The following is a 57,671-nucleotide window of genomic DNA, read 5'->3' on the forward strand; positions in this document are numbered from 1 at the left end:
CATTTCATCATATTGCTGGCGGCTATTTCCCATGTCACACCTCGACCTTTTAGTTAATTCTATTTTAAAGGTTTTTCCTTATGGTGTGTCCACTATTTAGTTTAATCTCAGGTATTCTCCACTAATGAGCTTAGGGTCACTATCTCCACTTTTTCACTCGATAGGTGCTCGAACAGAGAACTACGATTCACTAAATTGCGTAATATCTTCCTTCCGCAACAGGATCACACAACATCTTCCTTCTGCAACAGTGGCAATGATTCACAACCTGCCTTCATTTTACCTAGCCGATTCTGGTCGTTATGCGTTATTATCGTGATAATGATAAAGGACAACCCACAGAACTTATTTGTATGACAATAAGCTTAATTAAGTGAAGAAAGGAACGGTAATTAGTTTATGGCAATTCAAGAGATCCATGAGGATGATTGGCTGCGGCTGGCTCGGATCGGGAATGGCAGGGATGCCATCCTGTTCTCTTCCCCGTTATGCGGCACTTGTAAAGTAGCTGAGCGAATGCTGGAGATTGTAGACGCAGCGGAGGTGCCTGTTACGTTGTACAAGCTAAATATTAATTATTCTGCTAAGCTGCGAGAAGCTTGGAAAATTTCCAGTGTTCCTTGCCTGGTACTGCTCAAGAATGGTGAACCGATCCAATTCGAATACGCAATGCGATCTGTCGATCATCTCTATACATTAATGAAGAGCCTATAATCATGTCCATGCACTTGAATTCCAAGCGAAAAACGCTGAATTTATATTCTCTAGGATAGAAATCGGCTGCGGTCAATTATTTTCAACCTTTTCGTGGTATAATAGAAATATCCATGATAAGATTATTGGTTGAGAAAAGGAGACGGGACTGTGGCTGTCGTATTTGAAGATTGGAATCAGAAAGTGAAGAAGACTTTTAATGCTACAAGTAAGCAAGAGGTTCTGACGGTTACCGAGGCAGGAGAATTACTGGGCCTTTCCAAGGATGAGATGAAGGTGTACGTTGCGAAGCATAATCTAACCAAAGTACCGATTAATAGAAGTGTCCACCGATACCTTTTGTTAAAAAGTGAAATAGATGAGATTGTATCTAAAAGTTAACGCTTGATGATTGATTACTACTGTGAGAAGGGGCACCTGGCGAGGTGCTCTTTTTGATTATTGTTCTACCTAGTTGACACTGCGGCATAGCCGATGGTATTATTTTAAAAATTTACATTGACGAGGGGTTGGAATAGAGTGGCTCATTATTATACAGAACCATCACGTACGTTCTCCGAATTTTTATTGATACCGAATCTGACCACAAAAGACAATACACCTGCGAACGTTGGATTAGTAACGCCAATAACCAAATTTAATAAGGGCGAAGAGCCTGCTATTTCACTAAATATACCGTTCTCATCAGCGGTCATGCAATCCGTATCCGATCATAATCTGGCGATTGCATTGGCGCGATGCGGCGGTATTTCGTTTATTTATGGCTCGCAATCTGTAGAGGATCAAGCAGCGATGGTACGCAAGGTGAAGGAATACAAAGCCGGCTTCGTTATCAGCAGATCCAATTTGACACCCGATCATACGTTGAAGGATGTCGTTGAGCTCAAAGAAAATACAGGGCACTCCACCGTAGCGATTACAGCAGACGGAACACCGAACGGCAAGCTGCTCGGTGTTGTGACAAGCAGAGATTACCGAATGAGCCGGGATTCCCTTGATAAGCGAATCAGCGAATTCATGACGCCGTTCTCCTCGCTCATCTATGGCGATACGACGTTGACTTTGCCTGCAGCCAATGATCTGATCTGGGAGCATAAGCTTAATGTATTGCCGATCGTGGATGAGCAGCAGAATCTGCAATATTTGGTTTTCCGCAAGGATTATGATGCCCATAAAGAATATCCGTTAGCGCTTCTTGATAAGAATAAGAGCTATATTGTTGGAGCAGGTATCAACACCAAGGATTACAAAGAAAGAGTACAAGCCTTGGTTGAAGCTGGCGTTGATATTGTTGTTATTGATGCTTCGGATGGTTATACCGAGTGGCAGCGCGAGACGATTGAATATGTCAAAGCCAATTTTGACGTGAAGATCGGTGCCGGCAATGTCGTGGATCGTGAAGGCTTCCTCTATCTTGTCGAAGCGGGTGCAGATTTCGTTAAAGTGGGAATCGGCGGCGGATCTATCTGTATTACACGGGAGCAAAAAGGGATTGGGCGCGGACAAGCCTCTGCCCTGATCGAAGTGGCAGAAGCGAGAGAGCAATATTACAAAGAGACAGGCATCTATGTACCGCTCTGCTCCGATGGAGGAATCGTTCACGATTATCACATCACGCTGGCACTTGCGATGGGTGCAGACTTTGTCATGATGGGCCGCTACTTTGCTCGATTCGATGAGAGTCCAACCAAGAAGCTCAAGGTTGGCAATAACTTTGTCAAAGAGTTCTGGGGTGAAGGCTCTAATCGGGCGCGCAACTGGCAGCGTTATGATACGGGCGGCAAGCAAGGGCTTGTATTCGAGGAAGGCGTTGATTCTTACGTTCCCTATGCAGGCAGCATGAGAGAGAATTTGGACAAAACGATCAGCAAGATCAAGTCCACGATGTCCAACTGCGGCGTGATGTCGATCGAAGAATTGCAGCGCGATGCAAGAATTACATTGGTATCGGCAACCAGCCTTGTTGAAGGCGGCGCGCATGATGTCATTATGAAGGAAAGCACGTTGTCTGGAGAATAAGAGATAATAATAATTGACGAGCCGATTGCACATGCAATCGGCTCGAAGTTTTTTCAGGGGAATGGTTCATACTAACTATTAGCAGAGCTGTATAGATGGAATCCGCAGGTATTGTGTAGTCGGGCTTAGCTATTTATAATGGCACCTATAGCACGGTTACAGGCTATATGATTCCAGGGCAACGGAGAGGATGCAGAAGTGAGTACAGGAATTATGAATTGGTTCAGACGGCAGCGTATTCAATCCAAGATCATTATTATTTATTTTCCACTAGTGTTTATTCCACTAGTATTGCTAGGTTTTTTCTCTTATACGATTAATACCGAAGCCGTTATCAAAAAAACGAAAAAAAATATGATCGACGAGTCTTTATTGATTACGACACGGATTGATACGATACTGACCAATGCCGAGAGCTTCGCCAACATTGCGATGCTTGATTTGAATAAGGAGATTAAGCTTAAGACGGCAGAGCGAGCCGAGCTTTGGTCCAATGAGACGAATGATGATTATGTGCTGCGCAACCAGATTGAGACTAAGCTCGATATTGCCCAGCTTATCTTCCCTGAGGTGGAATCTGCTGTATTCATTGACCGGGCGCATCATGCATATTCGACAGATGCCCAGCTGCTGAGCGGCAGCGCACTTGAGGCCCTCTCCAGCTCGATGTTCCAAGAAGTAGAGAAAAGCAATGGCATTCATGTGTGGTTCCCGATGCAGCGCAGAAATTTCTGGGTGATGGACTCGAATAAAGCCATACTTACGATAGGCAAAAAAATATTGGATACCGAGACGATGGATACACTCGGGTATCTGTTCGTGAATATTGAGGAGAAAACGCTTTCAAAAGTATATGATCCAGTCGGTCCTGTCCAATCGAACGGGTACTACATTGTAGATAATCGTGGAGTGGTCATCTCCTCCTCTGATGAAGGTCGGATTCTACAGTCTATCGAGCCTGAGCAGCAGCAAGAGATTTATGAGCAGCAGACGGTGCTGGAGGATACGAGAACGGTGAACGGAGAGAAGATGCTGTTAACAGCGATGGCATTCAATCATTCAGACTGGAAGCTCGTCAATGAAATTTCTCTGAAGGACTTAACGAAGGAAACAAGGCAAGTCGCCAATCTCATACTGATCGTCGGCGGCATCTGCTTGCTGCTGGCGCTAATTGGCGCCATTATTTTATCGCAATCCATTGCAGCGCCGATCATTTTCTTGGCTAAGCATATGAATCGCATACGGGATGAGAACATTGATCGTCCTGTCCAAATGAAGAGCCAAGATGAGATCGGCATTCTTGGAGCGGGGCTGAACATCATGCTTGGGAGGGTCAATGATCTGCTCGTCAAGGTGAAGGAGGAGCAGCAATCCAAGCGAGAGTATGAGCTTGCCCTTATTCAGGAGCAGATAAAGCCCCACTTCTTCTACAATACGCTTGATCTGATCTATGTCTTGTGCAAATCAGGCGAGAGCGAGGAAGCGGGCAAAGCGACCAAGGCGCTTGCTGATTATTATCGAGTAGGACTCAGTAATGGCAAAGAGATTATTTCCATCCGGGAAGAAATCCGCCATGTACAGAATTATCTCTATATCCAAAGTGCCCGTTATTCAGATCTATTCGACTTCCAGATTCAAGTTCCGAACGAGCTGCTTAATTATATGATTCCTAAGCTGACCCTACAGCCCTTGATCGAGAACGCGATCTATCATGGTTTGAAAGAGAAGGGCAGCTTCGGTCATATTACAATTGAAGGCTATAAGCAAGGAGATAGAATCTTTATAAAGGTCAGTGATGATGGCGTTGGACTATCGGCAGAGCAATTAACGGAGCTGCGCAGCCGGAAGGAACGTGAGTCCTTCGGCCTTAGAAGCGTAGAGGAAAGAATAAAGCTATATTTTGGGGAAAGATATGGTATCGCAATTCATAGTGTTCAGGGAGAAGGTACAGAAATAACGGTTGAAATGCCTATGCGGAATGGGGACATGCATCATGTATAAAGTCATATTTGCCGATGATGAAGCGGTATTTCGAAAATATTTGAGACAGGTTATAGATTGGGAGGAGAATGGCTGCCAAGTATGCGGGGAAGCAAAAAATGGCATAGAGGCGCTTGAACTGATTGAGAAGGTGCGTCCGGATATCGCTTTTGTTGATATTAATATGCCTTATATGAACGGTATGGACCTTGCGGCTCAGGTGAAGGAACGTTATCCGCTGACCTCTGTGCTGCTGGTGACAGGGCATAGTGAATTCGAATATGCAAGGCAAGCCGTTAAGATCGGTGTAGAGGATTATATTCTGAAGCCCTTTGATGAAGAGGAGCTGCTAATGGCGCTTGCCAAAGTGAAAGGGACGAGAGAGAAGGCGAGAATGGAGCAGGATCAGAAGCAGAAGGAACGCTTCGTATGGAAGGAAAGCTTCCTGAATCTGCTCATCAGCAATGAATATAGCGAGGATAATGAGACGATTCAAGAGCAGATGAAGCTGCTCCAGCTGCAAGAGAGCAATCTATTTTTTCAGGTTATAGCAATAGAGATTGATGGCCTTCATGAGCGCTGGCCGCTGACAAGCGATATTCGGCTGTACAAATATATTATTGCCAATCTGTTGAATGATTTGATTAAGCTTGAGGGGCAGCAATATACCTTCAATGGGCCGGAGAATCGCGTTATTCTCCTGCTGCAATTCGACCATGAGAGCGGTGAGGAGCAATTTGATACGGGAAGCCTTGTGAAGCTCTGTGCACTGATTAAGCGTCACTTCGGATTCACGGTAACCGTTGGGGTAGGCTCAGCAGGCTATGGGATTTCTTCTATTCGCCAGTCTTATATGGAATCTATTATTGCCTTGCGCAACAAGATAACGATGAACTTAACCGATGTTCTGTATTATGAAGATATGAAATCTAGGTCCAGCAACGTGGGCTTCTATCCTAGCGAAATCAATGAGAACCTGCTTATCCAATTAAGGCTGCAAGATGAGGAAGGGATCATTAACAATTTGCAGGATATTCGCGATTATATCGTAACCAATCAGCTCTCCAGCGATTATATTCAGACGATTATGGCAGGGCTTGTATCGCTATGCCTTACTTATATTTATGAGATGGGAAGAAGGGTGGATGAGATTCTGCCGAGCGAGTTCTCCCCGTCTAGTGAAATGTGGAGCCAATCCTCATTGGAGGCGGCCTTTGAATGGATAACGGAGTTGTATGTGAAGGTAGCACGTCATTCCAAGAGCGCGAAGCATTCCAAATCAAATAAAACGCTGCTTGCTGCAAGGGAATATATTGATGAGCACTATGCGAACAGCCAGCTTAAGGTCGAGGATGTATCGAGGCATCTCTATATTCAGCCGCGTTATTTGTTGAAGGTATTCAAGCAGGAGCTTGGAATGAGTGTTATTGACTATATCGTAGAGACAAGAATGCAAAGGGCGAAGGAGCTTCTCGTATCGGGGCAGAATCTTCGCCTGACGGATATTGCAGAGATGGTTGGCTACAGTGATGCCAGCCATTTCAGCAAGAGCTTCAAGAAATATACCGGGCTGTCTCCAAGTGAATATGAGGTTTCAAGGTCCAAGAAATAAGCCGAAATATACAAATGTGTTCCGAATTATCCCTTACTGGCAAGCCCGCCAAACCTTACAATAATATCAAATCCAATAAGGGGGATTAATGAATGAAACAGAAAATGATGAGGAAGCCGGCATTATTGCTGATTGCGCTTATGCTAGTTGTGACAGCGCTTACTGCATGTGGTTCGAATAAGGATAGCGATCCAGGCAATACAGGAAATGCAGGCGGAACGCCAGAAAATGTGAAGCTCAGCTTCTATGCGCAGTATAGCGGCGAGGAGAAGGCCGTCTATGATGCAGCTAGGGATGCAATGAAAGAAATTATGCCTGAAGTAAGCGTTGAATTCGAGGTTGCCGCTCAGGACGATGAGCAGAAAATCAAAACCTATGCAGCTGCGGGCAGCTTGCCGGATATTTTCTTCGCTTCCAGCGGATTGATCGAGACACTCAAAAATTCCGACAATCTGATGGTATTGGATGATGTGATCAAAGAAAACAATATCGAGGCTCTGCTCAATGAAACCTCGAAGCCGATGCTATGGAACAAGGATGGACATTCCTATTCCGTTCCTAACGTAGGACAATGGGCTGCGGCGATGTATTACAACAAGGCCTTGTTCGAAGAGCATGGCGTGAAGGTTCCTACGAACTATGACGAATATATGGATGCTGTAAAAGCTTTTGCAGCCAAAGATATTATTCCTCTGGCCCTGTTCGCCAAAGAGAAATGGCCTGGCGTTCTGCTGCTGGATATGGCGATTGTAGGGTCTGAGCCTACTGGCCTGAAAAAGCTGGATGCAGGTGAAGGCAATTTCTCTGATGAAGCTTATGCACAAGGGGTGCGCAAGCTGGCTGATCTTGCGGCAGCAGGCCTGCTGTCCAAAAATGCATTTAATACGACAGCTGACGATGCGAATGCGCAATTCACTTCCGGCAAAGCGGCTATGTTCTTGAATGGCGCATGGTCCATGGGCAATGTGGAGAGCAAGATGGGCGATAAGCTGGGCATTCTGTACACGCCATTGTCTGATGCAGCCAATGTGGAAGAAGTGAAGTGGAATGTGAGCGGCGGTGGATTCAATCAAGGCTTTGCCGTATCGAAAAATTCCAAGCACAAAGAAATTGCAGCGAAATATGCCGCTTTGTTCTCCCTGGAGTTCGCGAAGCAGCGTGTTATCCAGATTGGTGATCCTAACTCGATCTTAATAGAAGAAATTGCGCCAGCAAAAGGCTTTACCGCCATTCAAAAGCAATATGCGCAGGATGCAGCTAACTTCAAGACGATGACTGCTTTTGCTTGGGGCTATGAGAACGCGAAATTCAAAACAGCAATCGAAGATAATGCGCAAAAATTACTTGCAGGGCAAGAAGCGGACAAGTTCATCGCAGAAACGAACAAAGCACTTGAGCAAGCTCGCAAATAATAAAGACACACAACAACAGGTTGTCCTTGGTCTTTGAGAGGGCAACCTGTTTAATCGAGGAGGACATATGACTTCAAAACAGAAATACAAACTGGCCGTACTCGTATTTACTGTTCCGACCTTGCTGTTTTTCACCGTCATGGTCGTCTACCCGATAATACAGACGTTTCAGAAGAGCTTCTTTGATTGGAATGGCTTGAATACACCTGCATTTGTCGGAATGGATAATTATATGCGTTTGTTGGAAGATGATGATTTTTGGGTATCGTTGAAAAATGGCCTTATCTTTGCTTTTGTCCTGGTTGTCTACCAGATTGGGCTCGGAACGGTTCTAGCGATTGCGATGAGCTCCAAAACGCTGAGAGGGCGCAAATTTTTCAAAACAACTTATTTCATTCCTGTCGTATTGTCTGGTGTTGTCGTGTCGCAATTATGGATTGCCATCTACAACACGGACGGCGGCTTAATTAACAGCTTGATGGCACAGCTGGGCTTCGGCTATCAGCAGGCTTGGCTGAGCGGGGAGCACACCTCAATCTGGGCAATTGCCTTCACGAATGCTTGGCAGAACATGGGTGTTCACTTAGTACTTATTTATGCAGCAATCAAATCCATTCCCGAGCATCTCTATGAGGCTGCGAAGATTGATGGCGCGTCCTTCTGGCGTACGCATGTGGGAATTACGATTCCGCTATTGGGCGAGACTTATAAATTCTGTCTGATCATTGCGATCACAGGCGGCTTGAATGCGTTCCAGAACATGTTCGTTATGACGAACGGCGGTCCTGGCAACATCTCGTACACGTTCACCTTCATGATGTACAAGGCAGCTTTCCGGTCCGGGGAATACGGTTACGGCTCTGCAGCTGCAGCTATTTTGGTTATCCAATGCTTGTTGATCACCATCCTCATTAACAAATTGGTGGCACGGGAAAAAATCAGTTATTAGATGGGGAGGATCCTATGTTATTGCGAGTATCAAAGAGGGCGCTGACCTACATTCCGTTGTTGTTCTACGTAGTGATCAGCCTTTATCCTTTAGTGTGGCTGTTGTTCTACTCTTTCAAAAATAATGAAGAAATATTCTCCACCAATGTATTCGGCATACCGGAGCAATGGCGAATAGAGAATTATAAAAATGCCTTTGAAGCGTTCGATTTGATTCTTTACTTCAAGAACAGCTTCATCGTATCTATCGGAACAGTGGTCATTACCGTGTTTCTTGCACTCATGTTTTCCTATGCTACCGCTCGGATGAAATGGAAGCTGGCCAATATCAGCCGAATCTATATGACAGCCGGGATGTTCATTCCGATGCAGATTATTCTGATTCCGCTATTGATTCTTAGCCGTGATCTGCATTTGCAGAACAGCTATTTGGCGGTCATCGTCCCTTATGTCGCGTTTCAGCTATCCTTTGCTTCGATTATATTCTATGCCTTCTTCCGGTCTTTGCCCTTTGAAATCGAAGAATCAGCGTCTATTGACGGCGCTAACGTATACACGACCTTCTTCAAGATTATGCTGCCGCTTGTGAAGCCGGCAATTGCTTCGGTCAGCATTTTCGTATTCCTGTTCGCATGGAATGAATTTCTAGTGGCGCTAGTTATGATCAGCGATAATTCACTCAAAACGCTGCCGCTTGGATTATTGTATTTCCAAACGCAGTTTAGCTCTGATTGGGGAGCTATGGGGGCGGTCATGGTTCTATCGACCTTGCCGACCATTGCTGTGTATCTATTGTTCTCGGAGCAGGTAGAGAATGCGTTAACTGTAAGCTCTGCAGTCAAAGGCTAGGAGGATGGACTATAGTAGCGAAAAGGGGATCGATGAGGAATGAAGGTTCACTTCTTGGGAACGGCTGCTTTTGAAGGGGTTCCCGCCTTATTTTGCCGCTGTGAAGGCTGCAGAAGGGCGAAAGAACAGGGCGGCAAAAATATTAGAACTCGTACTTCAGTGATGGTAGACAATGAGCTGAAGATTGATTTTCCGCCAGATACGTTTATGCATATGCTTCGCGATCAATTGGATCTGGATCAAGTGAAGGACCTGGTCTTCACCCATTCGCATTCGGATCATCTCTATCCAGAAGATATGGCAGCTAGATTGCCGGGCTATTCACAATCGGGAGATCATTCGATTCATGTCTATGGACATGATCTGGTGTTATCCAAATGCCTGCAAGTCATGAACTTTAACGGGGGTACGAGGGAGAGATTCAAGTGGCATCTCGCGAGGCCTTATGAACGTGTGGAGATGCAGACAGCAGTGATCGTTCCCCTTTATGCCAGCCATGATCCGTTGGAGACTTGCCTGCTCTATTATATCGAGAAGAACGGCAGGACCATTCTCTACGGGCATGACACAGGCTCGTTCCCCGAGGCGACCTGGGAATGGCTGAAGGACAAGAAGCTTGATCTGGTTATTCTGGAATGCACGATGGGACATCACAGCTATCGGTTAACGCATATGAACATTGAGGCTGTTCTGGAGACTAAGGAGCGGCTTGAGCAATACGGTATGCTGAAGCAAGACAGCCAGATCGTCGTGTCCCACTTTTCCCATAATGAGCAGATGCTGCATGAGGATTTGGAGGCTGTTTTTGAGCCCCACCAGATTATAACGGCTTACGATGGAATGATCTTGGAGATTTAGAGGAAAGACGATAGAGGACAGAGGAATCTGATGAACAGGCATCATTTGCACAATCTTGTTGTGCGATAGATGCCTGCTTTTTGTATAGAATAGACTCTGCCGTTGCTTTGCTCCGCGCGTTTCTGCTTCCTGAGCGCTGCAGTTGGCTCGTATGAGGTGTTTACCTTATTGTGTGAAGCGCTTTTCGTAGTTATCGTCATTCTAAAGGCAAAATCTAGGGTTAGCGCAGCTAAGGTAATTACTCGTGCAACGAGCTGCCTCACTACTGATCCTAGCTTCACTATCCTCCTGCATCGCTTGCTATTGCCATCAAATAGCGTAATTATGCTCATTAATGTCTACATCAAATTCCTTCTTCAACGTCAGCCGGTGCTCTGTTGATCTGTTAACCGGAATATCCTCATGACTGGGTCTGCCTATCCCAAAAAGGGGCTATCCCAAAAGTCATAAAAGACTTAGGGATAGCCCCTTCTTCGAAAAAAGAAATCGTTTCTTGGTGAATGGTAGTGTGTCCTACTATCAACAAAATTGTTGGCCTAATAATGGCTCAGAGCACATTAACCTGGACATACAGTCCAATCTTCAAAATGCAAAATCAAAAACTTAATTTCCTGCTCATAATGTGATAAGTGGCCTTCTTCAACCATTGTCACAAAGGCTTCCTCTCCATTAGCCGCACCTTGGGAAAGGCCTGCACACATAGCTTCTAGGCGCTCAATAATCCATTGCTTGAGATTATCCGGGGCTTCCATGCCATACTGTTCGAAAAACAGTGCAATCCGGCGGCGCCGATTACCAGCATGTAGATCGGGATTGTAGGGCACTATTGCCGCCTTGGATTCAGCCGGCTCGAAGCTGGCAAGCGGAACGGTAGTGTACAGGGTATACGCAATATCCCAAATACGCGGGCCGGGACTTGCTGTGTCAAAATCGATGAGCGCTGTTGGGTGCTGGTCTCTAAAGACGACATTATACGGCGCTGCATCATTATGGCATACGACTTCATGTACGGCTGGATCTGGATAGGCGTTTTTTGGAATTGCTTGTGAAGTAAACCCTCTTGTTGCATCGTGAAAGTTCCTCTGTAATTTCGCTATTGCTATTAGCGAGGCATCCGACCACATGTAAGGTGCTATATTCGGATAATCATTGCCAGGAACCTCGCCGGGGATAAAAGTAAGCATTTCGCGCCCGTGTTCATCCATCCCAAGAAAACGCGGAGCGCTGCTGAACCTGCTTTTCTCCAAATGGAGCAATAGCTCATTTACATACGGGTTGTTGCTAGCACTTCGACGTACAGTATCGCCAACTCGTACAACCTTGTTAACATTCCCGCCCGGCAGCACTTCTTCTATTTCGCTCATCATATATCCCCTCAGATCAGATCGGTAATTACAGCACAGTGAACTCATTCCGATACTTTTCAAAGTCGGCCTTGCGGCATTCCAGCTTCATCCGCGTACCTTCTTCCTCATAGGTGGTGGAGTGGACATTTCCATGCTCGTTGAAAAAAGCGACTAGACGTCCTTGGCTGAACGGAATTACGATTTCGCATTCTATATAGTCATTGTAGATCCGTTCACGGATCAGCTTGATCAAATCATCCAGACCGCTTTTCTCTTTTACGGACAGGTAAAGGTTATCCTCGATGATTTGCGGATAAGGATGCTCCGTCAGATCACATTTGTTATAGGCAAAAATCGTCGGGATATCTGTTGCCCCAAGCGCTCGCAGCGTATCATTCGTCACTTGAATGAGCTTCTCGTAATCTTCATGAGAGTAGTCGACAACATGCACCAGCAGATCCGCTTCGGTTACTTCCTCCAGCGTCGAGCGGAAGGCTTTCACCAGATGATGGGGAAGCTGGCTGACGAAGCCGACCGTATCGGTCAGCAAGAAGGATTTGTTGTCAGGCAGATCGATGCTTCTAACGGAGGTCTCCAGTGTTGCGAACAGCATATCTTTTACGAATACTTGCTTGGTGGCTTGTGGATTAAAGTGCTCCATCAGGGCATTCATCAGGCTTGACTTGCCTGTATTGGTATAGCCTACGAGACAGACGACAGGCACTTCATTCTTATGGCGCTGCTTGCGCTGAATCTGGCGTCTGGCTACGAGCTTCTCGAGCTCCGATTGCAGAATCGTAATTCTTTCTTCAATTCTTCTGCGGTCCAGCTCGAGCTTGGTTTCACCAGCGCCTCTATTCTTAAGGCCGGCTCCCCCGCCTTGTCTTCCTAAAGAAGCGCGCAGACCCACTAGACGCGGCAGCATATATTGCAGACGAGCAACCTCAACCTGCAGCTGTGCTTCTCTTGTTTGTGCCCGTTCGGCAAAAATATCAAGAATAAGAATGGTGCGATCAATAACAGTCCGCTCCAAAGCAGCTTCCAGATTGCGAATCTGGGAATGGGACAGCTCATCATTAAAAATAACAACATGAACGTCATGTGCTTCGAGCAGAGCGAGCAGCTCCTGTATCTTGCCTGTACCCATATAGTGGGTAGGATTCACGCGGGTTGCTTTTTGACTAAGCTCATCGACAACTTCAATGTTACAGGCAGCAGCCAAGTTGCGAAGCTCTTGCATGGAGTAGGCGAAGTCAGTCTGATTCTGCAGCTCTACACCTACGATAATAGCTCTTTGATTCGTTTGTTCCATATAATTTATCATCCTCCAGAAGGGTATTAGAAAAACAAAAAAAACACAGGCTGCTCTGCCTGTGTTCACAGTTAAGGTGAGAGGAAATCAAGGGTCCTTCATAACCCATGAATGAGCCTACCGTCCGAGTAAGGCTACGGCAAGCGTTCATCTGGCTATGATTCGTTCCGTTTGTAAGGTTGGGAATACGACAAAAGAAGCGATCCGCGATCGTCTCTTCGTACTCTTCTATTGGGTTACCTTCAAAATGGACAGACCAATCCTGAGTCCTCTGCACACAGGCAGAGCTTCGGCGCTATTCAATTAGCTGCGCAAAGACCTAACTCGGATAAAGTCTATCACACGTAACCCTCCGTTCTTAATAAAGTAGCTCCAGTGTAGCACAATAATTGGTCATGGGGCAAATCAGCATTGTAATTATTGTATATTGCAGGCAATCATTATGCTCCGGCTGTGGATAAGCAGCATTCACATACGGCAGCTAGTTGAGGATGGGTGCCTACCTTAATCTTATACGTTAGCTTGTAGAAATATGTCAGTTTATATTTTAGTGGAGGCCAGCTGGAGCTCACTAATGGTAAAGGGAGCATAGGGGAGGATAAATCCGAATGGCAGGTGCTGGTAAGTTCTCCTCCAAGCTGAGTCCTGATTATCGCAGCCACAGCGCTTGCGTGCTGTTTTTCACTCGCTGCATACTTCGGTATACTTAATGTATGCAGTTAACAAATACAGATGGAGATGATGAAGCTTGTCTTACACGAATATGTTAGGCCGCCGGAATGAAATCTTGAAGCGTAATATCGGGAACTATATTTTGAAGGATAATAGGGATGGATTGAGTGTACAAGAGAGTCATTTCTATCAGCATTTAATTAAAGAATGGCATCAAAATGAGATGGAATTAATGTCCGCCAAAAAAAGGCGCGGATAAAAAAATATTATATTCTATTATAGGAAACCACAACCGCATGAGGTTGTGGTTTTTTCGTGCCTCTTCATTTTAACTAAACTAAATACAGCAACTCACCGATATTATGGATAGGATATGAAAATTTTCCTTTACACCATGAGAGAAGAGGCAGATGAGATGAAAGAAAGAATGAGGAGAATACTGGGGAATAATTTCAAGACCAAGCTGATAGCGACTTTTATTGGCATATTAGTCATTCCTTCTTTGGTTGTAGGCGTACTCGCTTATCAGCAAGCAAAGAAAGAGATCGGCGATCAAATGATCAACAGCGCTAAAGAAAATATACAGTTGATCAACTCCATTGTAACGAGTACGATTGATCCGAAGATTAAGGATACCGCGTTTTTTGCCAAGAACACGAATGCAAGCATGTATCAGGAAAAGGATAGTCCAGCTGTTCGCGCAAGCTTCGAGTTGTATTTGGGAATGAACTCTGATGTATCGAGCCTAAGTCTCGGCACCGAAGCAGGACTTTATGTGCGTTCGCCAAAAGAAGAAGCAAAGCCAGGCTTTGACCCAAGAGAAAGAGCGTGGTATAAAGATGCAATGGCTAACAAAGGCCAAGCTATCGTAACCGATCCATACATATCAGCCGTTACAGGGGAGACCATCATTACTGTATCTCAAGCTGTTGAAGACGGCTCCGGCGTTGTCGCAGTGACGATGGGGTTAGAGGAGATCAGCAAATTATCCGGTGCAGTTAATATTGGTGAGCAAGGCTATTTGTTAATACTCGATAAGAGCAAAAATTTTGTCGTCCATCCTGCTCAGAAGGCAGGAACGCCTGCAGATGACCCGGTCTTCGATAGCTTGTATGAAGCGGATAGCAAGCAGTTCAAGGTAGGCCCGGAGAATGACAGAAAAGAGCTGTACTATACGACCAATGAGCGCGTCGGATGGAAAATTCTTGGCGTGATGGATGAGGGAGAGATAGAGCAACTCGCAAGGCCGATCTATATAAACACATTCGTAACTATTCTCATCTGTTCAATTCTGGGCGGATTGGTCATTTTCTATATTCTCAGATCAATTATTAGGCCTATTACGATATTAAGAGGGAAGGCCGTACGAATTAGCGAGGGCGTTCTAACGGAGAAGATAGAAATCAGCTCCAATGATGAGATCGGTGATTTGGGTCATGCCTTTCAGGAGATGCAGCATAATCTGCGTACCTTAATAAAAGATGTGGAAGCAAGATCGGAACAGGTTGCTGCCTCTTCACTGCTGTTGACAGCGAGTGCTGAGCAGACGGGCTTGGCGACTGAGCAGGTTGCCACTGCCGTTCAGGAAGTAGCTATTAGCGCTGAGAAGCAGACCAGCGGCACGAATCATACTTCGGAATCCATGTATGAGATTTCGTTAGGGGTTGTTCGGATTGTGGACAGTATTACGGAGTTATCCGATCTCTCCACACAATCGACTGTTCAAGCAGAGGAAGGCGGAGAGGCCGTCGGACAAGTGATGAAGCAGATGAGCTCGATTCACGAGTCAGTAGGCCAATCTGGACGTATGATTCGATCTCTATATGATCGCTCCAAGGAGATAAGCTCCATCTCGGAGGCGATCAGCGGGATTTCCAAGCAGACTAATCTTCTTGCCCTTAATGCAGCAATTGAAGCAGCGCGAGCAGGCGAGCATGGCAAAGGCTTCGCAGTAGTAGCGGATGAGGTACGTAAGCTGGCAGAGCAATCGCGAATATCCGCACAGCAAATATCTGACTTAATTATAGAGATTCAACGTGAGACCAGAGAATCTGTTCTTACGACGGAGACGGTTACGAAGGATGTTGCAGAAGGGCTGCAGCTATCTAATGACGCGATTCAAAAGTTCGAGCAGATTATAGTAGGCATGAGACAAACGACCCCTCATATCAATGAAGTGTCCAGTATTGCACAGCAAATCTCGGCAGGCATACAGGAAGTAACGGCAGTTGCTAGTGAGCTTGCTATGCTTGCCAAAGGCAATGCAGCAACCTCTGAGGAAGTAGCAGCCTCAGCAGAGGAGCAATTGGCCTCCATGGAAGAAATCTCAGCTTCTGCCCAATCCTTATCGGAGCTGTCCAAGGACTTGAGAGTATTAATTAATAAGTTTACTTACTAGGGTAGGCAAGCGAAAAGGTGGTTTCACATTGCGTAAGGACCATGAGGTCAAAGGCATATTTTTCGATGTAGATGATACGTTATATGATCATTTGCTTCCATTTCGTCAAGCAGTTGAGGCTGTAATAGAGACCGAAGATCTCTTCCCTTGGTCAGCGGCTTATCACCGTATGCGTTATTATAGTGATAAGCTTACGCTCGAAGGGGGCGGTATGGCAGCTATGCAAGCCGGCGAAGCTACCGAGCAGATGCGCAGAAGAAGGTTCCAGCTGGCGCTCGCTGAATTCCATATTGAATTGAGTGAAGAGCAATCTGCAGCAATGCAGGCCGCCTATATAGCATGCCAATACAACGTGGTGATGTTCGAGGGGGCGCGTGAATTGCTGGAGCAGCTAGCGGAAGCAGGGTATGTCGTTGGCCTTATTACCAATGGTGCAGAGGAGCATCAAAGGAAAAAAATCCAGGCTATGGAGCTGGATAGCCTAATTCCTCTGGCAAGGCAATTTGTGTCGGGTCACTTAGGCTGGGATAAGCCGGATAAGCGGATTTTTGAATATGTTAATCAGCAGACAGGGACACAGCCCTCTCACAGTATCTATATTGGCGACTCCTGGCGCAATGATGTGATCGGAGCGGTTGAGGCGGGATGGACCGTTATTTGGTTCAATCATCGCGGATCTTCTCCAGAATCGGAGCATATTCCGCATTACACGGCTGATCATTACACTCAGATAAGCCGGATATTGCATGCTTGCTGTTCGATGAGAACAGGCAGTGTGGACTAGAATTAAATCATAAAAGAAAGAGGCGATCCCTTACTTTATATGGGGTAGCCTCTTTTTTTTGCGATTGGATGAGTACGGCAGCCATGAATGAGGATGCAGTTGGTTAATCCTAATTTTGTAATTTCGACTAAGGTCTAGGTGTAATCCCGACTGGGGGCGGTATATCGCTATATCGAATAGAGATATGATAGCTATGAAATTAAGGAATGAACTAACAATGGAGCAGAGCTTGAAAGGAGAGAACATAATGTTGTTCAACACGCAACGAAAACGCAAGTCTTGGACATTCGCAGTAGTGGCGGCAATGCTTGCCGTAGCTCTTCTCCCCGCGCCGACAGCGCAGGCAGATACCGCCGTGAAGGGTCCGCGGGATGCGGCAGAGGTCGAAGCCTTCGCAAACGAGTTCTTCAATCGGCCTGAAATTAAGACTAAGCTCGCAGGCGCAGCCTTTGCCGTAGTCGCCAATGATAAGGTGCTGCTGAACAAGGGCTATGGCTATGCCAATCTGGCAAATAAGACACCAGTGGACCCTGATAAGACGCTTTTTCGCGTAGCTTCCGTATCCAAGGTATTCACGGCCACGGCAGTTATGCAATTGGTTGAAGAGGGCAAGCTTGGGCTGGATGAGAATGTGGAGAAGTACATGGGAGGGTTGTCTATCCCTAATAAGACAGATCACCCCTTGACGATGAAGGATCTATTAACGCATACTTCAGGATTTGATTTCACCGACAGCCTAAGTAACCCCCTGATGCCCGCAAAAGAGGATTATCCGTTGCAGCAATTCATACAGGATAACATGCCGACGATTGTTCGCAAGCCTGGCGAAGCCTATCGATATGATAATTATGCCTCTTCTCTGCAAGGCTATATCGTTCAGCAGGTAACAGGCAAACCGTTCGAGCAAGTAATAGACGAGCGTATCTTCCACCCTTTGGGCATGGATAATAGTGATTTTCGAATGACGGATCATGTGCTTGCTAATCTGGCTACAGGCTATGATTGGAATAATCAACCGCGTGAGCCTTACCTGAATACGCCGACGATTGCCCCGGAAGGCGGAATGTTCGCTACTAGTCAAGATATTGCTGCCTTCATGCTTGCCCATTTGAACGGTGGGAAGCTGGGCGATAAGCGTATACTGAGGGAGGATACGATTAAAGAAATGCATAAGGCGCATGCAGGTATCCACCCGGAGCTGCCGAATATGGCTTACGGCTTCGAAATGTTCTATCAGAACCATTTCAACGGACAGACGGTTATTGGAAAAGCCGGCGATTTGGAAGGATATCATTCCTGGATGTGGCTGCTTCCGGAGCATAAGGTTGGCGGCTTCATTGTGACCAATAGCGATGCGGTCGGTGTGAGGGAAGAAATTTTTCAAGCCTTTATGGATCATTATTATCCCGAGAATACCCCTGCCAAGCGTCCAGATCTGTTTGCGACACAGGCTGAGCTAGCACGCTTCCAAGGGTCCTATGGTTATTTGCGTGTACCGCTCCTTCATTTTGATGTAGTGGCGAAGGACGGATATCTTTTAGTTAGCGGTCCGAATGGTGAACAAAAGCTGCGGCAGGTAGGCTCGCTTCTGTTCGAGGATGAGAGCGGTATGCTGGGAGCCTTCAAAGAGGATAGCCAAGGCCGAATTACTTATTTCTCTTATTATTTATCGGATGCATGGGCGGAGAAGATTGCTGTCCGAGCGGACTATACCGATGTTCCAAGAACGGACCCTTATGCAGAAGCCATCTATACGCTGCAAAAGCTTGGCGGGACATTGGATGAGGAGTCATCCTTAAGCTTTGAGCCGAATAAGGCGATTAGCAGAGCGGAATTTGCTGCTCAGCTCGTTCGACTGGCAGGGGTACATCCGTCCAAAAAGCCATCAAAGTTCGTCGATACGAAAAACCATCCTTATGAAGCAGAGATTCAAACGCTCATAGAGATTGGTGTCTTACTCGGCAGCTCGGATGAAAAATTCGAGCCAGATCGCGCCATCAAACGTCAGGAAGCAGCCGTTATGATGTGGCGGTTCTCCAGCCTGCTTGGTGCACCTTCCATATCGGCACAATTAAGTGGAGATACGGCACCTTGGGCGAATGAGGCCGTACAATTCATTGTAGGAGCAGGGTTATATGGTCCGGATGCGATACAGGAGGGGAATGGAGCTGTGAACTATCGTTCAGGCGATGCCTTGCTGCGCAAGGAATCCGCAGTGCTCTTGACCAAATATGCTCAGATGCTCATTAGCATGTCCAGCTAACCTGTCTTTCATATAGGAAAAGAAGGGCTCTGTCGGAGCCCTTCTTTTCAGTGAATATAAATGGCAAAACAGGATCTTGTAAGCGATCACATCATGTTTTACAGGATGATTGAATACGCTTTCTTAACGGCTATCCATTAAACAATGCTATTAAAGAATAAGAGCCCGGCCCAAGATGAGATGAGGGCATTGAACATGACTTTCTATGAGCACGAATAGGCTCGGCTTTTCTAAGTTGGGGGAAATGACGAGAGAGGGATTACATGAAAAAGTCATTTCCCGGCTGTCCAAACCAAATGTAGATGGCCATTAAGCTGAATAATAGCACACAAAAATTAATAACGACGAATAAAGAACGAAGCCATGGGGAGCGATGGAACTCAAATAACGTTTTGGCTCTTGTATTGCCTTCAATGATAAACATAATGAGTAGGGTATGGACGATTAGATGTCCAACAATCTCGGTAAACCCGAACACTGTGGTGGTAGATAAGAATACACCCGTCAACAGGACAGCTGTGAACCGATTCATAATGCCGGCAATGAATGCCCAAGCAAGCCCCAGTTCAATGAAAGCGCTAATAAGAACAAAGTCCTCAACAGTGAATCCAAGGGTTGGCAAGCCATATTCATGCATCAGGGAACAAGCAAGCTTAGCTAGCGTCATTTTTTCCATAGCAAGCCAGGCCAGAGATAATCCAGTACTGATATAGAGTACAGACGTTGCGGTATAGCTCCATTTGGTGTCCGCAACGAGCAGATAATAAATAATGCCGACATAGAACATATAGTCGAGTGCATGGAACAAGCCGTAGCTGGCGAGCATATTTGCATACAATAGGACAAGGATGGATCCGCTTACAAAAAGCGTTTTCTTATGGAATAATCCTAATATGGCAATCGCAAGTGCCGCATAGACCCACCATTGATCGGAGACCAAGGTTGGCGCGAGATAGCTTCCTGTGAATAGCTGCATAGTCAGTCCCAGCCCTAGGCCGATTCGCAAAATAAGCAGCGTATGCGGTTTCAATCGATTCAAGAGGTCATGAACCTTCTTCACAATTTGGAGACGCTCAACCCAATGGTTGGATAAGGATAGCACAAGCAGAACGACTAACGTAAAGCACATCCAGAACAGAAAAGCTGGAGTTAGAACCTTGGCCATGGGAAGTGGTGTCCACTGATAATCGTGCGTGAACCATTTTACATGCAGATACGTACTGCTCCGCATAGGGAGCTCCTGATACATAAATAGACTCCTCCTTTTGTTAAGTAATCTAAGTTAATGTGTTCTGCGTCACCTCCCTAATTGATATAATCTTCATCTAAAATTTATATTCCAGTTAATAGTAACATATTTCAGTTCAAAATTTATCATCCACTTTGTCTATTTAAGTCGATTTTCAACTTATTTTAGCAAATTTAATAATTTGAGATGCTATTTGCAATATTATTCATCAATATTCGACAAAATCACCGATATCACGGTGTAGAAAAAAGGCGCTTAACTTATCGCAGAGCAAAATCTGCTAAAGTAATTAATGAGGTAAAATGATGATTATGACTTCGAATAGGGGTATACCTTGTATAAGAGAGCATAAAAAGATATGGACGCTGATGTCGTTTTAGTGAAACAGAACGAAGCCAAAGAACGTCTAATCTCACAACGGTTAATAGTTGGTGCTCTCTTTCTTTTCCTATTACACCCAGAAATTGAAGGATAAACATAGTGATTATACGGGGGAGGCATTCGCCTATGAAGGGTATACCTGAGGCAAGAAGCAAGCAGTGGTGGACAGTAGGAGTCATAACGTTTCTGCTTCTTACATTGAGTTTATGGTTTATTCGGTTCATTATGCTAGAGCAGACCTTCACAGGAACCTACGCTTTTCGATTCATGCTGCTTGCTGTGGGGATAGCGGCGGTGTTCAATACAGCAGGTTGGCTCGGTGCGAGGAGGCTGTGGCTGTGCTCTACTGTGGGCTTGGCGGTCGGACTTGTTCTGATGGCGGTCTCTTCTCGTTCCTCTACCGGGTGGGAGGATCTGGCCAGTCTCTTGGTCTTTATTCAAGCGGTGTTTCTGGGCATTGTCGTCGGCATTCTGGCAGAAGGCGTATTTTATCTGCTTAGAAGAAGGAAGTAGGCATTCGTTCGAGTCTGTTCAATAAGTGAGCGTTGCATAAAAAAAGAGGCGGCCCTCGCCGAGAAAATATCGGATAAAGGCCGCCGTTTGCTTATTTTCTTTTCCACACGGTTCCGTCTGAATAAATGACCTTGTCTACCTGTATGTTCTTAACAGAAGCTGTCTCTTCGTATAAAGACAATTGCCATGTGAAGGTCCAGTCAGAACCGCTCTTCATTGAGCCGCCCTCAATGACACCAACAAATCGGTTATTGGTAGTTCCATAACGATATTCTTTGTTGCCATATTCGTCATAGCAGCTGAATGATAATTCAGCTCCAACGATCGTTTTGGTAGTTAGATTCGTAACATAGATTTCAACCTCTGGGTACCAGGAGTTATTGTGATTAACTTTCGAACCGGAAATTTTAAGAGGCACATTCTTATTTTTGACCAGCTCTTCTTTTAAGTATTTAGCGAAATATTGATCGTATGCCTTTACCCATTCTGCTTGGAAAGTGCCGTCCAGGTAGTTGTTATTCACTTTCTTAAAGCTCTTGCTATCGATTTCTTCACCGTCGACCGTAATGCTCTTTACGGCTCTTCCTAGAAGCATGTATTCTACTCCATCAATTGTAACGTCATAGCCAGGGCGGATGGAGGAATGCTCAAACACTCCTTTTTTGCCAGCCTCTAAATTCAGGGAATAGTCCATTGTGTATATGTCTTCATCCCATAGGTACTCCACATAATTAACGGTAATGGCAGTCTTGCTTAAGTTAGTTACAGTTGTGTTCGTAATTTGCAAAGGCAGGTCGGTATAATATTTGCTCTTGGACTGATCTGTCTTTGTAATCTGGATTTGGTTGTTCTTGGACGTCATGGAGGCTCCGACGCTATCTAGCAGAAAGCGCAGCGGCACCATGATTCGGCCATTCTTCTCCACAGCAGGTGTACCGAGAACGACCGATACGCCATTCGATGTAGCAAGCAGATCCCCTATAACGATAGCAAGGGTCATGACACCGTTCGTGCCAATGATTCGTTTATTTCCCTTATCGTAACTGAATGTTAATCCAAGGCCTTCAATAGTCTCTCTTGCAGATACTAAGGTTGTGCCATTCTCCGTAATAGGAGCCTGTGCGTATTTGATCTTGGTCCCATTGATGTAGACCGACATTTCCTTCGCCGGGGCTGCCACCGCAAGGGTAGGGATAGATAAAAGAATAACAGCCATAAGAAATGCGATGAATCTTTTTTGCATGATGATTTACTCTCCTCCATTTGTGTAATTACCATTTTTAATGATTAAGCCGTTAGTAATTATACTAGATTATTACTGAAATGAGTAGAATTTTCTAAGTATAATTTTGTTAAAAGAAAGGCTGAATGTAGGTGAATATGGAATATTAGGAAGTTGTAATATTTATCATAGTAAATCAGTATGAGGACGGATTATCCTTATCTTTTGAGATGATAGAAATAGAACTATCGGGGGTACGTGGATGACACAATCTACTGAAATGCTTCGTCGATGTCTACATTCAGAGATTTATAAGGGAAGCTTGATTCTAATTAATAGAGAGAATCCCGTTCGAGTGAATGAAACGGCAATGAATCTTGTACAAGCAGATTGTGCCCCTATTTATGCGAGAAGCGGGCTTATACTGCAATTGGAGCAGGCTTGCTTACAGCAGTTATGCCTGCTAGTACAGGCTTACCGCCCAAAAGCCGTGGTTACAGCAACGGGAGGCTACCAGTCAATAGAGGAGCAGGAGCGACTTTATGAGGGCATCATGCACAATTATGGCAAAGAGTATGCTGCTCACCACGCGGCGCTGCCTGGCTACAGTGAATATCAGACAGGACTAGCGGTGGATTTACAGCAAATAGAAGAGTTCAATCAGGAAAGCGATATATTTATGAGCAGGGACAAGGAGCTTGAGTTCATAAGGACCGCCGCCTGCTTTGGATTTATTCAACGCTATCCCAGTGGCAAAGAGAGCCTAACCGACAGGGCAAGCAATTCCTCACACTTTCGCTATGTCGGACAACCGCATGCAAGCGTAATGGTAAGGTATAGCTTATGCTTGGAAGAGTATTTGGCGTTTTTGCAAACCTACACGTTCAGGAATCCGTTATTTGTGAAGGAAGGACCTGTATTTGCAGCGGTCTATTATGTTAAGGCAAGCAAAGAAGCCTCGGTCACAAACGTACCGATTGCTCTTGGAGAAAGCTATGAGACGTCCGGCAATAATAGAGACGGCTATATCGTTACCGTCTTCAATCCTTACTGAGTAATAAGTAGAGGCATAACCAATAAGCAAATATAGTGGCCTGACGGATCATTAGCTGTCAGGTTATTTTTTTGTCTATTTAAAGACTTTCAAAATAGCTGTAACACTTTTTTGGCATTGTCGTTAAAGTAGGTATACGAACGGGGTTAAGCTGCGCAGCTGATCTTTTGGAACGGAGGTTCTTAGTTATGGAGGAAGACCATGTCATTATAGCAAGCATCCTTCAGGGGAATGAACAGGCGTATGCCAAGCTTGTTGATAGATATAAGAATAGATTGTATCAAGTTGTTCTTGGCATAATTGGGGGTCAACAGGACGCTCAAGATGTCACGCAGGAAGTATTTATTAAAGCGTACGTTCACTTGCACAGCTATACGCCCACCAACAAATTTTGGACATGGCTGTATCGAATTGCCTATAACCATTGCATGGATGAGATTCGCAAGCGCAAGAGAAGGCCGTCAGGAGCTTCCATTGTGGATTATGAAGGGACAGACAACAGCACACCGGAGACACTATTTCTTAAAAAGGAACGGCAGGAGATCCTGCAAGAGCATATCGACAGTCTTCCAGAGGACTACCGCCATATTCTATCGCTTCGGCACAGCGAACAATTAAGCTGCAGAGAGATTAGTGAGAGGCTCTCGATTCCTGAGCATACGGTCAGGGTTCGATTATATCGGGCTAGGAAGAAAATGCAGCAAAGCCTAGCTGGGAGCCTAAGCGAGAATAAAGGGGGAACGCTACATGAACTGCTTAACCTTTGATCAATTCATGCAGTATCTTGAGGAAGAGCTTGAAACGGAGCAGCTGCTTGAGGTTGAAAAACACATAGATGGATGTGAGCTTTGTCAGGCTCGAATGGTTCAGCATATAGGGGTGTTAGAGGAAGGGAATGAGATCGTCATGGGTAAGGAGGTGGACGAGCAGTTCACAAACAGAGTTATGGCGGGAATTACCGAGAATAAGCGCAGAACCCGTCAGGCAGATCAAGTGATATGGACCAGGAAGCGTCTTAAGACGAAGTGGGTAGCTGCGGTCTGCTTGCTCATAGCGCTCTCGCTCGGCAGCTATTATGTTTCACCGACATTCGCCGCAGGGATTCGTTCGCTGTTCGAGCTTATTCAAGGAGATGCAGGGGCAAATCAAGCAGCCCAAGAAGGCTTTGCAACCCCTGTAGACTATGCGGTTACGGATCAAGGGATTACCCTGCGGGCCAAAGAAATATTGGCAGATCCGTTCCGGATATCTATCTTGTATGGTCTGGAGCAGAATGGCAAGGCCATCGACGCCGTAGCGGTCGAAGACGGTGTATTTCCTGCTGATATTGAGAAGGAAATGGGAACGACCAAATTTAATATAACCGATCGTGCAGGAGAGAAGCTGGATTTCACCTATACATTGAAGCGTGCTGGCATGAATGCCATTCTTGAGCTGATTCTAATTAATCCGTTGCAGGGCAATGCACTGCAGTCGCTGGAGGATATACCTGATCAGTTGACCGTCCATTATGATGTGCGGGCTATCAATGATCTACGAGGGCAATGGCTGCTCGATATTCCAGTTGATCTTAGGCAAGGCAAGGCATCCTCCTCCACTATCCCTGTAAATAAGACCTACACCACATCGCAGGGTGTTTCCTTCCGATTGGAGCAATTGCGGCTTGGTCCAAGTGCGGCCGCTATTTATTATGATGCAGTTAGCGCCAAGAAGGAAAAGAGCCGAGTAGGAGAAGGGCGCTATGTTCCCGAGCTTTTCGAATTTATGTATAGATTGAAGGATGCCGAGGGACATGTGATAGCAGCATCGGATACTAATTTCTCGGATGTATTCAAGCAAGAGGGAATCAATAAGTATGATTATCAAGGCGTAACAGGCATTAATGAAAAAGGCCAAGGCTTATTCCTTCCTTTTGCCGATACAGATAAGCTGACTTGGGAGCTGCAAGGCATGCGTGCTGTTGAAGCGGCAGACCTGACCTTGTCTTTCGATGCCCATTCTATTGCGAAACAACCCTACAAAGCGGAATATGAAGGGCAGAAGCTCAAAGTAAGCAAGGTTTGGGTGAAGGATAAGGCTGCTGCGCACTATGTACCGCTTACTTCTGGAGGCTATGACCGGTTGTATGGAACAGGTCTGGTTATTGAGCTGGATACGGATCGAGGGACCGATTCTTTGGAGCTTCTTGATTGGAGAATAACTATGAAGGATGGAGAGGCGTATGAGGCAGAGGTACAGGCCTATACGAACCTGACGAGAGATAAGGAAGGACAATTCCAGACCCATACGACATTATTCATACCAAATGTGTCGACCATGAGTGAATTAACGCTGGTACCAGACCGCATGGCTAGAATCTTTCCACTGAACTGGACAGTAGACATCCCATTAGAGTAGGTTATCACACAAAATATTCCACTCACATATGCTAGCTATATAAACCTAATAACGCAGTTCATAAGTCGGATATAGAAAGCTGCTCAGAAGGAGTTGGCTCAAGCTATGGGGAGAGAGTTCGTAGAGCTGTTCGACGAGTGGTCGGAATATTATGAGGATACGGTATCGGGGCAGGATGAGCAGTACAGGGAAGTATTTGCCGGCTATGAGCATATTCTTGAGGCCGTTGCTTCGAGGGCCTCAGGCGTGATTGTGGAGTTCGGTGTTGGTACGGGCAACTTAACGGAAAAGCTGTTGCAATATGGCGACCAAATCTATGGGGTGGAGCCCTCCGAAGGCATGCGCAAGCAGTTCATGAAGCGGGAATTTAACAGTATTCAGCTGCTGGAGGGTGATTTTCTCCAATTCCCGACAATTCCTGTTGAGGTTAATACGATCGTAAGCACCTATGCGCTGCACCATCTTACCGATGAAGAGAAGGAACAGGCGATCTCCCTCTTTGCCAAACTGCTTGCTGAGGATGGAAGGATCGTTATGGCAGATACCATGTTTCTTAGCGAGCAGGAGCGGGAACAGATCGAGAACGCTGCAGGGCAGGCGGGATACAGCGAACTGCTGAAGGATCTGCGTACAGAGTACTACACTACGCTGGATGTTTTGCAGGGATTGTTTAACAGGCAGGGATTCGCAGTAGCCTTTACTAGATTGAATCGCTATGTCTGGCTGATGGAAGCAACTAAAAAAGGGAATTAGCTTAGCTACGAGAAAGGGGATCGCTTATGTCCTTATATCGCAGTGTCCATGAGCTTATCGGCAACACGCCTCTCCTTGCTATCACACGCTTTCCATTGCCACAAGGGGTTGAGCTGTATGCCAAGCTGGAATTCATGAATCCAGGCGGAAGCGTAAAGGATCGACTAGGCTTGAAGCTGCTTGATCGTGCCTTTGAACGCGGATTGCTCAAGGCAGGCGGAACCGTTATTGAGCCGACCGCAGGAAATACAGGCATTGGAGTTGCATTGGCAGCCATTGGGCGAGGTTTATCTACTATATTCGTTGTCCCAGAAAAATTCAGCATAGAGAAGCAGCAGCTTATGCGAGCATTGGGTGCGCTTGTCGTGAACACACCTACCTCTGAAGGGATAACAGGTGCTATTAGAAAAGCTGAGCAGCTGGCAAGCGAGATACCAGGATCTTATGTTCCCGGACAGTTTACGAATGCGGATAACCCGGAAACGTATTACGATACTCTTGGCCCTGAGCTTTGGAGGGACTTGGACGGACAGATTGATGTCTTTATCGCGGGCGCGGGGTCAGGCGGAACCTTCATGGGTACTGCCAAATATTTGAAGGAGCATCATTTCAATATCCGGACGGTTGTTGTAGAGCCAGAGGGCTCCATTCTTGCTGGCGGGGCACCAGGCCCCCATGCGACAGAAGGAATTGGTGTGGAGACGCTCGCTCCGTTTATGGATACCTCTTATTTCGATGCCATTCATACGGTAAGTGATGCCGATGCTTTTGGATGGGCGAGGGAGCTTGCTGCCCGCGAAGGCTTGCTGGTCGGCAGCTCCTCAGGTGCAGCATTTCATGCAGCTTTAATTGAGGCGCAGGAGGCAAGTCCGGGGACTCGAATTGTTACGGTATTCCCTGACGGCAGCGAGCGTTATCTTAGCAAGAACATCTATGACGGAGGCCTACAAGCATGAAGAGGAGTACAAGGCTAATTCACGGCGGCATTCCCTTCGACCCGCATACTGGGGCAATGAGTGTTCCGCTTTATCAAGCGAGTACGTACAAGCAAGATGGGGTTGGGGTTCATAGAGGCTACGAATATTCGAGAACCGGCAATCCAACTCGTCATGCACTTGAGGTTATGATGAATGAATTGGAGGAAGGTTCGGGAGGCTTTGCCTTCGGTTCTGGGATGGCGGCCATTCATGCCGTCTTTTCTTTGCTCTATGCAGGCGATCATATTCTAATGACAGATGATGTCTACGGGGGAACGTATCGAATTGCGAATAAGGTAATGAATCGCCTTGGCTTATCGACGACATTCGTAGATACGGGTAATCTGGAGGCTGTAGAGCGGGCGATCCAGTCGAATACGAAGGCGTTGTTCATTGAGACCCCTACCAATCCACTGCTCAAAATAACGGATATTGCTGCAATCGCAGAGCTGACAAGGGCGAACCAACTGCTGCTAATTGTTGATAATACATTTAGTACACCCTATTGGCAGAACCCGCTTGCACTTGGAGCAGATGTTGTCGTCCATTCTGCTACCAAATATATTGGAGGACATAGCGATGTAGTGGGCGGCATAGCTGTAGTCGGCAATGAAAAGCTAGCCGAGGAGCTTCATTTTGTACAGAATGCTACGGGTGGGATTCTTGGCCCTCAGGACTCTTGGTTATTAATTCGGGGGCTCAAGACATTGGGACTGCGGATGGAAGCTCATGAGCGCAATGCTCGTCATATTGCCGCCTTCTTGTCAGAGCATGAGGCAGTTCAGCAGTTATATTATCCGGGGCTTAGCAATCATCCGCAGCATGAATTGGCGAGGCGCCAGGCACGCGGCTTCGGCGGCATCCTGTCCTTTGATGTAGGTAGCGCGGAGAAGGCGGATGAAGTGCTGCAGAAGCTGAAGTATTTCACTCTGGCTGAGAGCTTGGGGGCGGTAGAGAGTCTCGTATCTGTCCCAGCCAGAATGACACATGCTTCGATACCCAAGGATCGGCGCGAGAAGCTGGGCATTACGGAAGGCCTTATTCGTCTTTCTGTCGGAATTGAAGATAGCGAGGATCTGGTAGAGGACTTGGAACGGAGCCTGTCTTGATGAGGTTGAGCAGAGCAGGCGGAATAAAGTTTCTTTGTAGGCAAACCAACGGGAATGAAGAAATGGCGGCGCTAGGGAGGCAATCCCAGCACCGCCATTTCTCTTCATTCCCTAGCTGTCATGCCATCAATAGGCATGAAAAAGAGGGCGTCCCAGCCGCTGTTATATCTGGTGAAGAACAGCCTGCGCGCATTGTAAGACGTAATCACGATCGCCAAGCCTCTGTTGCATAGCGGCCCAGCTCTCGGGAGATAGCAGCGAATTCGCTGTAACGCCATACCAAGTCTCCATATCGGACCGCTTAATTTTATAGGCTATGTCATTGAAGCGGAATTCCACAGCTTCAAGATTGTCTATCAAAGCGAAAGCCGCAGTTGCGTTGTAGAGTAAAGAGGGAGTGATTGAATCAGTTCCTCCTAGAGTTTCCGTTTCAGTTTCATATAGAATAGCAGCGGTAAACGTCTCGGGAAAGAGCTGCCAAGTGTGATGCTGGTCGCTCAAAGGCAAGGTCCCAAAAAGATTAGAGAGATTCGAAGCATTACCCATATAGTTGTTCTTGTAGGGGAGCACACTTGCAAGATCATGAGTGAGCGGGTCCCGCTGAGCTGATTCATAAGCTTGCCTTTCTTTTGCCATCTGGGGCTTAATAACACCCTGTACGATAATACTCAGTACCATTCCAAGAGCGAGAAGAGCAATAATTGTAATCGTCTTACCCTTCATAGCTTCCACCTGCCCCATGTTTATGAATCAGCTTATACGCAGCGCTAAAGAGCAATGGCACTATAATTGTAATAAACGGAAGTAAATAATCAGTTGCAAGGCGAGCGAATTGATAAGGCCCGCTAATGGAGGGCATTCGGCCGAACCATAAATGGCTTCCAAAATGGATGGCTGTAACATAGCCAATCGTAGCGACCATGAAGAGGCTCCATAACAGCCATGCTAATTTGCGATAACGAAGCATTGTATCGGTATGAAGCACTGAAATCATGTTCCAGGCTTCCGTTGATCTCGTTCGGTGCAAGAGCATAAAGCATACAACAAGAACAACAACAAGAAGAGGCAGAATTAGATTCAGCTTCAATGACATTGCAGTCTGTATAAGGCTAAGCGGGATCGCAAGTATCCACGCCACTACTACATAGAGCAGAGCGGTTTGAACAAGCTCGTATCGCAGTCGCTGGATATAGACGGAATTCGTGCTATCTATAAGCGTATCCATGCCGTGAATATTTGCTTTGGCTGTCTCTATCGCCTGCCGATAAGTCATTCCGTGCGCTGTCAGATCAGCAACCTTGGCTTCCAGATTGCTTAGTATCTCTTCCTTGAGCTCCTGAATTTGCGGGGTGAGCTTATGGTCGGCGAACAAGCGATCGACATGCTGGCTCAATTCATTCACAATGCTTCCTCCTCTTATTCCATTAATTGATTAATTAGCGTACGTGCTGTCTTCCATGCAGCCAGATTATGCTGATAGCTATGTAATCCTGCGGTAGTAATCGTGTAGTACTTTCTTCTGCCGCCCTGACTCTCGTCTCCCCAATAAGACTTGATAAGCTGCTGTGCTTCAAGCCGCTTCAAGCTCGTATAGAGCGAAGGTTCTTTCAATTCATATTGTCCTTGGCTATAGCTCGCTATTGCTTTTATAATCTCGTAGCCATAATTGTCGCCTTCATGTAATACACGAAGAATAATCGTGTCGATATGTCCTCGAATTAGATCACGGCTAATGCTGCTCTCGACCAAATGTCTCACCTCATGATCATAATGTATCACATATTACTATGTTACACAATGTAATATGCGATACATATATATTAAAGTCCTTTAATGGACAAGATAGAGGAATAGGACAGCAGCAAAGAGAATAGGTAGAGGAATTAATGAGTCAGCGGAGAGTAGGTTAAAGATGGAGCATACAGCACAAGAGGTTGCGGAATGGCTAGTGAGCGAGATCAAGTTTAAAGGCATCCTTCATCAAGGTGATGCAATCAGCTATGTGAGGGACAATTTCGGCGAAGCATTTGTGTTCGTGAATGATAATGGCAATGCTTCCTTGGATAAGGAAGTGAAGAAGGCTTTTCGGAAGCTTCACAGAGGAAAGGCAGCATGGGACAGGGACGGTTTCTTCTGGGCTTGGACTTAAATGAGAGATAGAGAGGCGCAATAAAAAATATATTTGAAGCAGCAAGCTACAGGCATCCCTAAGAAAGGCATTAGATGGATTCATTCCATGCCCTTCTAAGGGATGTTCTTTTATTGGTTAGGTCTTCCTGAGGACTAACACATTCACGTTACCTTTCGAATAGTCTATAAGAAAGGTCATACGCTTATTGTAAGCGGTTCCATTTAAGTCCGAATCATATCACTATCCCGGAGGTGAAGCGATGGGTACGCGTTTGTGGCTGGAGCATATTGTTAAGCAGCATTTGCCGCATGTCAGGTATGTATGGATTCGTACTTCGGGTTATCATCAGGCTGTTATTTATGCTTGGGATGAGCAGCTGCGTTTAACCGATCGGGATGCGGCAGAGGTAATGAAAGTCGCAGCAGGATACACAACCCCCGATGTTTGTTTTACCGTTAAGCCTTATCAGGAAGCAGCTACTGATTGTATACTGCCCTATGAGGTGCCGGATCGGCTTAGGCAAGCTGCCATGAATGGCAGCCTTGACCAAGCAGGCCTATTCCATGTGCTGAATAATTTGTTCACGGGTGTAGTCCTCGCCTTCAAACGATATGATATTCGAACAGGGACCATCTATTTGGCGGCTTATAGCCATACGCCGATTCCTGATTGCAATCGCTTAACGCTGCAAAAGTATGCAGATGAGCTTATACCTGTGGGCTCCACCGTGAGTATTACGTATTACGGGGATTAGCGGTGTTTGCCGCCCAAGCAATTAATTATCTTTTTCTTATACGGCTCCATAAAAGCCCATCTGAGCCTTCATTCTCTCCAATAATGAAATCCTTCATATAGTAAGACAGGTAGCCTCCATAATTTGATGACGTCGTTATTAATAATTCATCCACATAGTAAATGCCGTTATCTATATCATCCATGAGCAATGCGCAGATTGCACCGTATACGCCACAGGCTACTTGGAAATACGTCGCATTCGTACCGTATTGGGAGAAGATAGCGGCATTATCCATGATGTTATATAAATAGATCTCTCTATCTTCGTAGACGAGGAGAACGCCAACGAGGTCTTGTCCAATTAGCTCGGCCTTCTCCGGATCAAGTACGCAATGCTCCCAGTCCCACAGCTCTTCCTTCTGATAAAGATTATTGTGAATTAACTCCGTCATATAATCATTTACTTTGTACACAAAGCCCAGCTCCATGTCATAGAGCTGTCCCATGGTTAATACCTCTTCATGGGGCATCAGGCAGCCATAGAATTGCAAGGGTCCCAGTTGTATTCGGTAATCGTAGGCGTATACATCACAATACATAAGAAGCGGGATATGGTGCTGAACCAGCAGGGGAAAGTTGAAAATAGCTTCGTCCAAAAAACATTCCGGTGACCAAGAGGAATAAATAGTCTCGGGCTCAACTAGAGAAGGGTCCTTGAAAAAGGTGGTATCGTTCTCTACGATATAACAGCCTAATGGCATCTGATCTGGTCGTTCTTTCATCAGCTTGTGTGCCATCCATTGTACGACGCCAGGATTCATGCCAGAGCAGACAATTGCTTTCGTATTCGTGAATAACGGCTTCTTTTGCTCGAAAATACGATACCGCTCCAGTAAAGTAAATCCTTCTAAACGCTCCTGCTCGTCCACAGAAGTAATTTCCAGAGCGGTATTCACATACAAAATTCCGAGTTCATTGCATAGTTCAAGCATTTTGACTGTATCCGCCCATGAAACATCAATGACGAGCTCTGCCTGTGTAGCAATTAAGTGTTCTCTCACCTCATCAATTTGTAGTAAGTTCAGTGGGCACTGTACCATTTGGCTTGCAAGTGGGGGAAATAGAGAAGAAAAATAGCTTTCATCCTTCGGTTTCCAGTCCACTAGATGAAGCTTGCTGCGGCTTATATACGGGTGCAAGGGATCAAGGGCATCTTGAGCCGCTGCATTTAGTATAGTCAGCACCGCCTTTGCAACACCTCCGCTGCTTCCGAATATAGACATATTGAACGCATGTTTCACCATAGTGAATCATCTCCTTTCATAGTTTAGTATATTCTGCTATAGGACAAGTCGTTCGTATGAGTTCACCTAATGATCGTCCAAATCATAAAGAGTAAATTTTTAATGTACGTAGCCAAAGCGTATAATAGAGAGAGCAAGCAGATTCGTATTGGGAAGGGAGTGTTGGTTATGAAATACAGAAAGCTGGGCAGCACAGATTTGAATGTATCGGTAATAGGTCTTGGTACGTGGCAATTCGGTGGAGAATGGGGAAGAGAATATACGCAAGGAGAGGCCGATGCGATTCTCGATAAAGGCCAGGAGCTGGGCATCAATCTCATTGATACGGCAGAGTGTTATGGCGATCATCTCTCTGAATCTCTTATTGGGGACTACATAAGCCGCCGCAATCGTGAGGACTGGATTATCGCGACGAAGTTCGGCCATCACTTTCATGAACGGTTCACCCGTACCGATGTGTATGACGCTGAGGGCGTAGTGGCGCAGCTGGATGCCTCCTTAAGAGCGCTGAAGGTGGACTACATTGATTTATATCAATTTCATTCCGGCCCAGATCAGGCATTCGATAACGATCAATTGTGGACGGTGTTGGATAAGCAGATAGCGGCAGGAAAAATCCGCTTCTTGGGCACATCCATTGGCAGCAACGATAATCTACACCAGACAGAGGCATCAGAGAAGGTCAATGCCCGCACGATACAGGTCGTATATAATCGTTTGGATCGTACACCAGAGGAGAGAGTATTTCCTGCCTGTGAGCGCCAGAATCTAGGCGTGCTTGCTCGCGTTCCATTAGCTAGCGGATATTTAAGCGGCAAATATAAGCCAGGAGCTGTATTCGGAAGCACGGATGTGCGTCATAGACATGACAAGGAGAGTACGGAAAGAAAGCTTATTGAAGTAGAGCGGATCAAGCAAGAGGAGGTTCCGCAAGGCGTAGATATGGCTAGCTGGGCTCTGGCATGGTGCTTGAAGCATCCAGCGGTTACGGCAGTTATACCAGGCTGCAAGGACCCTGAACAGGTAATCGCTAATGCGAGCGCAGCACAACTGGTCTCTGAGCCTCATCCGCAAGATGTTCAAGCATAGTTGAATAGTCTTGACCTCACGATAGCCCCGGCAGCCTGCAATGAGCAGCTGCCGGGGCTATTCGTTTATCCGGAATATTAGTCAGGCCGTATTGACTATATATGATTTGATGAACGATTTTGAGCCTCAGGGAGGTCTGAGTCATGGCATGTACGAATTTTGGGACAGCTAATGCTTACAATGTTTTTTTGCTGGGGGACCACATTCAGAGCAATGCTACAGCAGAAGGGCGTGTAGCGGTCGGCGGCAACGCCACGTATCAAGATTATATGGTCGGCAATACTCTACCGGTCTCCACGACAGATGCTCAGCTGATTATTGCCGGAAATGTCGATATTGTTCGAGGCAATAATAACGGCAACACCGTAATTTCTACGACCTCCACCGTTATTCAATATACGATGCTGAACAATAATGGTGTTCCTAATCAGCCTCTGGTGGATAATGTGATTGATTTTGCGGCAGAGCGATCCTTTTTGGAGTGCACCTCTACTGGCCTGGCTGCCCTTCCAGCCAATGGCACTGTGGTTAATCAATTTGGCAATGTGGTGCTGACAGGAACTAGCGCTGGTCTGAACATATTTACCTTCGACGGCAGCAATATTGTAGGAAGCGGCCAGTCGCTGTCCACCATTAACCAGATTACTTTCAACATCCCCAGCGGCTCTTTTGCATTAGTCAATATTTTGGGCAATAATATCGGATTTGGGAGCTACAGTATCGTTATTACTGGAATGGATTCCAGCGTGGCTGGCAGTCGCATTATTTATAATGTTCCGCAGGCGACAGCTTTTTTTCATCAGAGCCTGCTCATACTAGGAACGCTGCTGGCGCCTTTTGCTGCGGTTACTGCCAATGGATCAGGACAAATAGACGGGCAATTGATTGCGGCTTCTTATAATGGGGGCACGAATAGCTTAACGGAGCGTAATTTCGTATTTGGAGGCTGTTTGCCTGATGTCTGCGCCACCAGTTCTATGACGGTTAGCAAAACCGTTCAGGGCGCTTCTTCTTTTACTGGTGTGCCAGGAACAGCCATTACTTTTGAGATCAGAGTGCAGAATACAGGCACTACCACTTTGACAAACGTTGTAATCGAAGATGACCTTGTAGGCTTTAATCTGACGATTCCTGCACTTGAGCCTGGCAGAGAATATTCCAATACCTTCAATAGTACGGTAAGGGATGGACGCGCAGGCGATCAGTATGACAACGTCGTCAACGTTCGCAGCGATCAAATTGCAACGCAAACGGCAATCGCAACGGTTATTATAGCGGCGCTTCCGGTTAATGTCAGCTTTACGAAGCGGGTAAGCAAAGCTACCGCACTTCCGGGCGAGCAGGTGCAATATACTTTTTTTCTTGTGAATAATGGGAACTCTGATTTGCAGAATGTCGTCATTACTGACCCAACTCTCGGAATCAATCAGTCAATCGGCACGTTCTTTCAAGGAGAGCTGCTGTCGGTGTCTTTCGTCATTCCGGCTAATGCCACACCGGGCTCTACGATTGTCAATACGAGCAGGCTGACCGCCTCTAACTTGCCGGCGCCGGGCTTTGTAGAATCCAGTGCTACGGTACAGGTCACCGAAACGCCATCCTTAAGCATTACTAAGCAGGCCGACTTGACGCTGGCAAGGCCAGGCGACACGATTACCTATGCGATCACAATAGCCAATGACTCGTTAGTGACGAGCATCTCGAATATTCAAGTTGTTGATCCTTTGCTTGGTCTGGATAAGACTATTCTGACACTTCCGCCAGATTCCAATGTCGTCTATTTCCAGACGCTAACGGTGCCTTCTGGAACACCAGCGGGTGAGACCATAACGAATACGGTTACAGCTCAATCCGTGGCTACAGGGCTAAAGAGTGCAACGGAGAACGTGCTTATTCGAGCTAATCCTATTCTATTGCTAGACAAGGTTGCTGACCGTCAATTCGCTAATCCAGGAGATACGATCAATTACTTAATTACATTGACGAATGCAGGGAATACGGTATTGTCGGATATTGTATTGACGGATTCTCGAACCGGCGTTAGCCAGAGCATTACACCGATTCCTATAGGGGGAAGTGTTGAGATATCGACCAGCACTGTTGTTCCTCTTAATACGACGGACCAGACCTTGCTGACCAATGTAGTAACAGCACAGAGTGCAGATATTGGAACCGTTACTGCGATGGCCTCCGTCTCGATTACTACTGTACCGATTCCGATTATTCCTGAAACAGCTGTGCTTGTCGTTAATGGCTTTGCGGATCGCCCGACAGTGTTTCCGAACGAATCGGTTGTATTTACAGGAAGTGTTACGAATGTGTCCGGCATAACCATCCGGAATATTACTTTAACCTCCCCTTTGTTTCAATATATGGGCTTGATCACTCTGCTGCGTCCAGGGCAGACCTTTACCATCCAAGGAACCTTCCCTGTTGCGAACCGAACGCCTCCAGGGACGATTATTACGGGCTCATTGATTGCAACCAGTGCGCAGACTCCACCAGCCTCTGCAATTGCAGATGTTCTGGTGCTAGCTGAGCCTAGTGCTACCATTGATCTTACTGTCAACCCGCAGGAAGCGCTGCAGGGCGAGACCGTTGAATATCGCGTCACGATTAACAATACAGGCAATGTTGTTCTAACGAACACAAACATTCGGGATACGCTGCTAATGAGGAGCGTAGTTATTAATCAATTTCTTGTCGATTCCCTGCTTACGGGGCGTGTCCGGATAACGGTGAAGTCGCCTCCGGGAAGCGTTGTCACGGATACTGCGATTCTCAACTCTGACCAATTTGGTCCAATTTCCAGCAGTGCCTCCTTTACAGTGTATGGATTATTGGTACAGCTATCGGTTAATCGTTCCAATGCTGCAGTAGGGGATACCCTTGTTTATACAGCAGTTGTATCTAATCCTTCACCATCTGAAGCGGTGAATATTGTAGTTAACCAACTCATTCCGCCGCTCACGGTGTTCGAGCCGGGATCTCTTCGTATCAATGGGAACCCTTCTCCGCTTACTGATGTTTCTGGGGGTGTACAGCTAGGAGCACTTTCCACGGGAGCTTCCTCATCCGTTTCTTATTCGGTCATTGTTACAGGTGAACCAGCCAATAACATTCTGACCGCTCAAGTAGCAGCCTCCTTCTTCTTCCCGGCTACCGTCCGGCAGTTGAGAGGCAGCACACCATCCAATCAGGTGACTGTCACTATTGAAGAGAATGAGGAATAAGGCCGAGCTACAGAAAAGGAAATAGGGTACGAAGCAGCCTGCGGCGTCTTGTGCGGTCTGTTGCCGGAAATGCTCCTGCTGCTGTAGCTGCGATCTGCTGCTGCGGGAGCTGAAGGGCGTTCAAGCTGGCGGTAAGCTGGGTGAGGGTATGGCGAATTTCATCCAGCTCTTGTCGATGGCTAAGAATTTGGTAGGAGACAACTTCATCGGCTTTTTGGGATAGAGCGGCTTCTAGGCGGTTTATTCGAATAAGCAGTGCCTCAGGCTCTTCATAATAGGGAGTAGGGGATGGCTGGTGCTGTAAGGCTGGTGAGAGAATGATGTCTTGCAGATTAATCCCCTCCTCCAATTGTTGCTTGATTAGACGCAGCTTACCAAGAGCCGACTCATCATAAACATAGTGGCCGAACATATCTTTGGAAAAAGAAGCAGGGAATTGCGACACCCAACGTCTGATCGTTGTTTCACTTACAGCAAGCTGTAGAGCGGCTTCTTTTGTTTTCAACAACGTCATTTGTAGAATCACCTCACTCATTATTTATTACAGTTATTCGGGTCTAAGCGACGCTCTCCTGCATGTCTGACAAAGGTAGTGGTTAATCGCTAAAAGAAGTGATGATCCGATTTCTTTTTTATAAGCAGCTTAAGAAGCTTGTACAATTAGGCTAGCGGTAGAGGAACGAAAAGAGCCCCCAACAATAATTCGTTGGGGGCTCTTTTCGTTAGAAATTAGGCGTGTTCTTCATGAAGCTTCGGGCTAAGCTCTCTACTTGCCCATCTCTTGAAGGCCGGCCGAAATTTTCAAGCACATCTATTAGGTATTCCTCACCTGTTGCAGGATCGAGGGCTTTGAATATAAATTGCTGAGGATTCTCAATCGTTACGTTATGCCCGCAATTCCGCAGACATTGCTCATAATCTTGCACGGTAGGCTCTGTATTCTCATCTACATAGATAAGCCCTCGCAGCTGCGACGTTGCATCTTTGCGGATAATCTTGAAGTGTACGATATGTTCTTTAGTCATCTGCTTATCACCTCTACTGATGAATTTAATCTCTATTATAAGCTGGTTTGTTCGTTTTGTCTGTGATATTCGATATATACACCATTATAGAGCTCCTTACGTACAATAACCTATACCAAGCAATAAGCCAAGGGGAGGATGCGCGGTGGTGTTGCAAATCTCGGGCAGTGATGCCCATCAGATCAACCAGCTGTCGATGACAGAAGTGGAACGGAATATTTTACAGGGGAAGCAGAATAGTCCGGTTGTTTATCGCTATGATTCTGCGGCGGCGTTGGCATTTGAGCTCAAAGTTCGCAATAACATCGTTAATGCAGCAAAGGCGCTGCAGGCAAGCGGCGTAAGCTTCGCGACATTTGCTAAATCCAGATGCAATGAGCAATATTGGAATCTGACAGATAACGGCGGGTTCCGCATGAAGAGCAACGTGCTGCCATCGGATGCTATCAAAGATATATTCAATAATGGTGATCAATATGCTTTTGAATGTGCGACAGCGATCGTTATTATTTTGTACAAAGCGATATTGGATACTATTGGTGCCAGTGCGTTTAATACTTATTTCACTCCCCTGTATTTGCGGGATTGGAATCATGACAGCGATCTCTGGTTTATTACGAGCCATGATAATAAAGAAGCCTATCCGGGTGATGTCCTTTATTTCAAAAACCCTGACCATAATACAGAGACACCAGAGTGGCAGGGAGAGAATGTCGTTAAGCTTGCCGACAACCTCTACTTTGGCCACGGTATCGGGATTGAAACCTCAGAGGGAATGATTGAGGCCTTGAATTCGGCAAGAGAGCCCGGCAGTACGGAATCTGCCTATTTGATGGATCTTGTCGTCCATCCGAACTTTGACTATTTAAGAAATCTGTCGAGCAGGCGCCGTATCCAAAGTGAGAATGCCGTAACCATTGGTTTGCGGAGAAGTCAGGGTTAGGCATATCTCAGAGGCTTATACGGCTAATAAAAATAGCACCCTCTGACACGGTTGTCAGGGGTGCTATATCAGCTATTAAAAATGAAGACTGTTTGCATTTAGCATGAAGCTGATAACTCCTTAAAAAATCCTCCTCTAGTTGTGTTTTTCTTATCTGCTGTGCGAGATGCTAAAACCACCTCCGGCGTTCAAATTTGTGTGAGTGAGAGTAAGCTTGATGAACAAGCCCAATTCCTATTCTTATAGGATTTGGCCTATCACACTAGGGCGAATATTATGTGATTTAGGGGGATAAATATGTTTTATTTGTCGCGGAAGTTATTAAAATGAAAATGCTTACATTAGATACTTAATCTGGATGCAGAAGAGGCTCATTTCTCCCGATTTTTCTCAAGATAGACCATAGTGAGCTGCTCATTCAAGGCCTCGGATTTGTAAACCGTGTAGCCTAATTTGTTGTACAGATATAAATTTCTTTCGCTTCTGTCTCCAGTGAACAACTCAACCCTCTTACTACTCCTGAAGCATTCCTCGATTTCTTTCATAAGCTTGGTTCCAATTCCTTGGTTCTGATAATCGGGGTGAACGATTAGCTTTCCTAATTTGCAGCTTCCGTTCTCTTCGTAGGCGCGGACAGATCCGACAATACGCCCATCTATTACAGCTTTTAGAAGAAGCTGATTATCATACTCCTGCTCTAATTGTTCAAGCGTTTGGACTAACGGCGGTATGCTGTCATCAGCATAAATAATAGCTTCGCTTTTGTATGACAAGTATTGGAGTTCAAGGATGGCGGGCAAATCTGCTCGTTGTGCTTTTTCGATGTTCATGTAAACTATCCCCTTTTCTCTGGTTCCCACAATTATACAATTAATTCAATCGAGATTTTATGTTTTTTTTGATGATTCATATGGGAATTGTAAGTTTGCTTTGGCGATTACAGAAGCTATTTGCTGTTCATAAGAATGGATATCTTGCTTATATTTATTAGTCTGCTGTTGCGAGGACAGCAATTTGGTGAAGGAGCGGAGCGTTGCAGTCGAGTCGCGCTTTCTTACCGCTTGGTTCAAAATTGCAGTCTCTGCGGTAAAAAGTTTTTTGGCCGTGCTAACTTTACTTTTTATCGCCTTCATTCGGATCTTCAAGGCATCTATGCCAGATAGTGTTGACTTGATCTGTTTGCTCTTGGAGGCAACCGTTGCCTTGGCAGTCTTGAGAGCGGATTCTTTGCTGCGAATATCCTCACGAGCAAGCGAGACAGCTACTTTAACACTATCCACCTGCACTTTGAGCACAGCAATCAACTCTTTGTTCTTCAATGATTTGGCGACTGCGAGCTGTTGCTTCTTCACTTCATATAGCTTGAATAGCGGCACATACTTCTCTTTGGTTTGCTTAACATCCGCATTCAGCTGACTAATCTTGTCGATATCTATTCCTTTGATGCGCCTTGTCGTGGCCAGAAGCTCCTCCTCATTGCTGTAATGAAGGGCATTAATTTTTTTGTCCCACTCAATCGCAGCCAGCGAAGCAGCCTGCAGCTGAGCGTACTGCTCCTTAAGCTGAATCGAAATTTCTTCCTTGGAATCAGCCGTCATTTTGTCAAAGGCAGCTTGGGCGGTAATGGTGAATTCAAATGAAGCAGCGGCAATAGGATTGGCGGTCAACGAGGTGGCAGCAAGAAGCAGAACAACGAGAAGCTGCGGCAGCTTGAACAGTGAATGCATGAATAAGCCTCCTTGAGAGTCGGTATACATACACAAAAGCACCCGCAAAAGAAAGGCATAGTATGCCTTCTCTTACGGGTGCTTCCAACGTAAGCCGCTCTATTTGATTAATTTCCATTAATATACAAGAGGAAAAGGATAAAGTCAAGCCTTGATTAGTAGCGCTGTGATTGCCTATTTTTACGAAAAAGCTGGGGCGCTTCCCCGGATTGCTTCTTGAATAGGCGCGAGAAATAAAAGACATCGCCATAGCCAAGAGCAGCCGCAATCTCTTTCACGGATTGATCGGTATTTACGAGCCTGTTTTTTGCCTCTGCTATTTTTAGGCGATGAACGTATTCATGGAGGGAGTAGCCTGTATACTCACTGACCGTCCTTCGTAGAGTAGATAGCGACCAATGATGGCTCTTGGCAAAAGCCCGGGGATTAAATGGTTCGTACAAGGTGGATGAGAGATCCTCCAAGAGCTGGGTTAGCCTTGCAGTCTTGGTTGTCTGACGATGGACCCATTCATAGAGCAGGGCTTCCAGCAGCATGGTTGCTCTGTCTGCATTATTAGGGTTCCCGCTTTCGAGCAGGGCAAAGATACGGTCAATGCGATTCTGCTGAGAGGCGTCCGTCCCGGGATAACTGACACATTCGGTCTGAAGGCCCCAGTCATTCACCCATTCCTGTATCCGGCTGCCCACGACAGAGAAGTAGAATTCATCCCAGTATCCACCTTGATCCGGACCAAATTCATAGATGCAGTTAGGCTTTATAAAGAATAGACTGCCGGGCTTGACTCGTTGCCGCTCGCCATCTCCAGCCCGGTAAGAGCCAGACCCTCCAGCTATGTAAACAATTGCCCAATAATTAAATTTGGAGGCATGGCGGTAGAGCGTTCTGCCTGGCAAGTGGCCCACAGAGTGAATATACAGAGAACGGATAGAAAGTTTGGCTGGATCAAGCTTAAGGTCGACAATCCGTATCGGTTGTGGGCTGATCATATAGTCCATGAAATTAACCATGCTGTTCATTCCTCTCCTTTACAACATATGATAGATTTTACAGTAATGCCGATGCAACAATTTTTTATAGATATAGGCAACATGGCGAGAACCCCGATAATGGTGCAGCGGAAGAAGGCTGTTATAGGCGTAGGGTTCTATTTCCAATGTACATTTATAGATTCATTAATTTCGTCTAGTGCGTGTATGGACAGTGATTCTTGATCTGAACCAAGAGTATGTAGGAGAAGGCCATGACGCCATCCTTTTTTTATATAGGAACAATTAAGATTCATCGGGCAATCGTGACAGTCTTGCAACAGCATCCTTAGAGACGGACAAATGGTCAGCTCTATTCGTTTTTTACAACAAATAAATTAGAAGAGGGAGATGGGAGAACATGAAACTGGCGCTTAGCTCATGGAGCTGTCACAACTACTATAAGAAAGGCTGGACGAATCGTGATTTCATTGATTTTGCAGCGACGACAGCTGCGGAAGGTGTTGAATTATTAAGCATTTATTGGGAGGGCGATAGAGACTATGAGGTAGTAGAGGAGTCATTGACACGTAACGGTATGAAGCTAGCCTGCTTCGGGGCATGCAATGACCTCGCAGAGCCCGATGCGGCGAAACGTAAGCAGCAGATTGCGGATATCATTCTAAGCGTAGACGTTGCCGCCCATTTTGGCGCAAGGACGGTTCGAGTATTCGCGGGTGATTTGAAGGATGGGCTTTCTTTCGAAGAAGCGGAGCAATGGATCGTCGATGGTCTTAAGGAAGCAGCAACTTATGCAGAAGGCAAAAGCATTCAGCTCTGTCTGGAGAATAGGGGCTTATTCGCGAGTAGGGCAGAGCAGGTTGAAGCTATTATCCGCCAGGTGAACTCGGTATCCCTGCGCTCTACCTTCGATTCTGGAAATTTCTTGCTCGTAGGCCAAGACCCCAAGGAAGCAATTGATAAATTAAGCGGACTTGTTCGTCATGTTCATATCAAAGATTTTGTCCAAGTCGATGTCGATTATGATGGGCCATCCTATCAGTCCCTGAACGGGGAGCGGTTCGTTGGAAGCCTTCCTGGAGAAGGTGTTGTGGACTTGCCTTATATACTGGAAGAGCTCGATGAAGCAGGTTACAAGGGCTGGTACACGGTAGAGTATGAGGGGAATATCGAACAGCGGGAGGCTTCAGTTAGGGCATTAGCAAGACTGGAACAAATGCTAGAGGAATGCTTAATTTAGTGCTTTTATCTTGGTTTTGTCACATTTAGGCTGTGATGTGTGATTCATGTCACATATTGGAACTATGCACCATGATATTATTTTCCTGAAACAGCAAGGGAGGGACGCTTATGGAAGTACAGCCGCTGTTGAAGGTAGAGCAATTGGCGCTTAAGAAGCAGGCCGTGTTCCGGCAAAGCCGAGTCCGATATTTGGCCCGGTCGATGCTGGCAAGCATGTTCATCGGCTTCGGTGTCATCGTTGCGTTCAAGACAGGAAATTTTTTCTACATTGAGCATTCACCGCTGACCTATCCAATGGCAGCAATGACATTCGGGGCAGCTATTATATTAATCGCTTATGGCGGTGGTGATTTATTCACAGGAAATACGTTTTATTACACCTTCGCGGCGTTGCGCAAATCTATGCGCTGGCGAGATGTGTTCAAGCTATGGGGCATGAGCTATACAGGGAATCTGCTGGGAGCAGCCGTATTCGCAGGCCTGATCCTCACGACGGGATTATTCAATGATTCCCATGTCAATGGCTTTTTGCTTAGTGTGGTAGAGTCCAAGATGAATACACCGGCAATGGAGCTTTTTTTCAGGGCAATTCTATGTAACTGGCTGGTATGCCTAGCCTTTTTCGTGCCAATGTCACTCAAAGGCGATGGACCCAAAATGTTCGCCATGATGCTATTCGTCTTTTGCTTCTTTATTTCCGGTTATGAGCATAGTATCGCCAATATGTGTACGTTCGCGATCGCATTGGTGCTCAACCATCCCGGAACGATATCAGTTGCTGGAGTGCTCCACAACCTGATTCCCGTTACTATCGGCAACATGATCGGCGGCGGAGTGCTAATGGGCGTTATGTATCATTACGTTAATAAACCCTTTATGGACAATGATTTACAAGACTAGCAGCATAGGGAGGAAATAAAATGAAAAAAACTAGAGTAGTTATCATTGGAACGGGAGCGGTAGGCTCGACAACGGCTTATACGCTGCTGCTTCGCAATCGCATGGATGAGCTTGTTCTTATTGATGCCAATCAGAAAAAAGCAGTAGGCGATGCACTGGACATGAATCATGGCATGCCGTTCCTAGGTCAAGCGAATGTATGGGCAGGCACTTATGAGGACTGCAAGGGTGCGGATATTATTATTATTACGGCTGGCGCTGCGCAAAAGCCGGGTGAGACGCGTGTCGAGCTACTGAAGCGGAATGTGGCGATATTCGATAGCATTATTGACGAGGTAATGAAGTATAATACGGACGGTATTCTGCTTATTGCTTCTAATCCGGTTGATATTATGAGCTACTTCTCGTGGAAAAAATCACAATGGCCGGTTAATCGTGTCATTGGCTCAGGCACCTTGCTTGACAGCGCAAGATTCCGTTACCTGATTAGCCAGGAATTGAATTTGGACCCGCGCAGTGTGCATGCCCATATTATCGGAGAGCATGGGGATTCGGAGCTGCCGCTGTGGAGCCTGGCGAATGTCGCAGGCACCGAGCTTACGCTCAATGCTGAGCAAAAACAACAGATTTTTGAAGGAACAAGAGATGCAGCTTATCAGATTATTGAAGCTAAGGGAGCAACCTATTATGCGATTGCCCTCGCTCTTGATCGTATCTGTACAGCTATTCTGTGCGATGAAGGTGCTGTATTGAATGTCTCGACATTGCTTGATGACTATATGGGGCTGTCAGGCGTATATCTAGGTGTTCCATGTGTCGTGGATCGGAACGGGGTTCGAGAGGTGCTGAAATTGGTTATCTCCGATGAAGAGAAGGAACTGCTGAAGCGTTCGGCAGACAAGCTGAAGGGTCTGATTGATTCTATCGCATTCTAATACGAATCTGTCAAATCGTTTTCAAAATGTTAATATTTATAATCGCTAATCCCCTTTCTATTCGGTAAAATATAGAGGAGTATGGAAAGAAGGGGGAGTTATAATGAACGTTCCTGCTGGAGTCTGGATTGCCTCTATTATTATCGTTGCTCTGCTCACCTGGCTGACCTTGTGGGTTACCAAAAAAGCGTATTCCAAAAAATGGGACGAGTCGGATGTAGAGTAGAATTCGACTTTTCTTTTGAGATAGGCAATGATAGCTTAATATAAAATATTCCCGATAAAGGGGAAAAAGCACCTCCTAGAGCACCGCGATAAGCGGTACCTGAGAGGTGCTTTTTCAATTGATATCGTTATTATCCGAGCAGCAAAGCAGGATCAACGCGAGGGACAAGTCCCTCGTCAGCAGCTCTTTCCAGCAAAGTTCTAATAGCGGCATAGCCGCTGCCGCCCAGGCTGCCGGTGAAGTCATTCACATACAATTCGATGTGTTGCTTCGCAACTGCCGGGTCCATCTCCTGAGCATGCTGCATGATATAGCTGTGCGAGGCTTCAGGATGCTGCCAAGCGTATTGAACGGAGGCTTCTGTCCATCGTGTAATCGCTTCGATGTCCAGTGAACGCCGGGCAATAATGGCGCCAAGCGGGATCGGAAGCCCTGTATCTGATTCCCACCAGCTGCCCATATCGGCAAGCATCGACAAGCCATAGTTGGTGTAAGTAAAGCGAGCTTCATGGATAACCAGTCCAGCGTCGATTATACCATTCTTGACGGCGGGCATAATTTCGTGGAACGGCATCACTATAATTTCACCTACGCCGCCAGGCACGTTCTTAGCTGCCCATAGCCGGAATAATAAATAAGCAGTTGACCGCTCGCTAGGAACAGCAACACGCTTGCCGCTTAATGAGGCAGGATCGTTCGTTGCCTGATTCGTTAAGACCAAGGGGCCGCAGCCCCTGCCGAGCGCTCCGCCGCATGGGAGCAGGGCATAGTCTGATAATACCCATGGAAGAGCGGCGAATGAAATTTTGAGAATGTCCATCTGGTCCATGCTGCCGCCATTGCCTGCGGCCAGATTATTCGTTATGTCTATGTCCGCGTAGGTAACGTCGAGCTTGGGAGCGCCGGGCAGAAGGCCGTGCACCCAAGCATGAAATACGAACGTATCATTCGGACATGGGGAAAATGCGATTTTCATCTTAGAATACCTCCATTAATACAGAGCTCGCAGCCTCCAAGGCTTGCAAAGCTTCTTTGATGCGCCAAGCAGAGCGGTCTCGTGGACCAACTGCATTGGATATAGCACGAATCTCTACGATAGGAATGGAGTGATGTCGAGCAGCGGCTGCAATGCCGAACCCTTCCATCGCTTCGGCAGCAGCGCCAGATATGCGCAGCGCTAGCTTATCTGCTGTTGCTGCTGATCCCGTTACGGTAGCAAGCGTGAGTATTGGACCGTAGTGAGCTGGAAGGTTAGCTGCGCATAGCGCATCAACGATTTGGCGGGACTTTCCTTCATCGGTGGCGATAGTAGCGGAGCCGAAGCCGAGCTCGTCCAGGCTGAGGAAACCATCCGGTGTCTCTGCTCCAAGGTCAGCAGCTACAATAGAGCTTGCTACTACAAGTGAACCTATAGGAGAAACTCCGTTGAAGCCTCCTGCAATGCCTGCACTGATGACGAGCTCATAGCGATTATCTCCAGCAAGCGCCAGCTCGGTAGCTGTACGTACCGCTGCCTCAATCGGGCCAACGCCAGCTTCTACGACCTTGAACCGAGGGTCACCTTGCAATCCTCGCAGTACGGCGTCTCTTTCAGCAGCTACTGCTGTCATGATTAGAATTTGTTTCATTTTTTTCTCACCTCAAAAAACTCGCAGTCATTCCGGCTGTGATAGGTAATGTCGCTAACCCCGGCCTGAACGACGACCATACTGTCGTCAAATCTTACAATAATGCCTGAGTTGTTGATTATATAATCATCCTTAAATACCCGCACTTTGGCTTCACGCTGCATCGCTTCTTCCAAGTCGCGGTCTGTCAGTAGTTTGTGAATCATTGCCACTATTGTTGTCTCCTTTTGCCAAGGACGGACCCAAGCCTTAATAGTCAATAAATCTAGTGTAAAGGAAGGCATGGCTTCTGTCTAATCAGTGGGATTGTTGATCAGCCAATTGCTTGCTAAGCTTGGTTTCTGTCGGGACTGCTAGTACAATAAGAGATAGCCTGTTTTTATATAGGAATCAAAAAATGAGGGAGGAAAATAAAATGTCCTTACATAAAATAGTATTCGTCGGCTCCTATGCGGAGGCGGAAGCAAGTGGAGTTCGAATGTATTCGTTCGATGAACAGAAGGGAGCCCTGTCGCTGCTGGATGAAGTGAAGGGATTAAAAAACCCTACGTTCTTGAATGTAGATGTTCCGAATCTCAAGCTGTATGCGATAGCAGAAGGGGTTAGCGAGGATGGCGGAAAAATGGGCGAAGCGGTAGCCTATGCCATTGAGCTGAACGAAGGCAAGGGCGAACTGCGCGAATTAAACAGGAAGGCTGCCATTACGGCTTCAGCCTGCCACATCCAGCGTGATGCCAATAATCGCTACGTGCTGTTATCAAGCTACCATGGCGGCAGAATCAGTCTGGTTTCCTTGACGGATAATGGAGAGATTGGTGAGCTCCTTGATATTCAGCAGCATGAGGGCAGCAGCATTGAACAAGATCAGGATCGGCCCCATCCGCATAGTGTGATGTTCAGCCCGGATGGTCAATATCTGTTCGTACCGGATTTGGGGATTGACCGTATTCGCTCTTATTCAATAGATACAGAAGCTAACAAGCTTGTTCCTCATGGAGAAGCTGTTGTGCCGCCTGGATCAGGACCGCGTCATATGGTATTCCATCCGAATGGTCAATATGCGTATGTGATTAATGAACTGAACTCGACGATTTCGGCTTTCCGATACGATGCGGCAGCTGGTCAGCTCCACGCGTTAGAGATTGTATCGACATTGCCGGAAGGCTATGTAGAAGAGAGCTATTGCGCGGAGATTGCGGTATCGAAGGACGGTCGGTTCTTGTATGGATCGAATCGTGGGCATGATAGTATCGTCGTGTTCGGCATTGATGCGGAATCCGGCAAGCTGACGCTAACTGGCCATGTCTCAACAGAAGGACGGCATCCACGCCACTTCACCTTGCTGTCGAATGATCAGTTCCTTATTACGGCGAATAAAGATACGAATAATATCGCTGTATTCCGTGTAGATCAGGTAACTGGCCTTCCTGTATTTACGGGGAATTCAGTAGAGATAGACCGTCCAGTGTGCGTGCTGCCGGCTTCGTTTTAATCGTCAGTTTGCATAATAACCAAGCAGCAGAGAGGGATATCATTCCTTTCAGCTGCTTTTTTTTTATGAGTAGATTTAGGTCAGGGAATATGACGCGCTTAGGCGATTGTTAGGGGGAAAGCTGTAAACATCAAGAGACTGTCTGTGGAAAAAAGCTCAATCCTGACATAAGGATACCGTTCATGTTAGATCATTCCAACTCCTTCTAAGAGATGCCATTACCCGATTTAACTGGAAATTACAAAGATTTATATAGCAGATTATAGTTAGAGGGCGAAATGAAGGATATGTAATCTAAACTAACATTGATTAATAGCGTTAGTTTTGTTAAACGCATACATATCCAGAAGACACCGCTTACATTTTTTTAAATTTTATGTTGACAATTTATTCTGGCGATTATATGATATTTTCAGTTGAATACGTAAGAAAACATGACGTGTTACCGTTGAGGGCATGAGTTATGTAAGCAGTTTCTTTTGCTTATATACTCATGTCCTTTTTTTATGCGCCCATGTCTTGTCTGAATATCTTGGCTATTCAACGTACACATTAGTACAAAAAGGGGATGTTTCTAGCATGAAATTGAAAAAACCACTATTGCTTTGCACTGTTCTGTTATTGACGATGACGACTGCAATGGCTTGCGGAAACGGTAATAATGGCAACAAAACGGGCGGTAACAACGGGGGCACTAACGCAGTTGAATCAGAGAAACCTGCGGAGACAACGGGACTTCAAGGGGATTTCGAAATTCAATACTTCGTAGGCGGCTATGGCGATTCCTGGTGGAAAGAAGTAATCAGCGAATTCGGCAAAGCGAATCCTGGCCTTACGATCAAAGAATCTGCAGGACCGAAAATCAACGATCAAATGAAACCGCGTTGGATTCAAAACTCGCCGCCAGATGTAGTGTACATCGACGGACCGGGCTCTAACGAAAGACAAATGATCGAAGATGGTCAACTGATGGATCTCACAGAGTTCTTTGCAACAGCAACGAACGTTGAAGGCGAGAAGCTGACAGATCTTCTGATCTCCCAACCGATGGCTTACGAAGGCGGCAAGAACTTCACGCTTCCACTCGTATTTGGATCATGGGGCATGTTCTACAACAAAACCTTGTTCAACGAAAAAGGCTGGGAAGTTCCAACTGATTGGGACAGCTTCCTTGCAGTCAGCCAAAAAATTAAAGATGCAGGCGTAAGCCCGCTGATTCATACAGGCGTATACCCTTACTACATCAACGGCGGTCTGCTTGACTCCGCTATGGTTGCTGCTAACGGCGGCGACGGTTCTATCCTTACGAAGCAAGCGACTTTGGAAGAAGGCAGCTTCTCTACGGATGCTGTGAAAAAAGCTTTGAACCAAATCGTTGAGCTTCGCGATAAAGGCTTCATCGACAGCAGCTCCATTTCTTTGAACCACACGGACTCCCAATCGCAATGGCTGCAAAACAAAGCGGCATTCATCCCGAACGGCCTGTGGATGGAAGGCGAAATGAAGAAAGACATTCCAGCTGGCTTTGAATTCGGTTTCATCCCATCTGTAGCTCAAGGTGCGGGCGAGAACAGTGTTGTTATTCCTTACACGAACACAATCGCAATTGCTAAGGAAGCTAAAAACCCAGAAGCGGCAAAAGCGTTCCTGCAATTCATCGTTACGAAACAAACAGCTGTACGTTGGGCTGAGCTTACTGGCGCTATCATGAACGTGAAGGCTGACCTTGATTCCACTTCAGCGGGCAACGTTACGAAAGATGCTATGAAATTCTTCAACTCCGACAAAACAACAGTTGCTCCTGTATTCGTAATGAACACAGATGTTGAGAAAGTAAAACAAGATTCATCAGTAGCTCTGACAGCAGGCAAAATTACTCCTGAAGAGTGGATGAAGCGTCTAGAAGATGCAGCAGCCAAAGCAAGAAAATAATAAGATAATCGGCATGAAATCTTATTTGTGAATTCTTTGCAAACCAGACGCCAACAAAGACGAGCCGGTCGCGGCGGATCTTTGTTGGGGGGTCTGTTTTTTACAAGCCAGCTTGAAGGAAGGTGACGATCTTGTCGCAAAAGGCAAAACGCAATTTATTTATTGCAGCTTTCATTATTCCGACATTTGTATTTTTCTGTGTATTTACTTTGTATCCGATCTTCCGAGGAGTTTATATCTCATTCTTCGATTGGTCTGGCAGCTCGAAAAATATGGATTATATCGGTCTGGACAACTTTCGTGAGATGCTGACTGATCCAATTATCTGGACCGCAATTAAAAATGACTATTTTCTTGTGGTGGGCAAGGTGATTGGTATTATGCTTCTTGCAACGCTGTTCGCAGTAGCTCTCACAAGATTGAACATACGGGGATCTTCCTTTTATCGCGTCATTTTCTTCATACCGAATGTCATTTCAGTCGTAGTTATCGGCGTATTGTGGCGGTATGTGTATAACCCTAATATGGGCTTTATTAACTCCTTCCTGTCGTTATTTACGGACGAGCCTGTGAAGATAGCTTGGCTGGGCGAGACGAATACAGCGATGTGGTCATTGCTCTGGCCAGCGATCTGGGCAGGTATTGGATTCTACATGATTCTGCTCATTGCGGCTATTTTAAGCATCCCTGCGGATTTGTATGAAGCCGCTGATCTGGATGGAGCTTCTCAGAGCAAGCAATTCTGGTTCATTACGCTTCCATTGATCTGGGAGCAAATGAAAGTGAGTATCCTTCATATTGTCATGACGACGTTGAATGGCTCGTTCATTATCGTATGGATTATGACCGAAGGCGGTCCGGATAATTCCACGCAGGTACTGGGCTCCTACCTATACCAAGTGGGCTTCAGGCAATACCATATGGGCTATGCCGCGGCGATCGGTGTTCTCATACTTGTGCTATCGCTAATAACGACATTGGTTCTCCAGCGCCTGCTGCGCAGAGATGCAATCGAATTGGCTTAGGGGTGATCATGTGGTTGGAATAAGACAACATCCGTTTTTCAAATTGCTAACGAGATTGATGCTGCTTCTGTGGACAGTAGCAGTTATCTATCCCCTCATATGGACATTGTTCGGAGCTCTAAAAAACAATCAGCAATTCTTAATGAAGAAGCCATGGGCACTGCCTGAATTCCCGCTTCTGTGGTCCAACTTTACTTATGTGTGGGAAACCTACGGGTTCGGCAGCTATTTCATGAATTCAGCGATCGTCACGTTCGCGAGTACACTGCTGGCATTAATTTTGTCTGCGACGTCCTCTTATATTCTGGCGAGATTTGCTTTCAAAGGAAGCGGCGCGCTGTACAATCTGTACCTGGCGGCGATGATGATTCCGATGATTCTCGGCTTGATCCCGCTCTTCTTCTTGCTGAATGATCTGCATTTGATTAATACGCTGTTCGGCTTGATTATTGTGTATAGTGCAAGCGCTTTGCCATTCGGCATTTTCGTAATGGTAGGCTTCTTCAAGACCCTTCCTAAAGAATTGGAGGAGTCAGCCGCTATTGATGGTGCAGGCTATACCCGTACATTCTTCTCGGTTATGCTGCCGCTTGCCAAGTCTGGCCTGATCTCGGTCGGCATTATGAATGCCCTTAATATTTGGAATGAGTATATTATGGGAACTGTATTCATAAACGATCCAAAGATGTACACGCTCCCTGTCGGAATTGCGGTTATGCAGGCAGAGATGCAGTACCGTACCGAATGGGGTCCTTTGTTCGCAGGGCTGCTGCTCTCCATGATTCCTGTTATTGTTCTGTATATTGTATTCCAGCGTCAAATCGCAGAAGGCGTAACGGCTGGAGCGGTGAAGTAAGCAGCAGCTATGACGTTGTCTTTGTCGGAAATTCCTTTCCTGTGAAGCTGCTACGCAAATAAGTGAAGTGAATCTCATGATTTCCAAAAGAAATCGAAATGTATATGGTAAATAACGAAGCCAACCTCATTATTCGCGCAGCTATCTTCGCGAGTAGTGAGGTTGGCTTCGTTATATGGAAAAAAGAGCTGAGGACGAGAAGGAAGAATGATTCTTCCCTCATCTAATAGCGAATCTGCTTCATACGTTGAGTCACGCTGAGGATCGTTAATGAAAGACAGTTTAAGTAAGTGCCAGTTGGCTCCGAATGAATGTCGTCCAAGGATTAGAGAATACTTCTTAATGGCAGGACAAGATTGAAGGGGGCTGCTGAGCATGCTGGATTGTGTAATCATTGGCGGAGGGCCAGCAGGACTGAATGCGGCGCTGGTTCTTGGAAGAGCTAGAAGAAAAGTGATTCTGTTCGATAATAATAAACCGAGAAATGCCGTTACGGGACAATCCCACGGCTTTATAACGAGAGATGGCGTGAAGCCTGAGGAATTCCGCAAAGCGGCGCATCGCGATATTAGCCAATATGCATCGGTTCAAATGCAGCAAATGACGGTAATTGATATTCATAAGCAGGAGAATGGACGGTTTAGGGTTACAACGGATAGTGGAGAGGGCTATCAGGCCCGAACCATTATTTTGGCTGCGGGCTTGAAAGACAAGCTGCCGAATATCGAAGGGATTGAAGAGTATTACGGCAAATCTTTGTTCAGCTGTCCGTATTGTGATGGATGGGAACTGCGAGACCAGCCTCTTGCTATAATTGCGGAATCCGAGCATATCTATCCGTTAATTAAAACCTCATGGATTTGGAGCAAGGATATTATTGCTTGCACGAACGGGAGGAAGGGGCTGTTCACCCAAGAGCATCTTGCCGCCTTGAGCCATCAGGGCATTCAAGTGCTAGAAGGTACTATTGCAAGGCTTGAAGGGACAAGCGGACAATTGAGGGCGATTCGATTCGAGGATGGATCAGAGGTGAAGCGAACTGGCGGTTTCGTAGCATCCGAGTGGAGCCTTGCTTCACACTTTGTAGAGGCTCTGGGCTGTGAATGGAATGAGCACGGTGGAATAGCGGCGGATGAATTCGGCAAGACCAATGTCGAAGGCGTTTTTGCAGCAGGGGATATGTCGGTGATTGTGCCAGCTCAGCTCATCGTTGCCGCGGCAAGCGGAAGCAGGGCAGCTATTGGCGTAAATGCCATGCTGACGAATGAAGATTTCTATGGTTAGGTCCACAGGGAACAAGAATAAGGAATGCCGACGGCGGTTACCCTACTAGTGGCAAAGGAGGGGGTTCCCATGGCAGAATCAACGAATGAATTCGTCTCGAAAGTTCAGGACACACAGGCGAAGCAGCAGAAGAACAAAGAGCATTTTGGCAAAGGCAAGCCATCTGAGAAACTGGTTAACAAGCAGCATACGAACAATCCTTAGCTCCGTTGATGAAGTTCGCCCGCTACCTTGGTCCTAAAGGCCTGTGCGGGCGAACTTTTTTAACGGAGGGCCATACAATAATTCGATTGTATTTTTCTGATTCCACGGATTGACAAAAGCTAAATTCTGATGCATTATTAACACATGAATACATGCTCATATATTTAATATTAGAAAAACTCGCAAGTTTGTTTAGTGCAATTTTTTGAGGAGGCTACTACAATGGCTCATGTTCACAATCACAATCATTCTCATGAAGAGGGACATTCTCATACCCATGAAAAAGGGAGCAAGCATAGTCATTCTCATGATCATTCCCATTCCCATAGCCATGGGCCTGGTCATCATCACCATTATGACACAAGCGGGAATAAGTCAGGCTTGCTAATTGCTCTTATTATTACCGCCAGCATTATGTTCTTGGAGTTTTTCGGCGGGCTGTGGACGAATAGCCTGGCTCTATTATCCGACTCTGGCCATATGCTCAGTGATGCAAGCGCATTGGCATTGAGCTTGGTGGCGGTATGGTTCGCAGCAAGGCCTGCTACGCGTAAGAAAACCTATGGCTATCATCGTTTTGAAATATTGGCAGCACTATTCAATGGCGTTACCTTATTCGTTATCGCAGGATTCATTATTTGGGAAGCCTATGGCCGTATGTTCGATCCACCGACCGTAGCCAGCGGCTCCATGATGCTGATTGCTGCGGTTGGCCTATTTGCTAATCTGGCGAGTGCATGGGCATTAATGCGTAAAGGAGATATTCATAATAATTTGAATGTACGAAGTGCTTATTTGCATGTCCTTGGTGATGCACTTGGCTCCGTAGGAGCTGTGCTTGCTGGGCTGCTGATCTATCTGTTCAATTGGAATATTGCTGACCCGATTATTTCGGTTATTGTCGCCTTACTGATCCTGCGCAGCGCATGGGGAGTCATTAAGCATACCGTCCATATTCTAATGGAGGGGACACCAGCTTCCTGTGATCCAGATGAAGTGAAGAAGGCACTGCTGGGCATTGATGGGGCTATAGATGTGCATGACCTGCATATATGGACGATTACTTCTAGCCTTGATGCAATGAGCTGCCACATTCGGATAGAGGATGGACATGATTCTCAAGAAGTGTTGCAGAAGGCAGTCTCTATAATGGAACAGCAATTCCATATTAAAAATTCAGTTATTCAAGTTGAGACTTCGAATATTCAGCATACCGAATCGCCTTTTCAGCTAACTTAGCGCCTGCACTAAAAGAGAGGTGCCGAGAAAGTAGGCAAAGGTCAGCCTCGAGACAGTGAGATAATACTTATTAAATTAACAAAGGGATGGAGCAGATGTTATTTCTGCTCCATCCCTTTTTGATTGTGCTTATTTGCAACTTGCGTTCGCTAAGGGTCCCCCTTATAGATAGCTCTCCTCATGCGATTAAGACAACTAACTAATTAGTCATTTGCCTGATGGCGAACGGTTGCCTTCCCTGGTGGGTTAGGCTTTTTTTGTTTTCCTTGGAGCTTGTCCTCAATGTGTTGCCTGTAGACGAGAATCGCAGCCATAATCAACATGACTCCGTTAATGACGAATACCCAGCGGATGGGAATGATGCCGCCAAGCACACCGCCAATGACGGGTCCGAGCATAGTAGCGAATTGTGAGGCGGATTGATTAAGGCTGAATGCGCGTCCTCGGAAATCGCTCTCTGTGACCTTCACGATCATCGCATTAACGGACGGGTAGACGCCGGCGAAGAACAGACCGTAAATGAATCGCAATCCTCCGAATTGAGCAAAATTGTGGACGAAGAATTGCAGACAGTTTCCTATGCCGCCTCCTAGCAAGCCAATGAATAACACTTTGGAGAACCCAATCCGCGCGCCGATCTTTCCCCATTGCGGTGCGGCAATAAGCGTAGCAATTCCAACAGCCGAGAATATAATGCCGGACTGCAGCGATGCATCGCTCCGATCCGCGCCGAGCTGGAGAACATAAACGGTAAGTAAGGGCTCCAAGATCATGACGGAGAACGTAGCTAATCCAGCAAGGAAGAGCAGTGTCATGAAGGTGCGGTTCGATAAGGCATGCTTTAAATCCGATTTGACTGATGATCGTGGAGCTGAACGGTTGAATTTAGTCTCATGGGCGAAAAATACAGCGATTAGAGCAGCGACTAATACGACGAAGCCTGAGAAAACGAAGGATTCCCGATGGCCGATATAATGGCTGACAACGCCGCCTACGAGCGGACCCATAATACCGCCAGTAGCGCCGGCTGTAGCCATTATGCCAAGTGCATAGCCAGTTTTTTCTTCTGGCGTGTTCGTTGCTACCAAGGCGATTGCGGCAGGTACATAGCCGGCTAACAATCCTTGAAAAATGCGTAGAATTAAAAATAAATAGGGATCATGAATGAAATAGGTTAGAAAATAGAGGACAGCTAGACTGAATCCTGACCGAATGAGCATAGGCTTGCGTCCATACTTGTCAGCGAGTGATCCCCAGAACGGCGATATCAATGCACTGGCGAGAAAGGTGATGCCGAATGCTATGCCAGACCATGTCTCGAGATGTTGGTCGATGCCTAGCTCCGTATTGAGAAATAGGGGGATGAACGGGATCGATATGGAGTAAGCCGTGCTGCAAAAGAATACACCGATCCATAATACGACAAGATTACGTCTCCATGAAAAAACCATCTGTATCACTTCCTATGATGTTCATCATTTGTTCTCATTGTATACGTAATTCGTCAGAATCTCTAGCTTGCCTAGAAAAAACTTCCCGCGGTAAAGGCCGGGAAGCAAGCTGGGTTTAGTGAATAAGATCTGTTTCCTTCACTTTTTTGATAAAGCCGGCAGAAAGCTTGTTGATCGTTTTCTTTAGAGCGAGTCCGATTATAAGTGCAGCTCCTGCAAATAGCGCAAGTACGAGCATATCCTGGAAGGCAATATCCCACAGTATTCCGCCCGTCGCCTCTCGCATTAAGCTGATACCATAGGTAAACGGCAGGAACGGATGAATCGCCTGAAAAAATGGGGGAGTCACCTGTATGGGGAAGGTTCCACCGGAACCAGCCAGTTGCAGCACGAGCAGAACGATGGACAGAGCTTTGCCAACATTGCCAAATACGGATACGAGCGTATACACAATGAGCATGAATATAGCGCTAAGCAGAAGGCCGAATGTAATGAAGTACAGCTTATCTGCCACAAAGGCACCTAGCAGCCATATATCACCGATCGTGATGAAAGCCGATTGCAGAAGAGCAATAACCATAAAGGTCAAATATCGACCGAGGTAAATTTGATAGCTTCTGTACACTTCACCATGTACATCAACGGATAATAAGGATACCAGCAGCAGCGCTCCGACCCACATGGACAAAGTGGAGAAAAAAGGAGACATAGCAGACCCATAGTTTGGTATCGGGAACAGCTTGTTCTCCTGAAGCTTGACAGGCTCGGCAAAAAAGGCGCTTTCCCGTTCCGCATTGTTGCGCAGCAAGTCAATTACTTCATTGAGATTCCCTTCCTTTTCCAGATCGCGAATACGCTTGGCTAATGCCTTGATTTTCTGTTCCGCAGCTGGGAGGCCTTTCTCAATGGTGTGCAGCTCTTTTTTGCCGAATGTTAATCCTTTGGCTGCATCTTTTAACAGCTTTTCAACCGCTGGCATATCTGCTACGGCAGTGTTTAATACATGATGGGCTTTTTCGGCAGACCCCTGCGCCTTAGCGAGTCCCAGCTTGATTTGAGGAAGAATGCTGTTGTCATATCCAGCAAGGATACCCTCCAGTACTGAGGAGGCTTTGGTTGAAGCTTGAAGCAAGCGGTCTATGAGTTCAGATGCGGGCTTTTCTCCTTTTTCGATCGCTTGATCTATTTGCTTTATAGCTGTGCTGGCAGACTCCAATCGGGTCTGGACCTGCTTAAGCTTGGCTGCCACTGAAGCAAGC

56 protein-coding genes (1 of these 56 running past the window's edge) are annotated in these 57,671 nt (G+C 46.2%); 37 read left to right on the forward strand and 19 right to left on the reverse strand.

The window, feature by feature from the left end; all coding sequences use genetic code 11:
* Window positions 1-399: 399 nt before the first annotated feature.
* The 9 genes from AC50YO_RS11475 to AC50YO_RS11515 all read left to right on the forward strand — a co-directional run bounded on the left by AC50YO_RS11475 (window position 400) and on the right by AC50YO_RS11515 (window position 10,392).
* Window positions 400-714 (forward strand): thioredoxin family protein, encoded by a 315-nt coding sequence (locus AC50YO_RS11475; protein WP_494846985.1) that lies wholly within the window; start codon window positions 400-402, stop codon window positions 712-714.
* Window positions 715-864: 150 nt separating this feature from the next.
* Window positions 865-1,095 carry a helix-turn-helix domain-containing protein gene (locus tag AC50YO_RS11480; RefSeq protein WP_494846986.1) on the forward strand — a complete coding sequence of 77 codons (231 nt, stop codon included), beginning with the start codon at window positions 865-867 and terminating at the stop codon, window positions 1,093-1,095.
* 138 nt (window positions 1,096-1,233) lie between these two features.
* Window positions 1,234-2,733: an IMP dehydrogenase gene (locus AC50YO_RS11485; protein ID WP_494846987.1), complete on the forward strand. Its 1,500-nt coding sequence runs from the start codon at window positions 1,234-1,236 to the stop codon at window positions 2,731-2,733.
* 213 nt (window positions 2,734-2,946) lie between these two features.
* A complete protein-coding gene (locus tag AC50YO_RS11490; protein WP_494846988.1) occupies window positions 2,947-4,734 on the forward strand; it encodes a sensor histidine kinase in 1,788 nt (595 codons plus the stop codon).
* Window positions 4,727-6,325, forward strand: a complete 1,599-nt coding sequence (locus AC50YO_RS11495; protein ID WP_494846989.1) for a response regulator — start codon at window positions 4,727-4,729, stop codon at window positions 6,323-6,325. Before AC50YO_RS11490 ends, AC50YO_RS11495 begins: the two co-directional genes overlap by 8 nt.
* 92 nt (window positions 6,326-6,417) lie before the next feature.
* The gene (locus AC50YO_RS11500; RefSeq protein WP_494846990.1) at window positions 6,418-7,737 is read left to right on the forward strand and encodes an ABC transporter substrate-binding protein; all 1,320 of its coding nucleotides are present in this window, start codon (window positions 6,418-6,420) and stop codon (window positions 7,735-7,737) included.
* A 67-nt stretch (window positions 7,738-7,804) separates the two neighbouring features.
* Window positions 7,805-8,686, forward strand: a complete 882-nt coding sequence (locus AC50YO_RS11505; protein ID WP_494846991.1) for a carbohydrate ABC transporter permease — start codon at window positions 7,805-7,807, stop codon at window positions 8,684-8,686.
* Window positions 8,687-8,700: 14 nt separating this feature from the next.
* A complete protein-coding gene (locus tag AC50YO_RS11510) occupies window positions 8,701-9,534 on the forward strand; it encodes a carbohydrate ABC transporter permease (RefSeq protein WP_494846992.1) in 834 nt (277 codons plus the stop codon).
* A gap of 39 nt (window positions 9,535-9,573) precedes the next feature.
* Window positions 9,574-10,392: an MBL fold metallo-hydrolase gene (locus AC50YO_RS11515; protein WP_494846993.1), complete on the forward strand. Its 819-nt coding sequence runs from the start codon at window positions 9,574-9,576 to the stop codon at window positions 10,390-10,392.
* 41 nt (window positions 10,393-10,433) lie between these two features.
* On the opposite strand, the gene AC50YO_RS11520 is transcribed toward AC50YO_RS11515, so the two are convergent.
* From AC50YO_RS11520 to hflX, 3 genes are all read right to left on the reverse strand, one after another.
* On the reverse strand, window positions 10,434-10,724 hold the full coding sequence (locus AC50YO_RS11520) for a hypothetical protein (protein WP_494846994.1): 291 nt from the start codon (window positions 10,722-10,724) through the stop codon (window positions 10,434-10,436).
* A gap of 225 nt (window positions 10,725-10,949) precedes the next feature.
* Window positions 10,950-11,756, reverse strand: coding sequence for a phosphotransferase (locus AC50YO_RS11525; protein WP_494846995.1), 807 nt, complete (start codon window positions 11,754-11,756; stop codon window positions 10,950-10,952).
* 28 nt (window positions 11,757-11,784) lie between these two features.
* Window positions 11,785-13,050 carry a GTPase HflX gene (gene hflX, locus AC50YO_RS11530; protein ID WP_494846996.1) on the reverse strand — a complete coding sequence of 422 codons (1,266 nt, stop codon included), beginning with the start codon at window positions 13,048-13,050 and terminating at the stop codon, window positions 11,785-11,787.
* A 748-nt stretch (window positions 13,051-13,798) separates the two neighbouring features.
* Between hflX and AC50YO_RS11535 the strand changes: the two genes are divergently transcribed.
* From AC50YO_RS11535 to AC50YO_RS11550, 4 genes are all read left to right on the forward strand, one after another.
* Window positions 13,799-13,981, forward strand: a complete 183-nt coding sequence (locus AC50YO_RS11535; RefSeq protein ID WP_494846997.1) for a hypothetical protein — start codon at window positions 13,799-13,801, stop codon at window positions 13,979-13,981.
* 135 nt (window positions 13,982-14,116) lie between these two features.
* Window positions 14,117-16,120: a methyl-accepting chemotaxis protein gene (locus AC50YO_RS11540; protein WP_494846998.1), complete on the forward strand. Its 2,004-nt coding sequence runs from the start codon at window positions 14,117-14,119 to the stop codon at window positions 16,118-16,120.
* A gap of 28 nt (window positions 16,121-16,148) precedes the next feature.
* Window positions 16,149-16,904: an HAD family hydrolase gene (locus AC50YO_RS11545; protein ID WP_494846999.1), complete on the forward strand. Its 756-nt coding sequence runs from the start codon at window positions 16,149-16,151 to the stop codon at window positions 16,902-16,904.
* Window positions 16,905-17,151: 247 nt separating this feature from the next.
* The gene (locus tag AC50YO_RS11550; protein WP_494847000.1) at window positions 17,152-19,167 is read left to right on the forward strand and encodes a serine hydrolase domain-containing protein; all 2,016 of its coding nucleotides are present in this window, start codon (window positions 17,152-17,154) and stop codon (window positions 19,165-19,167) included.
* Between the two features lie 259 nt (window positions 19,168-19,426).
* Here AC50YO_RS11550 and AC50YO_RS11555 read toward each other — a convergent pair whose 3' ends face one another.
* Window positions 19,427-20,416 (reverse strand): hypothetical protein, encoded by a 990-nt coding sequence (locus tag AC50YO_RS11555; protein WP_494847001.1) that lies wholly within the window; start codon window positions 20,414-20,416, stop codon window positions 19,427-19,429.
* Window positions 20,417-20,923: 507 nt separating this feature from the next.
* Between AC50YO_RS11555 and AC50YO_RS11560 the strand changes: the two genes are divergently transcribed.
* On the forward strand, window positions 20,924-21,310 hold the full coding sequence (locus tag AC50YO_RS11560) for a hypothetical protein (protein ID WP_494847002.1): 387 nt from the start codon (window positions 20,924-20,926) through the stop codon (window positions 21,308-21,310).
* 91 nt (window positions 21,311-21,401) lie between these two features.
* Here the strand turns inward: AC50YO_RS11560 and AC50YO_RS11565 are convergent, their stop codons facing one another.
* Window positions 21,402-22,553: a stalk domain-containing protein gene (locus AC50YO_RS11565; RefSeq protein WP_494847003.1), complete on the reverse strand. Its 1,152-nt coding sequence runs from the start codon at window positions 22,551-22,553 to the stop codon at window positions 21,402-21,404.
* 241 nt (window positions 22,554-22,794) lie between these two features.
* Here AC50YO_RS11565 and AC50YO_RS11570 point away from each other — a divergent pair, with 241 nt between their 5' ends.
* The 6 genes from AC50YO_RS11570 (at window position 22,795) to AC50YO_RS11595 (ending at window position 28,822) form a co-directional block, all read left to right on the forward strand.
* Entirely contained in the window at window positions 22,795-23,586 is a 792-nt protein-coding gene (locus AC50YO_RS11570) for a M15 family metallopeptidase (RefSeq protein ID WP_494847004.1), read from the forward strand.
* Window positions 23,587-23,774: 188 nt separating this feature from the next.
* The gene (locus AC50YO_RS11575; protein ID WP_494847005.1) at window positions 23,775-24,353 is read left to right on the forward strand and encodes an RNA polymerase sigma factor; all 579 of its coding nucleotides are present in this window, start codon (window positions 23,775-23,777) and stop codon (window positions 24,351-24,353) included.
* Window positions 24,334-25,983, forward strand: coding sequence for a DUF4179 domain-containing protein (locus AC50YO_RS11580; protein WP_494847006.1), 1,650 nt, complete (start codon window positions 24,334-24,336; stop codon window positions 25,981-25,983). Before AC50YO_RS11575 ends, AC50YO_RS11580 begins: the two co-directional genes overlap by 20 nt.
* A gap of 105 nt (window positions 25,984-26,088) precedes the next feature.
* Complete coding sequence (locus tag AC50YO_RS11585) at window positions 26,089-26,736, forward strand: class I SAM-dependent methyltransferase (protein ID WP_494847540.1); 648 nt, start codon at window positions 26,089-26,091, stop codon at window positions 26,734-26,736.
* 26 nt (window positions 26,737-26,762) lie between these two features.
* Window positions 26,763-27,692 carry a PLP-dependent cysteine synthase family protein gene (locus tag AC50YO_RS11590; RefSeq protein ID WP_494847007.1) on the forward strand — a complete coding sequence of 310 codons (930 nt, stop codon included), beginning with the start codon at window positions 26,763-26,765 and terminating at the stop codon, window positions 27,690-27,692.
* Window positions 27,689-28,822 carry a bifunctional cystathionine gamma-lyase/homocysteine desulfhydrase gene (locus tag AC50YO_RS11595; RefSeq protein ID WP_494847008.1) on the forward strand — a complete coding sequence of 378 codons (1,134 nt, stop codon included), beginning with the start codon at window positions 27,689-27,691 and terminating at the stop codon, window positions 28,820-28,822. The genes AC50YO_RS11590 and AC50YO_RS11595 overlap by 4 nt, the downstream gene beginning before the upstream one ends.
* 162 nt (window positions 28,823-28,984) lie before the next feature.
* Here the strand turns inward: AC50YO_RS11595 and AC50YO_RS11600 are convergent, their stop codons facing one another.
* Genes AC50YO_RS11600 through AC50YO_RS11610 form a run of 3 tightly spaced genes read right to left on the reverse strand, consistent with a single transcriptional unit; the run spans window position 28,985 to window position 30,571 of the window.
* Window positions 28,985-29,545: a DUF4825 domain-containing protein gene (locus tag AC50YO_RS11600; protein ID WP_494847542.1), complete on the reverse strand. Its 561-nt coding sequence runs from the start codon at window positions 29,543-29,545 to the stop codon at window positions 28,985-28,987.
* Window positions 29,535-30,224 (reverse strand): permease prefix domain 1-containing protein, encoded by a 690-nt coding sequence (locus tag AC50YO_RS11605; RefSeq protein ID WP_494847009.1) that lies wholly within the window; start codon window positions 30,222-30,224, stop codon window positions 29,535-29,537. Before AC50YO_RS11605 ends, AC50YO_RS11600 begins: the two co-directional genes overlap by 11 nt.
* 14 nt (window positions 30,225-30,238) lie before the next feature.
* Window positions 30,239-30,571 (reverse strand): PadR family transcriptional regulator, encoded by a 333-nt coding sequence (locus AC50YO_RS11610; protein ID WP_494847543.1) that lies wholly within the window; start codon window positions 30,569-30,571, stop codon window positions 30,239-30,241.
* A 163-nt stretch (window positions 30,572-30,734) separates the two neighbouring features.
* Between AC50YO_RS11610 and AC50YO_RS11615 the strand changes: the two genes are divergently transcribed.
* Window positions 30,735-30,971, forward strand: coding sequence for a DUF6953 family protein (locus AC50YO_RS11615; RefSeq protein ID WP_494847010.1), 237 nt, complete (start codon window positions 30,735-30,737; stop codon window positions 30,969-30,971).
* 241 nt (window positions 30,972-31,212) lie between these two features.
* On the forward strand, window positions 31,213-31,707 hold the full coding sequence (locus AC50YO_RS11620) for a hypothetical protein (protein WP_494847011.1): 495 nt from the start codon (window positions 31,213-31,215) through the stop codon (window positions 31,705-31,707).
* 25 nt (window positions 31,708-31,732) lie between these two features.
* Here AC50YO_RS11620 and AC50YO_RS11625 read toward each other — a convergent pair whose 3' ends face one another.
* Entirely contained in the window at window positions 31,733-32,992 is a 1,260-nt protein-coding gene (locus AC50YO_RS11625; RefSeq protein ID WP_494847012.1) for a Rossmann-fold NAD(P)-binding domain-containing protein, read from the reverse strand.
* Window positions 32,993-33,160: 168 nt separating this feature from the next.
* Here AC50YO_RS11625 and AC50YO_RS11630 point away from each other — a divergent pair, with 168 nt between their 5' ends.
* Together AC50YO_RS11630 and AC50YO_RS11635 are read left to right on the forward strand one after the other, a co-directional pair.
* Entirely contained in the window at window positions 33,161-34,081 is a 921-nt protein-coding gene (locus AC50YO_RS11630; RefSeq protein WP_494847013.1) for an aldo/keto reductase, read from the forward strand.
* Between the two features lie 143 nt (window positions 34,082-34,224).
* On the forward strand, window positions 34,225-37,314 hold the full coding sequence (locus tag AC50YO_RS11635) for a choice-of-anchor A family protein (RefSeq protein ID WP_494847014.1): 3,090 nt from the start codon (window positions 34,225-34,227) through the stop codon (window positions 37,312-37,314).
* Between the two features lie 7 nt (window positions 37,315-37,321).
* Here AC50YO_RS11635 and AC50YO_RS11640 read toward each other — a convergent pair whose 3' ends face one another.
* Both AC50YO_RS11640 and AC50YO_RS11645 read right to left on the reverse strand, forming a co-directional pair.
* Complete coding sequence (locus AC50YO_RS11640) at window positions 37,322-37,849, reverse strand: MerR family transcriptional regulator (RefSeq protein ID WP_494847015.1); 528 nt, start codon at window positions 37,847-37,849, stop codon at window positions 37,322-37,324.
* Window positions 37,850-38,036: 187 nt separating this feature from the next.
* Window positions 38,037-38,339, reverse strand: a complete 303-nt coding sequence (locus AC50YO_RS11645) for a hypothetical protein (RefSeq protein ID WP_494847016.1) — start codon at window positions 38,337-38,339, stop codon at window positions 38,037-38,039.
* Window positions 38,340-38,484: 145 nt separating this feature from the next.
* Between AC50YO_RS11645 and tgl the strand changes: the two genes are divergently transcribed.
* On the forward strand, window positions 38,485-39,282 hold the full coding sequence (tgl, locus tag AC50YO_RS11650; protein ID WP_494847017.1) for a spore coat transglutaminase TGL: 798 nt from the start codon (window positions 38,485-38,487) through the stop codon (window positions 39,280-39,282).
* Window positions 39,283-39,653: 371 nt separating this feature from the next.
* Here tgl and AC50YO_RS11655 read toward each other — a convergent pair whose 3' ends face one another.
* From AC50YO_RS11655 to AC50YO_RS11665, 3 genes are all read right to left on the reverse strand, one after another.
* Window positions 39,654-40,112, reverse strand: coding sequence for a GNAT family N-acetyltransferase (locus AC50YO_RS11655; protein ID WP_494847018.1), 459 nt, complete (start codon window positions 40,110-40,112; stop codon window positions 39,654-39,656).
* Between the two features lie 57 nt (window positions 40,113-40,169).
* Complete coding sequence (locus tag AC50YO_RS11660; protein ID WP_494847019.1) at window positions 40,170-41,009, reverse strand: hypothetical protein; 840 nt, start codon at window positions 41,007-41,009, stop codon at window positions 40,170-40,172.
* 155 nt (window positions 41,010-41,164) lie between these two features.
* The gene (locus tag AC50YO_RS11665; protein ID WP_494847020.1) at window positions 41,165-42,019 is read right to left on the reverse strand and encodes a helix-turn-helix domain-containing protein; all 855 of its coding nucleotides are present in this window, start codon (window positions 42,017-42,019) and stop codon (window positions 41,165-41,167) included.
* A gap of 379 nt (window positions 42,020-42,398) precedes the next feature.
* Here AC50YO_RS11665 and AC50YO_RS11670 point away from each other — a divergent pair, with 379 nt between their 5' ends.
* The 4 genes from AC50YO_RS11670 to AC50YO_RS11685 all read left to right on the forward strand — a co-directional run bounded on the left by AC50YO_RS11670 (window position 42,399) and on the right by AC50YO_RS11685 (window position 45,301).
* Window positions 42,399-43,238, forward strand: a complete 840-nt coding sequence (locus AC50YO_RS11670) for a sugar phosphate isomerase/epimerase family protein (protein ID WP_494847021.1) — start codon at window positions 42,399-42,401, stop codon at window positions 43,236-43,238.
* Window positions 43,239-43,348: 110 nt separating this feature from the next.
* Window positions 43,349-44,140, forward strand: a complete 792-nt coding sequence (locus tag AC50YO_RS11675; protein WP_494847022.1) for a formate/nitrite transporter family protein — start codon at window positions 43,349-43,351, stop codon at window positions 44,138-44,140.
* A gap of 20 nt (window positions 44,141-44,160) precedes the next feature.
* Window positions 44,161-45,075, forward strand: coding sequence for an L-lactate dehydrogenase (locus AC50YO_RS11680; RefSeq protein WP_494847023.1), 915 nt, complete (start codon window positions 44,161-44,163; stop codon window positions 45,073-45,075).
* Between the two features lie 103 nt (window positions 45,076-45,178).
* Entirely contained in the window at window positions 45,179-45,301 is a 123-nt protein-coding gene (locus tag AC50YO_RS11685; protein ID WP_494847024.1) for a hypothetical protein, read from the forward strand.
* A 130-nt stretch (window positions 45,302-45,431) separates the two neighbouring features.
* Here AC50YO_RS11685 and AC50YO_RS11690 read toward each other — a convergent pair whose 3' ends face one another.
* Genes AC50YO_RS11690 through AC50YO_RS11700 form a run of 3 tightly spaced genes read right to left on the reverse strand, consistent with a single transcriptional unit; the run spans window position 45,432 to window position 47,135 of the window.
* Window positions 45,432-46,277 (reverse strand): 1,4-dihydroxy-6-naphtoate synthase, encoded by an 846-nt coding sequence (locus tag AC50YO_RS11690; protein WP_494847025.1) that lies wholly within the window; start codon window positions 46,275-46,277, stop codon window positions 45,432-45,434.
* A gap of 1 nt (window position 46,278) precedes the next feature.
* A complete protein-coding gene (locus AC50YO_RS11695; protein WP_494847026.1) occupies window positions 46,279-46,929 on the reverse strand; it encodes a futalosine hydrolase in 651 nt (216 codons plus the stop codon).
* Complete coding sequence (locus AC50YO_RS11700; protein ID WP_494847544.1) at window positions 46,926-47,135, reverse strand: hypothetical protein; 210 nt, start codon at window positions 47,133-47,135, stop codon at window positions 46,926-46,928. Before AC50YO_RS11700 ends, AC50YO_RS11695 begins: the two co-directional genes overlap by 4 nt.
* A 209-nt stretch (window positions 47,136-47,344) precedes the next feature.
* On the opposite strand from AC50YO_RS11700, the gene AC50YO_RS11705 reads away from it, so the two are divergent.
* The 8 genes from AC50YO_RS11705 (at window position 47,345) to AC50YO_RS11740 (ending at window position 54,961) form a co-directional block, all read left to right on the forward strand.
* Window positions 47,345-48,421 (forward strand): lactonase family protein, encoded by a 1,077-nt coding sequence (locus AC50YO_RS11705; RefSeq protein ID WP_494847027.1) that lies wholly within the window; start codon window positions 47,345-47,347, stop codon window positions 48,419-48,421.
* Between the two features lie 579 nt (window positions 48,422-49,000).
* On the forward strand, window positions 49,001-50,353 hold the full coding sequence (locus tag AC50YO_RS11710) for an extracellular solute-binding protein (protein WP_494847028.1): 1,353 nt from the start codon (window positions 49,001-49,003) through the stop codon (window positions 50,351-50,353).
* A 128-nt stretch (window positions 50,354-50,481) separates the two neighbouring features.
* Complete coding sequence (locus AC50YO_RS11715; RefSeq protein ID WP_494847545.1) at window positions 50,482-51,378, forward strand: carbohydrate ABC transporter permease; 897 nt, start codon at window positions 50,482-50,484, stop codon at window positions 51,376-51,378.
* A 58-nt stretch (window positions 51,379-51,436) separates the two neighbouring features.
* Window positions 51,437-52,234 (forward strand): carbohydrate ABC transporter permease, encoded by a 798-nt coding sequence (locus AC50YO_RS11720; protein WP_494847546.1) that lies wholly within the window; start codon window positions 51,437-51,439, stop codon window positions 52,232-52,234.
* A 98-nt stretch (window positions 52,235-52,332) separates the two neighbouring features.
* Window positions 52,333-52,461, forward strand: coding sequence for a hypothetical protein (locus tag AC50YO_RS11725; RefSeq protein ID WP_494847029.1), 129 nt, complete (start codon window positions 52,333-52,335; stop codon window positions 52,459-52,461).
* 148 nt (window positions 52,462-52,609) lie between these two features.
* Window positions 52,610-53,518 (forward strand): NAD(P)/FAD-dependent oxidoreductase, encoded by a 909-nt coding sequence (locus tag AC50YO_RS11730; RefSeq protein WP_494847030.1) that lies wholly within the window; start codon window positions 52,610-52,612, stop codon window positions 53,516-53,518.
* A 69-nt stretch (window positions 53,519-53,587) separates the two neighbouring features.
* Window positions 53,588-53,722 (forward strand): DUF4023 domain-containing protein, encoded by a 135-nt coding sequence (locus AC50YO_RS11735; protein ID WP_494847031.1) that lies wholly within the window; start codon window positions 53,588-53,590, stop codon window positions 53,720-53,722.
* Between the two features lie 222 nt (window positions 53,723-53,944).
* Window positions 53,945-54,961, forward strand: a complete 1,017-nt coding sequence (locus tag AC50YO_RS11740; protein ID WP_494847032.1) for a cation diffusion facilitator family transporter — start codon at window positions 53,945-53,947, stop codon at window positions 54,959-54,961.
* Window positions 54,962-55,164: 203 nt separating this feature from the next.
* Here AC50YO_RS11740 and AC50YO_RS11745 read toward each other — a convergent pair whose 3' ends face one another.
* Complete coding sequence (locus tag AC50YO_RS11745; RefSeq protein WP_494847033.1) at window positions 55,165-56,412, reverse strand: MFS transporter; 1,248 nt, start codon at window positions 56,410-56,412, stop codon at window positions 55,165-55,167.
* Window positions 56,413-56,527: 115 nt separating this feature from the next.
* Window positions 56,528-57,671, reverse strand: partial view of a YhgE/Pip family protein gene (locus AC50YO_RS11750; RefSeq protein WP_494847034.1) — the 3' portion only. Its footprint extends 1,001 nt past the window's final position; only the last 1,144 of its 2,145 coding nucleotides appear in the window; the start codon falls outside the window, past its right edge; the stop codon is at window positions 56,528-56,530.

The organism is Paenibacillus sp. J22P59, assembly GCF_059383895.1.

Coding starts and splice junctions, on each gene's coding strand:
- AC50YO_RS11625 (WP_494847012.1), bottom strand. CDS start 32,992: ATGGTGAAACATGCGTTCAATATGTCTATATTCGGAAGCAGCGGAGGT.
- AC50YO_RS11620 (WP_494847011.1), top strand. CDS start 31,213: ATGGGTACGCGTTTGTGGCTGGAGCATATTGTTAAGCAGCATTTGCCG.
- AC50YO_RS11570 (WP_494847004.1), top strand. CDS start 22,795: ATGACACAATCTACTGAAATGCTTCGTCGATGTCTACATTCAGAGATT.
- AC50YO_RS11560 (WP_494847002.1), top strand. CDS start 20,924: ATGAAGGGTATACCTGAGGCAAGAAGCAAGCAGTGGTGGACAGTAGGA.
- AC50YO_RS11685 (WP_494847024.1), top strand. CDS start 45,179: ATGAACGTTCCTGCTGGAGTCTGGATTGCCTCTATTATTATCGTTGCT.
- AC50YO_RS11680 (WP_494847023.1), top strand. CDS start 44,161: ATGAAAAAAACTAGAGTAGTTATCATTGGAACGGGAGCGGTAGGCTCG.
- AC50YO_RS11515 (WP_494846993.1), top strand. CDS start 9,574: ATGAAGGTTCACTTCTTGGGAACGGCTGCTTTTGAAGGGGTTCCCGCC.
- AC50YO_RS11745 (WP_494847033.1), bottom strand. CDS start 56,412: ATGGTTTTTTCATGGAGACGTAATCTTGTCGTATTATGGATCGGTGTA.
- AC50YO_RS11670 (WP_494847021.1), top strand. CDS start 42,399: ATGAAACTGGCGCTTAGCTCATGGAGCTGTCACAACTACTATAAGAAA.
- AC50YO_RS11565 (WP_494847003.1), bottom strand. CDS start 22,553: ATGCAAAAAAGATTCATCGCATTTCTTATGGCTGTTATTCTTTTATCT.
- AC50YO_RS11645 (WP_494847016.1), bottom strand. CDS start 38,339: ATGACTAAAGAACATATCGTACACTTCAAGATTATCCGCAAAGATGCA.
- AC50YO_RS11615 (WP_494847010.1), top strand. CDS start 30,735: ATGGAGCATACAGCACAAGAGGTTGCGGAATGGCTAGTGAGCGAGATC.
- AC50YO_RS11505 (WP_494846991.1), top strand. CDS start 7,805: ATGACTTCAAAACAGAAATACAAACTGGCCGTACTCGTATTTACTGTT.
- AC50YO_RS11495 (WP_494846989.1), top strand. CDS start 4,727: ATGTATAAAGTCATATTTGCCGATGATGAAGCGGTATTTCGAAAATAT.
- AC50YO_RS11550 (WP_494847000.1), top strand. CDS start 17,152: ATGTTGTTCAACACGCAACGAAAACGCAAGTCTTGGACATTCGCAGTA.
- AC50YO_RS11720 (WP_494847546.1), top strand. CDS start 51,437: ATGCTGCTTCTGTGGACAGTAGCAGTTATCTATCCCCTCATATGGACA.
- AC50YO_RS11735 (WP_494847031.1), top strand. CDS start 53,588: ATGGCAGAATCAACGAATGAATTCGTCTCGAAAGTTCAGGACACACAG.
- AC50YO_RS11725 (WP_494847029.1), top strand. CDS start 52,333: ATGTATATGGTAAATAACGAAGCCAACCTCATTATTCGCGCAGCTATC.
- AC50YO_RS11665 (WP_494847020.1), bottom strand. CDS start 42,019: ATGGTTAATTTCATGGACTATATGATCAGCCCACAACCGATACGGATT.
- AC50YO_RS11585 (WP_494847540.1), top strand. CDS start 26,089: ATGGGGAGAGAGTTCGTAGAGCTGTTCGACGAGTGGTCGGAATATTAT.
- AC50YO_RS11630 (WP_494847013.1), top strand. CDS start 33,161: ATGAAATACAGAAAGCTGGGCAGCACAGATTTGAATGTATCGGTAATA.
- AC50YO_RS11695 (WP_494847026.1), bottom strand. CDS start 46,929: ATGAAACAAATTCTAATCATGACAGCAGTAGCTGCTGAAAGAGACGCC.
- AC50YO_RS11675 (WP_494847022.1), top strand. CDS start 43,349: ATGGAAGTACAGCCGCTGTTGAAGGTAGAGCAATTGGCGCTTAAGAAG.
- AC50YO_RS11555 (WP_494847001.1), bottom strand. CDS start 20,416: ATGTATCAGGAGCTCCCTATGCGGAGCAGTACGTATCTGCATGTAAAA.
- AC50YO_RS11700 (WP_494847544.1), bottom strand. CDS start 47,135: ATGATTCACAAACTACTGACAGACCGCGACTTGGAAGAAGCGATGCAG.
- AC50YO_RS11655 (WP_494847018.1), bottom strand. CDS start 40,112: ATGAACATCGAAAAAGCACAACGAGCAGATTTGCCCGCCATCCTTGAA.
- AC50YO_RS11690 (WP_494847025.1), bottom strand. CDS start 46,277: ATGAAAATCGCATTTTCCCCATGTCCGAATGATACGTTCGTATTTCAT.
- AC50YO_RS11500 (WP_494846990.1), top strand. CDS start 6,418: ATGAAACAGAAAATGATGAGGAAGCCGGCATTATTGCTGATTGCGCTT.
- AC50YO_RS11595 (WP_494847008.1), top strand. CDS start 27,689: ATGAAGAGGAGTACAAGGCTAATTCACGGCGGCATTCCCTTCGACCCG.
- AC50YO_RS11520 (WP_494846994.1), bottom strand. CDS start 10,724: ATGAGCATAATTACGCTATTTGATGGCAATAGCAAGCGATGCAGGAGG.
- AC50YO_RS11575 (WP_494847005.1), top strand. CDS start 23,775: ATGGAGGAAGACCATGTCATTATAGCAAGCATCCTTCAGGGGAATGAA.
- AC50YO_RS11635 (WP_494847014.1), top strand. CDS start 34,225: ATGGCATGTACGAATTTTGGGACAGCTAATGCTTACAATGTTTTTTTG.
- AC50YO_RS11600 (WP_494847542.1), bottom strand. CDS start 29,545: ATGAAGGGTAAGACGATTACAATTATTGCTCTTCTCGCTCTTGGAATG.
- AC50YO_RS11660 (WP_494847019.1), bottom strand. CDS start 41,009: ATGCATTCACTGTTCAAGCTGCCGCAGCTTCTCGTTGTTCTGCTTCTT.
- AC50YO_RS11740 (WP_494847032.1), top strand. CDS start 53,945: ATGGCTCATGTTCACAATCACAATCATTCTCATGAAGAGGGACATTCT.
- AC50YO_RS11640 (WP_494847015.1), bottom strand. CDS start 37,849: ATGAGTGAGGTGATTCTACAAATGACGTTGTTGAAAACAAAAGAAGCC.
- AC50YO_RS11490 (WP_494846988.1), top strand. CDS start 2,947: ATGAATTGGTTCAGACGGCAGCGTATTCAATCCAAGATCATTATTATT.
- AC50YO_RS11580 (WP_494847006.1), top strand. CDS start 24,334: ATGAACTGCTTAACCTTTGATCAATTCATGCAGTATCTTGAGGAAGAG.
- AC50YO_RS11540 (WP_494846998.1), top strand. CDS start 14,117: ATGAGAGAAGAGGCAGATGAGATGAAAGAAAGAATGAGGAGAATACTG.
- AC50YO_RS11705 (WP_494847027.1), top strand. CDS start 47,345: ATGTCCTTACATAAAATAGTATTCGTCGGCTCCTATGCGGAGGCGGAA.
- AC50YO_RS11730 (WP_494847030.1), top strand. CDS start 52,610: ATGCTGGATTGTGTAATCATTGGCGGAGGGCCAGCAGGACTGAATGCG.
- hflX (WP_494846996.1), bottom strand. CDS start 13,050: ATGGAACAAACGAATCAAAGAGCTATTATCGTAGGTGTAGAGCTGCAG.
- AC50YO_RS11590 (WP_494847007.1), top strand. CDS start 26,763: ATGTCCTTATATCGCAGTGTCCATGAGCTTATCGGCAACACGCCTCTC.
- AC50YO_RS11710 (WP_494847028.1), top strand. CDS start 49,001: ATGAAATTGAAAAAACCACTATTGCTTTGCACTGTTCTGTTATTGACG.
- AC50YO_RS11525 (WP_494846995.1), bottom strand. CDS start 11,756: ATGAGCGAAATAGAAGAAGTGCTGCCGGGCGGGAATGTTAACAAGGTT.
- AC50YO_RS11475 (WP_494846985.1), top strand. CDS start 400: ATGGCAATTCAAGAGATCCATGAGGATGATTGGCTGCGGCTGGCTCGG.
- AC50YO_RS11510 (WP_494846992.1), top strand. CDS start 8,701: ATGTTATTGCGAGTATCAAAGAGGGCGCTGACCTACATTCCGTTGTTG.